Source organism: uncultured Bacteroides sp. (genome assembly GCF_905207245.1).
In the GTDB taxonomy this organism is placed as follows: Bacteria; Bacteroidota; Bacteroidia; order Bacteroidales; family Bacteroidaceae; genus Bacteroides.
This window is the reverse complement of sequence record NZ_CAJLKP010000033.1, coordinates 1-57671: the sequence shown is the minus strand read 5'-3', so window position 1 is coordinate 57671 and position 57671 is coordinate 1. Positions and strand designations below refer to the sequence as shown.

At 42.5% G+C, this 57671-nt stretch carries 43 protein-coding genes (1 of these 43 running past the window's edge); 30 read left to right on the top strand and 13 right to left on the bottom strand.

Going from position 1 to position 57671, the window contains the following annotated elements:
* The 3 genes from QZ135_RS11730 to QZ135_RS11720 form a co-directional block, all read right to left on the bottom strand.
* On the bottom strand, positions 1-444 hold the start of the coding sequence (locus QZ135_RS11730) for an NEW3 domain-containing protein (protein WP_294609190.1). 705 nt of this gene lie to the left of the window's left edge; the window shows 444 of its 1149 coding nt (coding positions 1-444); its start codon is at positions 442-444; its stop codon lies off the left edge, out of view.
* 178 nt (positions 445-622) lie between these two features.
* The gene (locus QZ135_RS11725; RefSeq protein ID WP_294609188.1) at positions 623-1927 is read right to left on the bottom strand and encodes an ATP-binding protein; all 1305 of its coding nucleotides are present in this window, start codon (positions 1925-1927) and stop codon (positions 623-625) included.
* 201 nt (positions 1928-2128) lie between these two features.
* Complete coding sequence (locus QZ135_RS11720; protein WP_294609186.1) at positions 2129-3499, bottom strand: sigma-54 dependent transcriptional regulator; 1371 nt, start codon at positions 3497-3499, stop codon at positions 2129-2131.
* Positions 3500-3683: 184 nt separating this feature from the next.
* Between QZ135_RS11720 and QZ135_RS11715 the strand changes: the two genes are divergently transcribed.
* From QZ135_RS11715 to QZ135_RS11655, 13 genes are all read left to right on the top strand, one after another.
* On the top strand, positions 3684-5177 hold the full coding sequence (locus QZ135_RS11715; protein WP_294609184.1) for a TolC family protein: 1494 nt from the start codon (positions 3684-3686) through the stop codon (positions 5175-5177).
* Between the two features lie 11 nt (positions 5178-5188).
* A complete protein-coding gene (locus QZ135_RS11710; RefSeq protein ID WP_294609182.1) occupies positions 5189-7495 on the top strand; it encodes an FtsX-like permease family protein in 2307 nt (768 codons plus the stop codon).
* A 46-nt stretch (positions 7496-7541) separates the two neighbouring features.
* Complete coding sequence (locus QZ135_RS11705) at positions 7542-8792, top strand: efflux RND transporter periplasmic adaptor subunit (RefSeq protein ID WP_294609180.1); 1251 nt, start codon at positions 7542-7544, stop codon at positions 8790-8792.
* An 8-nt stretch (positions 8793-8800) separates the two neighbouring features.
* Positions 8801-11170 carry an ABC transporter permease gene (locus tag QZ135_RS11700; RefSeq protein WP_294609178.1) on the top strand — a complete coding sequence of 790 codons (2370 nt, stop codon included), beginning with the start codon at positions 8801-8803 and terminating at the stop codon, positions 11168-11170.
* 38 nt (positions 11171-11208) lie between these two features.
* A complete protein-coding gene (locus QZ135_RS11695; protein WP_294609176.1) occupies positions 11209-13617 on the top strand; it encodes an ABC transporter permease in 2409 nt (802 codons plus the stop codon).
* A gap of 14 nt (positions 13618-13631) precedes the next feature.
* On the top strand, positions 13632-16037 hold the full coding sequence (locus QZ135_RS11690; RefSeq protein ID WP_294609174.1) for an FtsX-like permease family protein: 2406 nt from the start codon (positions 13632-13634) through the stop codon (positions 16035-16037).
* A 28-nt stretch (positions 16038-16065) separates the two neighbouring features.
* Positions 16066-18477: an ABC transporter permease gene (locus QZ135_RS11685; RefSeq protein ID WP_294609173.1), complete on the top strand. Its 2412-nt coding sequence runs from the start codon at positions 16066-16068 to the stop codon at positions 18475-18477.
* Between the two features lie 29 nt (positions 18478-18506).
* Positions 18507-20894 (top strand): ABC transporter permease, encoded by a 2388-nt coding sequence (locus QZ135_RS11680; protein WP_294609171.1) that lies wholly within the window; start codon positions 18507-18509, stop codon positions 20892-20894.
* A 175-nt stretch (positions 20895-21069) separates the two neighbouring features.
* Complete coding sequence (locus QZ135_RS11675) at positions 21070-23388, top strand: ABC transporter permease (protein ID WP_294609169.1); 2319 nt, start codon at positions 21070-21072, stop codon at positions 23386-23388.
* A 24-nt stretch (positions 23389-23412) separates the two neighbouring features.
* Positions 23413-25809 (top strand): FtsX-like permease family protein, encoded by a 2397-nt coding sequence (locus QZ135_RS11670; RefSeq protein ID WP_294609167.1) that lies wholly within the window; start codon positions 23413-23415, stop codon positions 25807-25809.
* An 11-nt stretch (positions 25810-25820) separates the two neighbouring features.
* Complete coding sequence (locus QZ135_RS11665) at positions 25821-28112, top strand: FtsX-like permease family protein (protein WP_294609165.1); 2292 nt, start codon at positions 25821-25823, stop codon at positions 28110-28112.
* A 29-nt stretch (positions 28113-28141) separates the two neighbouring features.
* Positions 28142-28816 carry an ABC transporter ATP-binding protein gene (locus QZ135_RS11660; RefSeq protein WP_009127366.1) on the top strand — a complete coding sequence of 225 codons (675 nt, stop codon included), beginning with the start codon at positions 28142-28144 and terminating at the stop codon, positions 28814-28816.
* Positions 28817-28943: 127 nt separating this feature from the next.
* Positions 28944-31271, top strand: a complete 2328-nt coding sequence (locus QZ135_RS11655; protein ID WP_294609164.1) for an ABC transporter permease — start codon at positions 28944-28946, stop codon at positions 31269-31271.
* Here the strand turns inward: QZ135_RS11655 and QZ135_RS11650 are convergent.
* The 3 genes from QZ135_RS11650 to QZ135_RS11640 are packed head-to-tail and all read right to left on the bottom strand — an operon-like array spanning position 31258 to position 33566.
* Positions 31258-31857, bottom strand: coding sequence for an aminotransferase class IV family protein (locus QZ135_RS11650; RefSeq protein ID WP_294609162.1), 600 nt, complete (start codon positions 31855-31857; stop codon positions 31258-31260). The two genes, QZ135_RS11655 and QZ135_RS11650, sit on opposite strands and share 14 nt — an antisense overlap.
* Complete coding sequence (locus tag QZ135_RS11645) at positions 31841-32836, bottom strand: aminodeoxychorismate synthase component I (protein ID WP_294609160.1); 996 nt, start codon at positions 32834-32836, stop codon at positions 31841-31843. The genes QZ135_RS11650 and QZ135_RS11645 overlap by 17 nt, the downstream gene beginning before the upstream one ends.
* A 43-nt stretch (positions 32837-32879) precedes the next feature.
* Positions 32880-33566: a hypothetical protein gene (locus tag QZ135_RS11640; protein ID WP_294609159.1), complete on the bottom strand. Its 687-nt coding sequence runs from the start codon at positions 33564-33566 to the stop codon at positions 32880-32882.
* Positions 33567-33830: 264 nt separating this feature from the next.
* Between QZ135_RS11640 and QZ135_RS11635 the strand changes: the two genes are divergently transcribed.
* The 8 genes from QZ135_RS11635 to QZ135_RS11600 all read left to right on the top strand — a co-directional run bounded on the left by QZ135_RS11635 (position 33831) and on the right by QZ135_RS11600 (position 43390).
* On the top strand, positions 33831-34784 hold the full coding sequence (locus QZ135_RS11635) for a site-specific integrase (RefSeq protein ID WP_294609157.1): 954 nt from the start codon (positions 33831-33833) through the stop codon (positions 34782-34784).
* 394 nt (positions 34785-35178) lie between these two features.
* Complete coding sequence (locus tag QZ135_RS11630) at positions 35179-35556, top strand: hypothetical protein (protein ID WP_294609155.1); 378 nt, start codon at positions 35179-35181, stop codon at positions 35554-35556.
* Positions 35557-35569: 13 nt separating this feature from the next.
* Positions 35570-36865 carry a DUF3575 domain-containing protein gene (locus QZ135_RS11625; protein ID WP_294609153.1) on the top strand — a complete coding sequence of 432 codons (1296 nt, stop codon included), beginning with the start codon at positions 35570-35572 and terminating at the stop codon, positions 36863-36865.
* Positions 36862-37842, top strand: coding sequence for a DUF5119 domain-containing protein (locus QZ135_RS11620; RefSeq protein WP_294609152.1), 981 nt, complete (start codon positions 36862-36864; stop codon positions 37840-37842). Before QZ135_RS11625 ends, QZ135_RS11620 begins: the two co-directional genes overlap by 4 nt.
* A 35-nt stretch (positions 37843-37877) precedes the next feature.
* Complete coding sequence (locus QZ135_RS11615) at positions 37878-39053, top strand: fimbrillin family protein (protein ID WP_294609151.1); 1176 nt, start codon at positions 37878-37880, stop codon at positions 39051-39053.
* A gap of 102 nt (positions 39054-39155) precedes the next feature.
* Positions 39156-40835, top strand: a complete 1680-nt coding sequence (locus tag QZ135_RS11610) for a fimbrillin family protein (protein WP_294609149.1) — start codon at positions 39156-39158, stop codon at positions 40833-40835.
* An 11-nt stretch (positions 40836-40846) separates the two neighbouring features.
* Positions 40847-42850: a fimbrillin family protein gene (locus QZ135_RS11605; RefSeq protein WP_294609147.1), complete on the top strand. Its 2004-nt coding sequence runs from the start codon at positions 40847-40849 to the stop codon at positions 42848-42850.
* Positions 42851-42967: 117 nt separating this feature from the next.
* Complete coding sequence (locus QZ135_RS11600; RefSeq protein WP_294609145.1) at positions 42968-43390, top strand: hypothetical protein; 423 nt, start codon at positions 42968-42970, stop codon at positions 43388-43390.
* 7 nt (positions 43391-43397) lie between these two features.
* Here the strand turns inward: QZ135_RS11600 and QZ135_RS11595 are convergent, their stop codons facing one another.
* Positions 43398-44291 carry a PD-(D/E)XK nuclease domain-containing protein gene (locus tag QZ135_RS11595; protein ID WP_294609143.1) on the bottom strand — a complete coding sequence of 298 codons (894 nt, stop codon included), beginning with the start codon at positions 44289-44291 and terminating at the stop codon, positions 43398-43400.
* Between the two features lie 188 nt (positions 44292-44479).
* On the opposite strand from QZ135_RS11595, the gene QZ135_RS11590 reads away from it, so the two are divergent.
* From QZ135_RS11590 to QZ135_RS11565, 6 genes are all read left to right on the top strand, one after another.
* A complete protein-coding gene (locus tag QZ135_RS11590) occupies positions 44480-44782 on the top strand; it encodes a DUF4248 domain-containing protein (RefSeq protein ID WP_294609141.1) in 303 nt (100 codons plus the stop codon).
* Between the two features lie 268 nt (positions 44783-45050).
* The gene (locus tag QZ135_RS11585) at positions 45051-45668 is read left to right on the top strand and encodes a hypothetical protein (RefSeq protein ID WP_294609140.1); all 618 of its coding nucleotides are present in this window, start codon (positions 45051-45053) and stop codon (positions 45666-45668) included.
* Complete coding sequence (gene dnaB, locus QZ135_RS11580) at positions 45652-47028, top strand: replicative DNA helicase (RefSeq protein WP_294609138.1); 1377 nt, start codon at positions 45652-45654, stop codon at positions 47026-47028. Before QZ135_RS11585 ends, dnaB begins: the two co-directional genes overlap by 17 nt.
* A gap of 147 nt (positions 47029-47175) precedes the next feature.
* Positions 47176-47658 carry an HU family DNA-binding protein gene (locus QZ135_RS11575; RefSeq protein WP_294609136.1) on the top strand — a complete coding sequence of 161 codons (483 nt, stop codon included), beginning with the start codon at positions 47176-47178 and terminating at the stop codon, positions 47656-47658.
* A 102-nt stretch (positions 47659-47760) separates the two neighbouring features.
* Positions 47761-47859 carry a smalltalk protein gene (locus QZ135_RS11570; RefSeq protein ID WP_182021424.1) on the top strand — a complete coding sequence of 33 codons (99 nt, stop codon included), beginning with the start codon at positions 47761-47763 and terminating at the stop codon, positions 47857-47859.
* Between the two features lie 18 nt (positions 47860-47877).
* The gene (locus QZ135_RS11565) at positions 47878-48369 is read left to right on the top strand and encodes an N-acetylmuramoyl-L-alanine amidase (RefSeq protein ID WP_294609132.1); all 492 of its coding nucleotides are present in this window, start codon (positions 47878-47880) and stop codon (positions 48367-48369) included.
* A gap of 10 nt (positions 48370-48379) precedes the next feature.
* On the opposite strand, the gene QZ135_RS11560 is transcribed toward QZ135_RS11565, so the two are convergent.
* Positions 48380-49531, bottom strand: a complete 1152-nt coding sequence (locus QZ135_RS11560) for an acyltransferase (protein ID WP_294609130.1) — start codon at positions 49529-49531, stop codon at positions 48380-48382.
* 103 nt (positions 49532-49634) lie between these two features.
* Complete coding sequence (locus QZ135_RS11555) at positions 49635-50822, bottom strand: aminotransferase class I/II-fold pyridoxal phosphate-dependent enzyme (protein ID WP_294609128.1); 1188 nt, start codon at positions 50820-50822, stop codon at positions 49635-49637.
* 210 nt (positions 50823-51032) lie between these two features.
* Between QZ135_RS11555 and QZ135_RS11550 the strand changes: the two genes are divergently transcribed.
* The 3 genes from QZ135_RS11550 (at position 51033) to QZ135_RS11540 (ending at position 54323) form a co-directional block, all read left to right on the top strand.
* Positions 51033-52064, top strand: a complete 1032-nt coding sequence (locus tag QZ135_RS11550) for a diacylglycerol kinase family protein (protein ID WP_007218543.1) — start codon at positions 51033-51035, stop codon at positions 52062-52064.
* Positions 52065-52158: 94 nt separating this feature from the next.
* Complete coding sequence (gene aspS, locus QZ135_RS11545; RefSeq protein ID WP_294609126.1) at positions 52159-53916, top strand: aspartate--tRNA ligase; 1758 nt, start codon at positions 52159-52161, stop codon at positions 53914-53916.
* 17 nt (positions 53917-53933) lie between these two features.
* Positions 53934-54323 carry a GtrA family protein gene (locus QZ135_RS11540; protein ID WP_294609124.1) on the top strand — a complete coding sequence of 130 codons (390 nt, stop codon included), beginning with the start codon at positions 53934-53936 and terminating at the stop codon, positions 54321-54323.
* Positions 54324-54346: 23 nt separating this feature from the next.
* On the opposite strand, the gene QZ135_RS11535 is transcribed toward QZ135_RS11540, so the two are convergent.
* The 4 genes from QZ135_RS11535 to QZ135_RS11520 all read right to left on the bottom strand — a co-directional run.
* Entirely contained in the window at positions 54347-55516 is a 1170-nt protein-coding gene (locus tag QZ135_RS11535; RefSeq protein ID WP_294609122.1) for a clostripain-related cysteine peptidase, read from the bottom strand.
* A gap of 22 nt (positions 55517-55538) precedes the next feature.
* Entirely contained in the window at positions 55539-56423 is an 885-nt protein-coding gene (locus tag QZ135_RS11530) for a carbon-nitrogen hydrolase (RefSeq protein ID WP_294609120.1), read from the bottom strand.
* 13 nt (positions 56424-56436) lie between these two features.
* Positions 56437-57474 carry an agmatine deiminase family protein gene (locus QZ135_RS11525; protein WP_294609200.1) on the bottom strand — a complete coding sequence of 346 codons (1038 nt, stop codon included), beginning with the start codon at positions 57472-57474 and terminating at the stop codon, positions 56437-56439.
* Between the two features lie 33 nt (positions 57475-57507).
* A partial coding sequence (locus QZ135_RS11520; protein WP_294609198.1) for a ferredoxin domain-containing protein occupies positions 57508-57671 on the bottom strand: 164 nt, incomplete at its 5' end.

The window sequence follows — 57671 nt, the reverse complement described above, 5'->3', positions numbered from 1 at the left end:
ATTAGGCTGATCGGTAGTGAATTCAGTCTGATAAGTTCCTTGCTGGGCTACGATGACCGTTAGGGGAAGTTGGCAATCTCCGGCAGAGACTACGAAATTGTAGCTGCCTTTGTTTATCCTCAACGGGACTTCCAGCTTCAAATTGAAATCTTTTTTTTCATTGGGAAGGACAGCCAGTTTATTTACATTCCATCCGCCCGATTTTATTTCCCGCTTCCAACTTGAAGGTAATCCGGTAACAGCTAAGTCAGCATTGACCGGAGATTCCGAATTGTTAATCAAATCGATTTTGTAGTCAATGCTAGTTCCCGGAGAAACGGAGATTTTTGTGTAAGGAGAATAAAGAAACACACTTGATACAGAGTCAGAAGCATGTGTGTTGTTCACGGGTATCAAACCCAACAAAATAGTTAATAGCAGCAAATAATTGGTTCGCATAGTCATATGAAATTTTATGGTTAATTAAATATGAGTTATCGATTTGTGAGGCTGCAAAAATAAAAAATGGAATCATTCGCATCTGTTAAAAGCAATAAAATATCACCACATATATTTTATGATTATATAATATTGGTATTTTTTAATAAACTCAAAATAATCATTTACGCGTAAAGGTAATTCCTTAACTGAATTGCAGAGTGAAACAGCTTCCTTTGCCTGGTTCCGAATAAACAGAAATATTTCCTCCATGCTGGTTCATAATCTGCTTGCAAAGGCTTAGCCCAATACCAGAACCTGCTGTTTTTGTGGTGAAGAACGGGACAAATATTTTATCCTGCACTTCGGGTAAAATGCCCTCACCATTATCACGCACTGTAATGGTGCAGCGCCATGAAGAAAGAGAAGAAGTCACCTTGGGAGCAAAGGAAGCTTTCACTTCAATCTTGGGCACTTCACGACGGGCGGATGCTTCACGGGCATTTTTCAAAAGATTAATAAGCACCTGTTCAATTTGAGCGCGGTCCACATCCAGAACTTTGTCTGATGGCGGGAGTTCAAAATGAATCGTTTGATCCGGAAACAGTTTCTGCAAGTCTGTAAATAGTTCCTGAACAGGCACAATGGTGCAGACAGGAACCGGAAGGCGGGTAAGACGGCGGTAATTTTCGACAAATCCCAACAAGCCTTTACTACGCCGATGAATGGTTTGCATAGCTTGCAACATTACGGCATATTCCTTTTCGCCCGTTGCATCTTGCAATGTTGCAGGTACTCCACGCTCGCTCAATGTTTCGGAAAGGGAAATAATAGGAGTAATAGAATTCATGATTTCATGAGTGAGGACACGGATAAGCTTTTGCCAAGCCTCCATTTCATTCCGTTCCAACACAGAGTGAATGTTCTTCAAACTGATAAGCCGCCTTTCCATTCCACGAGCCACGAAAAGGGTAGTGGCTACGGCCATCTCCAAAGTGGCTCCATTGCGATGGATACGTATAACATGCGTTTCACCGGAAGAAAGGGTAAGAAGTTCAACCGGTAGTTGCGGTTCCTGCCCCAATTGAACAGTGGCGGCAGGATTCATCCACTCAATACGTCCGGACATATCGGTCACTAATACAGCAGTATCTACTTTATTCAGGAGGCTCTCATAGTATTGGTGCTTCACTTCCTCTTCCAGTAGGCGACCACGGAAAGCTTGCAGGGTTTCGGATAACTCCATAGCCATCTCTGTCATCAGCTTATTCTTATATGGCGGACGAAAGGTTTGCGTCATATCATTGTAACGCAGGCTATCCGTCAAACGGCGCATCATCTGCAACTGCTTCATCTGTATATAATATAGGTGCATGCCTGTTCCCAAAAGGAATAGGAACGTAATGAGCGTACTGAACCACAACTCAGCACGGAATAATACATATGCACCAATGGAAAGCACTACCAAAAGACAAATGTGCAGAATTACAACCAAAGAATACCGCTTCATATTATATGTTGTTTTTGTTCATTAAATGATAATTTATCGCGCTTTGCGCGATAAGTGACAAGCTACAAGCTACGAGTGACAAGTGCCTTTCGGTGTGATAGCCGGCGCGAATAATTATTCGCCCACGAGTACAGCGCAGCAACTCGTTACTGGTAGCTCGTAGCTCGTAACTTAATTTAGCGCTCCGCGCTAAATTATCATTTACAGACCTAATTTTTCAATCTTCCTATACAACGCAAACCGTGTAATGCCCAGATACTCCGCTGCCCTTGTCATATTCCCTTCACTCAAGCGCATCGCCTTTTCCACTGCCTGCCGTTCCAATAGTTCCAGATTAAGCACTTCTTCCTCCTTTTTAGGACGGGGAGTTGAAGCCTGAAATAAGAAATTATCAGGACGGAGCAGCGAACCATCACCCAAAATCACAGCACGTTCCATTGTGTGCTGCAACTCTCTTACATTGCCCGGCCAGACATATTTCAGTAATTTAGCTTTCGCTTCACGCGTCAGCCCACGCATTTCTTTCTGATATTTCCGGGCATAGCGTTGCAGGAAATAGTCGGCTAACAGAAGAATATCATTCCCTCGTTCCCGCAAAGGAGGAATGTGCAGTTCAATCGTATTGATACGGTAAAGTAAATCCTGCCGGAATTCTCCTTCTTCAACCAAACGACGTATATCTGCATTGGTGGCACAAATCAAGCGTACATCGATAGATACCGCCTGAGTGCTTCCCAGACGACTAATTTGCCTTTTTTCAATGGCTGTCAGCAACTTCGCCTGCATAGGTAGTGAAAGATTTCCTATTTCATCCAAAAATAACGTGCCGCCCGTTGCCACCTCCATACGTCCGGCTTTTGACTTCCGGGCATCAGTAAATGCACCTTTCTCATAACCGAATAATTCACTCTCGAATAGCTGTTCCGGAATACTTCCGAGGTCAATCGTCACAAACGGCCGCCCATAGCGAGGTGAACTGCGATAGAGCAAACGGGCTATTACATCTTTTCCCGTTCCATTCTCGCCGAGAATAAGAATATTAGCATCCGTATCACGCAATTTATCTACCGTCGAAAAGACATCCTGCATCGCGGCAGACTCGCCAATAATGGATTCTTTCGCACCACTTCCGGCACCACTCAGCACTTCCACCTGCTCTTTCAGCAGATTGACCTCGCAACGGGAACGCCGCAACTTGATGCCGGAGAAAAGCGTAGCAAGCAGCTTTTCCTTTTCCCAGGGTTTCGGAATAAAGTCTGTGGCACCCGCCTTGATGGCTCGTACCGCTTTATCCGTATCCGCATATGCTGTCATAAAGATAACGACGGCCTGCGGGTCAATGTGCAGAATTTGTTCCAGACTTTCAAAGCCTTCCTGCCCGCTAATAGCATCACGGCTAAAGTTCATATCCAACAATATAATATCTGGCTGGAAAGTTGTCATAAAATGCTCAATGCGGTCGGGAGTTACCGCCACCTTTATCTTTTCGGCATAGGGTTCCAGCAAGAGGTTGAGGGCAAAGAGTACGTCCTCATTATCATCCACTATCAATATTTTCCCAAGTTGTTCCATAGTTGTTTTTATTCTACGCAACAAAGATAGATATTATTTCCATGTGTTGTGCGTGCGGATACGCACTATTTTTGTGCGGTATAGCACACGGGATAATATGCAAAACAAAAAAGTATCTACTGATATACAACAACTTACAACTTTGGCACAGGATTTGAAACCCTTCTATCAAAAGGAACATACTATGTACAAAAATATACTTTTATCACTGATAGCCTGCGGAATCCTGGTAACCGCCGAAGCCCAGGAACGTACTCTGGAACTAACTTTAGAACAAACGATAGAGCGTGCTCGTCAGCAATCACCCGATGCGCAAACAGCCCGGCACAGTTTCCGTTCAGCCTATTGGAGCTATAAATACTACCGTGCCAATTACTTACCCGCATTGAAGCTGACTTCCGACCCGGCCTTGAACCGTGCTATCAATAAAATTACCATGAGCGATGGTAGTGTAAAATTTGTAGAACAGAATCTTCTAAGTACCGATCTCACACTAAGCCTCACACAGAATATACCCTGGACAGGTGGTACGCTATTCGTAGAAACTTCGGCGCAACGTCTTGATTTGTTCAGTGACAACACCACTTCCTGGCAGACATCACCTATAAATATCGGTTATAGTCAGGCACTCTTCGGATACAATAGTCTGAAATGGAACCGCCGCATCGAACCATTACGCTACCGAGAGGCAAAGAAAACCTATGTAGAAACTCTGGAACTCGTTGCCGCACGTGCCACGCAGAAATTCTTCGCCCTTGCCACGGCACAGAGCAATTACGAAATTGCCTCTACCAACTATGCTAATGCAGACACCTTATACATATATGCACAGGGGCGCTATAATATTGGTACTATCACTGAAAATGAAATGTTGCAACTGGAACTAAATAAACTGACCGAAGAAACCAATCGCATGAATGCACATATTGAGGTAGAAGATTGTATGCAGGAACTCCGTTCGTATCTCGGCATTCAGGAAGATGTGTTGATAAAGGTAGAGGTCAACGACCATGTCCCCAGCCTTCACATAGACCTGAATGCCGCCTTGATGACAGCAAGAGAAAACAGTCCGGACATACTGAACATGCAACGCCGCAAACTGGAGAGTGAAAGCAATGTAGCCAATGCCCGCGCCAATGCCGGTTTAAAAGCTGATCTCTATCTCCGTTTCGGACTGACGCAGACGGGAAACAAGTTGAAAGATGCTTATCACAATCCATTAGACCAACAATATGTCACTCTCGGCATCAATCTGCCTATATTGGATTGGGGACGGGGAAAAGGGCAAGTTCGCGTGGCCCGTTCCAATCGTGACCTGACATATACTCAGGTAGAACAGGATAAGACTGACTTTGAGTTGAATGTCCGCAAACTGGTACAACAGTTCAATCTGCAATCGCAACGCGTACACATTGCCGCCCGCACTGACGAAACAGCACAACGGCGTGCCGACGTAGCCCGGAGACTCTACATTTTAGGCAAATCTACCGTACTCGACCTTAATGCATCCATCAGCGAAAAGGACGCTGCAAGACGGAATTATATAACGGCATTATATAACTACTGGAGTCTGTATTATACTCTTCGCAGCATTACGCTCTATGATTTTGAACTGGATGCACCACTGACGGAAACGGAAAAGATAGAGGCGGTGATGGATGAGATGATAAGAAAATAGAAATTATAAATATGTTGAAGCACTATTTAATAGTTGCCTTGCGCAACCTGATAAAATATAAGACACAGACGATTATCAGTATAATCGGTCTGGCTGTGGGCTTCGTCAGCTTCGCCCTATCAGGTATGTGGCTGCACTACGAACAAACATATGATACTTTTCATGAAGGTGCAGACAGGGTGTATGTAGCCGGGACAACCAGTGATCTGGAAAATAGCGGCTATTCCAGCATAACTTCTCCTATGTTAGCACAACATTTAATGAATACATTTCCCGAAATAGAAAGTGCAACCTATGGAAATCGCATAGTAACCATTGAAAATACCAACAACGGGCAAACTAATTCCTGGAAGAAGATGGAAATTGACAGTACTTTTACTTCCGTACTTCCCCTAGTTTTATTGGAAGGCAGTTATCAGTTTCTGTACAACCCTGATGAAATAGCCATAACCAGACGAACTGCCCGTCAGATTTTCGGTGATGAATCGCCTATAGGCAAACCAGGACTTACACTGTCCACCACCATCACTGCTGTCGTTGAAGATTGGAAACATAGCAATTATAGTTTTGATTTGATAGGTAAACGTATACCTGATGAAAATAAACTTTGGCACTTTGCAGCCGGGCAAACATTGCTTCGCGTGATTCCCGGTACCGACATGAAAGCTTTAAAAAAGAAATTAATGGATATGGAAGTCATAGATAATGAAGGGAAAAAAATAAAATATCCAGTTATTATTACTCCATTGACAGAAGAACATTACACGCACCCAAGTACATCGGCTTTTATCCATATAGAACATATACGCTTGTTCTGCATAATTAGTTTATTAATAGTATTGAGCGCTCTTGCCAATTATTTGATAATGTATCTGATACGTATCCGTATGAGACAACGTGAATGGGCACTTCGCAAAGTAAATGGAGCTTCGAATACAGGATTGCTATTATTATTAATATCCGAACTATTAATATTATTCCTCTTAGCATTCCTTATTGGCTTGTTTTTGATGGAGATTTCTCTACCTGCTTTCAAGTTATTATCCGGTATCAATGAAAATAGTCTTTTCTTTTATAGAGAAGCGGCTATCTATATGTCGGTTGTCATATGCCTCGCCTTATTCTTCGCCTGGAGCACCTTATTCTTTCAAAGTTATTTCACATTACAGTCTGCTATTTCCTCCAGCCCTGCCAAACATTTTTCTAATATTTTCCGTCGCATAGGACTCTGGTTCCAATTAGCCATCAGCATTAGTTTTATCTTTTGCACAATAGTGATGATGCAACAATTACACCATCTTCGCACTTCTTCGGATATGGGTATTGCCCACCCGAATGTAGAGTTTGTATATTATCTTTCCGGAATACCATCAGATGATGCAGAGAACTGGGTTAGAATAATGCAGGAGATTCCGGGAATTGAGTTTCACAGAATTGCGGATGTACCATTACCAATTGGGGGTAAATCGGGTTTCTATATTGATGAATGGGATAATAAACAAGAAGCGGAAACTGAATTTATGGTGAACGATTTTCAAATTTCACAAGAAGCATTCGATCTTTTAGGAATGCAACTGATACAAGGTACTTTTCCGAAAGACTCTCGTGGCAAGCCGGCAAAGGTTCTGGTCAATGAAGCTTTTGTTAAGAAGACAGGCTGGAAAGATCCTATTGGAAAACAATTCTCCAATTATTATAGTGTATGCGGCGTAATAAAAGACATTCAACTTTCGCCTACAATTCCAGCTTCTCCAAGTGTATTTACGGTGAATCTTCTTCCTTCCAAAGACAAGAATGCTTTTACCTATCATGGCAACTATGAAGACGCCAAACGCACTATTGAAACATATGTTCAAAAAACCTACCCCAACTTCAAAATATGGACTCAAAGTGTTGCAAAAATGATAGAGGACTTACTGGCTTCGGAACGTGCATTAATGAAGTTACTTTCAGTAGCATCCGCCGTTTGCATTATTATTGCTATTTTTGGTATTTTTTCTTTAGTCAGCCTCTCGTGCGAACAACGTCGCAAAGAAATTGCTATCCGAAAAGTGAATGGGGCAACGATAAAGGATATTATTCTCATTTTTCTTAAAGAGTACATGGGGTTGCTGGCTTTGGCTGCAATAGTTGCCTTTCCTACAGGATATATCATCATGAAGCGATGGTTGGAAACTTATGTTATCCAAACACCTATATCCTGGTGGAGCTATGTAGCTATTTTGATAGTAATCATCATCATCATTTTTTCCTGTATTGGGTGGCGAATATGGCAAGCAGCACGGAGGAATCCGGCAGAAGAAATTAAAACAGAATAAGGGACATTATATATAATCAGATTATAAACAAAAAATAAATAACATCATGGATATTAAACTCGAAAAGAAGCCTTGGTACATCCGTTACCGTTATTATCTGGCAGGAGGCGTGGCTTTCCTCGCTTTCCTCGTCTACGTCATCATCCTTTCTGCTGGTCCGAGCAAACTTCGCATCGACCAAGAAAATGTGCAGATTGCCGAAGTGAAGAATGATAAGTTCATGGAATATGTAGATGTGGAAGGACTTATCCAGCCTATTCTCACCATCAAAATCAATGCCCGTGAGTCAGGAAGCGTGGAACGCATCATAGGCGAGGAGGGAAGCTTACTCCAAAAGGGGGATACCATTCTTATGCTTGAAAATCCCGATCTTTTGCGAAGCATCGAAGACCAGCGCGATGATTGGGAAAAGCAACTGATAACTTATCAGGAAAAAGAAATCGAAATGGAACAAAAAAGCCTGAACCTGCAACAACAAACTTTGCAGACCAACTACGAACTGGATCGCCTCAAGAAAAGTTTCGACCTCGACAAGGAAGAATATAAAATGGGAATCAAGAGCAAAGCTCAACTGGAAGTTTCCGAAGACGAATACAACTATAAAGTGAAAAATGCCCAGCTACAACGCGAAAGTCTTCGTCATGATTCCGCCGTGACCGTTATCCGTAAGGACTTAATCCGCAATGACCGCGAACGTGAACGCAAAAAGTATGAACGTGCCTGTGAACGACTGGAGAATTTAATAGTAAAAGCTCCCATCACCGGACAGCTCAGCTTCGTAAAAGTAACTCCGGGACAACAAGTTTCATCCAATGAAAGTATTGCGGAAATCAAGGTGTTAGATCAATATAAGATTCACACTTCCCTCAGTGAATACTACATAGACCGCATTACAACAGGACTTCCCGCCACAATTAATTATCAGGGACGCAAATATCCGCTTCGCATCACCAAAGTAGTGCCCGAAGTAAAAGACCGCACTTTCGATGTAGACTTGGTATTTACCGGAGAAATGCCTGACAACGTACGTGTAGGTAAAAGTTTCCGAGTGCAAATAGAACTGGGACAGCCGGAACAGGCTATTGTTATCCCTCGTGGCAACTTCTATCAATCCACCGGTGGACAATGGATATACAAACTGAATGCATCCAAAACCAAAGCTACACGTGTTCCTCTTAGCATCGGACGCCAGAATCCCCAACAATACGAGATTACAGACGGTTTACAGCCGGGAGATTGGGTAATTACAACGGGATATGATAACTTTGGCGAAGCGGAAGAATTGATATTGAAATAAGAACGAATATGAAAACACTCAAATACGCCTGGCGTTTCCTTATACGCTCAAAGTCATATACCATCATCAACTTGCTGGGACTTGCTTTCAGTCTGGCATGTTGCATTATCCTGGTCCGCTATATCCACAGGGAGCTGACAGTAGACAGCCATTGCATTGACCGGGAACAGGTCTATGGTATCAAAAGGGACATAAATGGTAACATATATCTGTCCACCCTTATAAACAGAGGAGACAGCAGTCTTATCGACCAACGCCATATTAATAAGCAAACCAGTTTCATTCCGTTGGAAAAAGACTATGTGATGGTGGGGACAAACCGTTTCTCTTCACGGATGATTGTGACGGATAGCTTATTCTTTCAACTGTTCCGTTATCCGGTAGTACAAGGCAACATTACATTACGCTCTCCTCAATCTGCCTTGATTACTGAAACTTTTGCCCGGAAACTTTTTGGAAAAGAAAATCCTGTGGGCAAAGTGATGCGCAGTTCCAGTGGCAAAGATGTAACGATTGAAGGCGTATTGGGTAATCTGGAAAACAAGACCTTCTTGCAATTTGATGTAGTATTATCCCAAACTTCATCCAGCAGTTGGGAACGCATGCCTATAGATTTATTTTCATTCATGCCGGGAACCGATATGGATAAACTGAATAAGGCAGGGCATAATCCCCAATATGTAAATTCTCCCGAAAGTGGTGACACACGTACCTATACTTATTCTTTTATCCCGGTCAAGCAGTTCTATTGGGACACTTCCATCAGTAATGAAGAACCATTAATGTTCTTTACCGGTAGTTACCCCCATCTATTAATTATGATAGGAGTATGCTTGCTGGTATTACTGACAGGTATCATCAATTTCATCAACATCTACCTGGTAGTCATGCTTAGGAGAGGAAAGGAGTATGGGTTAAAGAAAGTGTTCGGTGCAAGAGGAAAGGAATTATTTTTTAATATATGGACAGAAAATACATTGCTGGTATCAGCCGCTATGCTGATAGCCTGGTTGTTCATAGAAATAAGTGCCACACCTGTGAAGAGTCTGTTCAATTATCACTTTGTTTATACTGCATTCGACTGGCAATTATCGTTAGCTATATTAATAATGCTGCCATTGATTACCTCTGTCTATCCGTTTATAAAATACAATTATACCCCGCCTATAATTTCAATTCGTTCTATCAGTTCGGAAAATCGTTCGGTACGTTCACGTATCCTGTTTTTGGGAATTCAGTATATGCTTACCTTCTTGTTGGTGGTGCTCTCACTCTACTTCAACAACCAGTTGGATGTATTGCTCAATACTGAACCTGGTTTTCGCACGAAAGATATTATCATTGCCCAGTTGGCCTATGAATCCAAAGACTTCAGTTCTTATACTGATGAAAGTATGAAGCTGCGTGAGGAGCGGATAGAAGCATTGGACAATGAACTCTCCTCGTGTCCCTACATAGAAGATTTTGAAGCCAGTTATATTGATATTCTCAAAGGCGATTACGGCAGCAATTACATAAGTGACGAAGGGAAGAAGGTTTACCTGAACATGCGTTTCGCAACACCTCATTTCTTCCATATTTATAATATAAAACTTATCGAAGGAGAACTGCCTAACCTGGAAGATAAAGGTTTCTGGGGAGTGCTGGTAGTAAACCGTGCTGCTATGGAGGCTTTGGGCTACACCACTTGCCAAGGTGCCAATGTCACAGAAGAAAACCCCTTACAAAGAGGGACTTCCGGTCAATCCCAGCCTATCGTAGCTGTTGTGGATGATTATTATGGTGGGCATTTATCTCTGGGAAAGAAGCCAACCGTCTATATGGTAAGTAACCGCATGAGTGGTGACGTTTATCAGATAGCTTGTACGCCGGGCAAGAAGAAAGAAGTACTCGACTTTTTACGCAAGACAGAATTGAAGATTTATGGAAGTGAGGACTTTGAATATAGTATCTTGGAAGAAGATGTAAAAGCAATCTATGCTAAGGATCAACAAATAGCTATTATCTATTCCGTCTTTGCCTGTATTGCTATAGCTATTGCCAGTCTCGGATTATTCGGTATTTCTCTGTTCGACATTCGCCAGCGTTATCGTGAAATCACAATCCGCAAGGTAAATGGTGCACAATTGAAAGACCTTTATCCACTGCTGTTACGTAAATATATGGCAGTGTTGGGTGTCGCATTCTTGTTAGTGATCCCTCTTTCCTGGTATATTATTCATGTATATACAAGTGGTTTTGCCGTAAAAGCGCCTGTTACCATCGGTATATTCATAATAGGTTTAGTGATAGTTGCAGTTATTTCATTGGGCACATTATTGTGGCAAGTACGAAAAGCAGCCAATATAAATCCGGCTGAAATTATGAAATATGAATAATAGGATATAATAATACAGGAAAATAATAGAATAAAAATATGAAAACACTCAAATACGCTTGGCGTTTCCTAATACGCTCTAAATCATATACAGCTATTAATATTATCGGGCTGGCACTGAGTTTGGCATGTACTATCATATTAGTCCGCTACATTCATCGGGAACTTCAAGTAAATGCACATTGCACAGATGCTGAAAATGTCTATATTCCACTTCGCGATATAGATGGCAATGTATTCCCGGGTAGTGTAGGGGCAGATAGCGGAGCAGACACTATTTATTTTCAGCCTGAAGCTATCAAAGAAAGAAGTAATTTCATTACATTCTGCAATGATAATGTGACGATTGATGAAAAGCCTTATGCTGTCCAAGTATTAGTAACTGATACAGCTTTCTTCCATTTCTTTAATTATCCGTTGAAAGGCAAACGGATGGTAGCTCCGGAAGAGGCTCTTATCACCCGGAAATTCGCTAAGCGTGTATTTGGAGAAAAGAATCCGATAGGGCAGATTATGGAATATTCCGGAGGCAAACACCTCACTATTTGTGGCATATTGGATGAACCGGCATGTAAATCTTCACTGACATTTGATGTTGTGGTAAACCTCAACCTTAAAACAAGAAGAGAATGGAGCAGAATGTATGTTGAACTTCTACGTTTCATGCCCGGAGTCGATGTGAATGCTATTAATGCTTCCAGTAACGTCTACCGCCAGACATCACAAGGGTTTAGAATACGGTATAACTTCGTACCCGTCAGTCAACTTTATTGGAACAAAGAATTGGCAGCTTCCGGCGATGACCCCGAGATATGGCATTACAGTAGCCGTTCCCACATCCTGATACTCACCGGAGTATGCTTACTATTATTGTTGGCAGGTATATTGAACTTTGTCAATATCTATCTGGTCTTTATGTTAAGGCGTTCCAAAGAATACGGCGTGAAGAAAGTCTTCGGTGTACAGGGACGCACTCTCTTCATGCAACTATGGACAGAGAATGCATTAATGATATCCATCGCTTTACTACTGGCATGGTTTTTCATCGAAATATTCTCCGGATATGCCAATCGATTGCTTGATAGTGACATTCCTTATACCGCTTTTGACTGGCAACTGTCATTAGCTGCTTGGCTTCTTCTACCATTAATTACCACTATTTATCCTTTTATCAAATACAATTATCTACCACCCATCATATCCATACGCTCCATCGGAGGATCACGCCAATCAGTTGCAACCCGTACAGTATTCCTGTTTGTACAGTATAGTATCACTTTATTGCTCATTATACTATCATTGTATTTCAGCAGTCACCTCCACTTTTTGCAAGATACTCCTCCGGGATTTCGGACAAAGGGCATATTGTATGCCAATTTAGTACCTCTCTCCAAAACTTGGTATTTAGAGAGTGATGAACAAAAAAAGAAACACCGGCAAGATGCTCAGAGCATTGAGCAAAAGCTGGAAGAATGTCCCTTCATCGAACAGTGGTTCCGTGGAGAACCGTCACATTGCGGCATTTTAGGAGCAGGAAGCGCAAGTACATCCACCCTTATAAATGATAAAGACGTGAAACAAAATATGCCGTTGATGTGGGTTCCCCTCGACTTTTTCAATTTTTATGAGTTACGGATGAAAGAAAATGCATTGCCCGATAAAATTGAAGGACGCAATAAATATCTGGTAGTCATGAATGAAGCTGCCATGAAGTCATTCGGCTATACGAAACGTGATGAAGCCTTTGTCAGGGGAGAACAAGCTCTTTGGATTTCCATGGGTATGGATGGAAATATTATAGAAGGCGGTACATCTTTGATGCCCGTAGAAGCAGTCATAGAAGACTACTATACCGGACATCTTACTGCCGGTAAAAAGCCTCTTGTATTCATGGTATCTCCCAATGGAGGTGGTTCGCAATACCAGATAGCCTGTAAAAACGGAAAAGAGAAAGAGCTCATCTCTTATCTGAAAAAGGCCAGACAGGAGATTTTCAATACCGAAGAATTTGACCGTCACTGGCTGGAAGAAGATGTGCAGGCACTGTATCGCGAAGATCGGCGTGTGTCAACTGTCTTCACGCTTTTCTCCGCCATTTCCATCTTTGTTTCAGCTCTGGGATTGTTCGGACTTTCCTTGTTCGATATCCGCCAACGTTACCGCGAAATAGCCATCCGGAAAGTGAACGGAGCACAGTTACGGAATTTATATTCAATTTTATTCCGCAAATATATATGGGTGATAGGAGGGGCAACGCTGCTTACCGTACCATTATCTTACTATCTCATAGACATTTATACAAAGGATTTCGTTGTTAAAGCACCTGTCAGTATATCCATATATGTGATTGCCATACTAACTGTTGCAGGCATTTCACTGGGCACTTTGTTATGGCAGGTGAATAAGGCCGCACGCATTAATCCGGCAAAGATTATGAAAACAGAATAAAAACAACATAACATATGAAACAAATTCTACTATCCATACGCATGTTATTGCGGTTTAAGGTGTATACCTTTGTCAATTTCATAGGGTTAGCAATTAGTCTTGCCTGTGTATTTACCATAACACGATATATTCATCAGGAGAATACAGTAGACCACTGTTATCCGGAATACAAACGGATTTGTTTTATCGAACGTACTATCAGCGACGGCACCAAAGAACTGTCCGGATACCAATCTGACTTAGAGAAAGATCCGGCAGTAGAACGTTATGCGTCATTCACTCCATGTACCGATTTGGTTATGGATTTTGGGAAACAAGAAATTACTGTAAATGCCCTGTCCGTAGACAGTACATTCTTTAGTATCTTTCCTCATCCCATATATATGGGCAACGGGAAAATAAAGCGCCCCAACGATGCGCTCATAACTAAAGAGTTTTGGCTTCATTCCCTCAATGGAGTACCCAATCCTATAGGCTTGACTTTTAAAAACTCCGTCGGAAGAAAGTTTCACATTGTAGGTGTATTAGATACTCAGGAAACCAAAACATCATGGCTGCCGGACATGTTTTTATCGGACGAACTGGAAGAATTATGGTTTTCAAATCCGAAATATGCCGTAATTATGGTACCAGGCACAGACATAGCCCAATTGAATAAAAAATATGATAAAGAACAGCCACGAGACGAATGGAGTACATTCCAGACCATGCATTACCAGTATTTGCCACTGACAGATTATTATTATACAACCTCTCATGAAGAGTCAGCGTTATCGCAGCACGGGAATAAAGATTATATTCGTGTATTATGGATTGTAGCCTTTCTGGTCGGTATTATAGGTATACTGAACTTTACCAATATTTATACAGTCATCATGTCCAAACGTGCCCGGGAATTTGGCATAAAAAAAGTATATGGAGCAGGTAGAAAAGAAATCTTTCTTCAGATATACATTGAGAATATGCTACTCTCAGGAGCTGCACTGTTTATTTGTTGGTTGATTATTGAAATTACCAGACATTTGTTCTACAATGAGATGTATATTCCTACGAACTCAAATTTAAAGTTTGACCTGAATATATCTCTTCTTATTTTATTTGTGCTTCCATTGCTAACCACATTTTATCCATTTATAAAATTTACTCATAACACTCCGGTTTCTTCCATGCGCGAACTTTCTTCCACGCATTTCTCTGTCCGTTCACGCATGCTTTTTCTTGGCTTTCAATATGTCATCACTATTTATATGATTGTCATGTCGCTTTTCTTCGTACGGCAACTTGAATACATGCTTCATTCCGACCTCGGTTTCCGTACTCATGATGTGATAGAATGCAAGATGTATGTTTTCAAAGGAGGGAGTTCATTTCATGAGAAAGAGAAAGAAGATCTTTTGAAAGAAGGGAAAATACAACAGGCTAATAAAGAGTTAGTAAACAAACGAATGAGTGAAAGCACATTATTTACTCATTGGAGCAGAATATCAATGCCGCTTCATTACTCCAAGTATTCACGTTACGCTCTCAACCGTGCAGAGAATGGTTTCAAGCAGGTACTACGAGTTAGAATGTCTCCACGCTATATGGAATTATTCGGATTCCAACTACTGGAAGGCAGGTTATGGAATGACTCAATAGATGAGATGTTTACCAAAAACAGTTTTAAATGTATCATAAACGAATCTGCTAAAAAAATATTTGGCGTCAAGGATATCACGCGTGACAAACTTCAGGGTGAGGATAAAAGTTGGGCTTCCAGTAATGTTCCATCTGGATACAATCCTCCACTTGAAATTGTAGGGGTTGTAAAAGATTTTAATGTCAGACATTTATCACAGTCTACCGCTCCCATGATTATCGAATATTTTGACGAAAAAATTGAACTTACTATTGTTACGGCTTCATATCCGCACGAAAAACGTGCAGAAGTCATCGACTTCTTGCGTAAATTATATGAAGAAGCTACGGGAAACACTAATTTTGAATATAAACTGATAGAAGATGAAATAGCTACCATGTACGACGAAGATCGCCAGGTTGTGGATATCTATTCATTGTTTGCCAAAGTTGCCATTCTTATATCATCCTTGGGACTATTGGCCATTTCTTTATTTGATATCCGCCAGCGTTACCGGGAAATAGGATTGCGTAAAGTAAATGGGGCACAAGGGAAAAACATATACCCTTTACTCATCAAAAAATATCTCTCAGTATTAGGGATAGCCTCATTAATAGCTATTCCGTTATCATTCGGAGCGATAGTCCTCTATTTAGAAGACTTTGCCCATAAAGCCCCCATCACTCCCGATCTATTTATTATAGGCATAGGCGCGACAGCCTTGATTTCACTATTGACTATTATCTGGCAGATTTATAAAGCAGCCAATGTAAATCCGGCAGAAGTGATTAAATATGAATAAAAGTAATAACTCTATAAAAGTAGAATATATGAAGCAAATCTTATTATCCATACGCATGCTATTGCGGTTCAAAGTATATACTTTTATTAACCTCATAGGATTAGTGTTCAGTGTATCTTGTGCATTGATCATAGCTCGCTATATTCATCAGGAAAATAATGTAGATCACTTCTGTCCAGAATTGGAGCGTACTTTTTTGATGACAACGGTCACGCAAAATGGAGAAACTTATTTGGCAGGAGCCATAGACCGTAATAATGATCCTAATTTCAAGAATCCTTTATTGGATCCAAGTATTGAAAAGGTTAGCCAATTTATTCCATTCTCAGACGATTATATAATGGTAAATAACCGCCGATTCACCGTCCAGACGATGATAGCCGACAGTTTATTCTTAGAAATGATGCCTTATCCCGTAATAGAGGGAAATAGTACAGTACACTCTCCCGACGATGTCATTATGACTAAAAAACTAGCAACTCGCTTGTTTAAAGATGAAAGTCCTATAGGAAAAACATTGAAAACTTCTACGGGTAATATGGTAACGGTTACAGGAGTTATTGACGAACCTTCCACAAAAGCCTCTATGCAATTCGATCTTGTCATTTCTATGGAATTAAGCAAATCCTGGAGCCGTATGGAGAACCAATTAGTACAACTGCATCGCCCCGAAGACGTCATACAACTTAATCAGCAAAATAAGGTACCGATGCAACTAAAGTCGTATTCTGACCGCGCAATATACTATCAGTTGGTGCCACTAAAAGGCTTTTATACAAACACAGCAGTCGCTACATATGACACGCTTATTTACAAGGGAAATCAAACTTCTTTAAATATCCTTACGCTTATAAGTTTCCTGCTGCTGCTTGTCGGTATGTTCAACTACATAAATCTGCATACGGTAGTCATGCTGAAACGTGCGCGGGAGTTCGGAATAAAAAAAGTTTTTGGGGCTAATGGTAAAACAGTATTTCTTCAGCTCTATTCTGAAAATTTTTCTCTGGGAGCCATTGCATTGCTTTTCATTTGGACTTTTGTAGAAATAACACGCGGCATTGTAACTTTATGGTTTGAAATTCCTGTTGTGGCAGATTTACGTTTCGATATATGGCTTTCAGTCTTTTTACTGTTAGGTATGCCACTTCTTACTACTATCTTCCCATTTCTGCGCTATAACTACGCACCACCTATTCATTCCCTTCGTTCCATCAGCACAGGCGGAAATTCGGTGGTATCGCGTGTTATATTCCTGTCAGTACAATATATCATCACAATCAGTTTAGTAATAGCAGCCATTTATTTCAGCCGCCAATTACATTATGTGCTCCATTATGACTTAAATTACAAGACTCAGGACATCATCAAATGTTTGCTTTTCTCAACAGATAGAACATACGGAGATGTTATTACCTCAATGGAAGAATGGGAAGCTAAAAGAAAAGAAGAGGATTTAAAAGTAGAATCGGTAAAACGGAAAATGGATGAATCGCCCTTATTTACCCAATGGACCTATGGTGATTCACCTATCCAGATGTTTCCCCCGCATACAGAATGTACTGCATCTACTGGTGAAAAGGCCAAAATCAGTGTTGACTTTGTGGATCAGAAGTATATGGAACTTTTTGACTTTAAGCTCAAAGAAGGACGTATCTGGGATGATGAGAAAGACCAGTTTGCACAATACAAATTCATTATTAATGAAACAGCCAAGAAAGTATTTCACATAGAAGATATCAATAAAACAAAGATGCAAACAGATGCACGAATGTGGTTTAGTGTAGGTACAGATGCAAGTTCAAACCCTCCCTATGAAATAGTAGGTGTAATAGAAGATTTCAAAATGGGTCATCTGGCCAGCCCTGTTTATCCACTGGCATTCTGCTATAGTATAGGTGGTCATCAGCAACCATTGTTGGCCTCTATTGTTCCCGGAAAACGCAAAGAAGCTATTGAATTTCTGGAAAAAGTATTCCACGAAATAAATGGGGAAGGGGAATTCAATTACTCATTCATCGAAAATGAAATAGCTGCATTGTATCACGATGACCAACGTGCCACGCGCATTTATGTCACTTTCGCCATGATTGCAATACTTATTTCTTGTTTGGGATTATTCGGATTATCGCTTTATGATATTCAACAACGATATCGTGAGATAGCTTTACGAAAAGTAAACGGAGCCACTGCCCATGATATCTTCCAATTATTGCTACGTAAATATTGCTATATATTCAGCATTGCTTTTGTTCTGGCTTCTTGTATCAGCTATCTATTGATTCATAAATATATGGAAAGTTTTTATCATCATGCTCCACTTTCACTCTGGATATTCCTGACTGCCGGACTTCTCATTGCACTGATTTCATTGTGCACATTAGGATGGCAGATTCACAAAGCGATAAAAATAAATCCAGCAAAAGTATTAAAAGGAGAATAAATATACTACTAAAGAAAATATAGAATATCATGATACAGCATTATCTTAAAATGGCATCCCGGAATATACTGAAACATAAGACACAAAGTATAATCAGCATTGTCGGTCTGGCAATAGGTCTGGCTTGTTTTGCCCTGTCCACTTTCTGGATACAATATGAAATGACGTATGATAATTTTCATAGGGATGCGGAGCGTATCTATCTAGTACGAACGGATGACCGACATTTCGGAGCACATTATTCTAATTTTATGCCCTATGCTTTGGGAGGTTATCTAAAAAATGCTTATTCGGAAGTAGAAGATTTCTGCATATTTGAACAACAAAGTTTCTTCACTTTAAAGAATAAGCAACAGACTGAATATCCATATATTGCGCCGGACTCTACCTTTATGCGCATGATGGATATAAAAATATTAGAGGGTAGCCAGAATTTCTATTTATCAAATTCAAGAGAAACAAAAGAGGTGGCCATTACAGAAACAATGGCTCGTGAGCTTTTTGGCACTACCAAGGTCATTGGAAAAAAACTGATTGCTTCCAACAATATGAGGGAATATCGCATAGGAGCCATTATTAGCGATTGGGGAAGGCACTCCAATTTTAAATATTCCGTAATGGGATGGATGAGCAGTGATGACGCTTCATGGAGCAACAACCGATATAGAATACTGATAAAAGTAAAGCACGGAACAGATGTCAAAGCACTCATCGAAAAGATGAACCGGAACTTCCCGGAAAAAATGAAGAAAGATAAGTCTAACTATGAAACCGGATTTACACGCTTTTATCTGGAACCTATTACTCAATTACGATATGCGGATGAATTTGTCCGCGAAGACGAAACTATCGTACAATTCCGCTACATTATTTATTTCTCTATAACAGGACTACTTATCATCTTGTGTGCGTTGGTAAACTATCTGACTATATATAGCGATTGTTTCCGTTCGCGTAAGCGTGAAATGGCAATGCGTAAAGTAAACGGAGCTTCCGAACGTTCGTTGCTGGCATTGCTTTGCATGGATTTCCTATTTACGATTTTGTTGGCTTCCATTTTAGGAATGGTCTTTATCGAGTCGCTCAAATCTTGGTTTATGCGCTATTCCGGAATAACCGATACAGATATATCTATCTACGGTAATTGTATATTATATATAGCAGGCATGGCAATATTGGCATTTATCATTGCTCTGTTTTCTATTTATATATTCCGCCGTCGCTCATTGCAAAACACACTCCATCATACTCATACAGGCGTCACCGGACGTCTTTTCCGGAGAGGAAGCGTTGTTTTACAACTGATTGTCTGCATGGCTTTTATTCTCTGTACAACTATTATGCAAATGCAACTCTATCATTTACGTAATGTAGATACAGGAATTGACTACCAGAATCGTGCATCTTTAAGCATTTGGATGAATGTGGATATGAATGTTTGGGCTGAAAAAGTAAAGGCATTACCTATGGTTACTGAAGTAGTGAAACCTGTTTACTGGCCTCTGATTAGCATGGGAGCTTATTCTCTTTTTGAAGCAACTTCATGGGAAGGCTCAAATGGAGTCACTGATAAACCTATCAGTATAGATCAGTTTTTGGCAGGAGAAGAATTTTTCAAATTCTATAATATGCAACTGCTGGCAGGAGAATGGATATCGGATAAATCGGAGCTCAGCGAGGTCAATATCACAGCAACAACAGCCCGCACTATGGGATGGACACCAGAAGAAGCTATTGGTAAACGTATCTATTACAATGAAGAAAATCAGCAATCGATGACTATAATAGGAGTGGTAAAAGATTGTGCCTATAGAGCACCCACAAATGATATAGCAAATGCTGTATTTGTCAATACAAACAGAGAAAAGTGGGCATGGGGACGTTGCTTTGTACTTTTCAAATATAAGCCGGGAACCTGGGAAGAATGCCGCCGCCGCATTGAAGAGATGCAGCAGTCGGAACTTCCCGACCGCAAGTTATTCCTGGATAGTGAAGAAGAACAATACAATAAATACCTGAAATCAGAAGATGCCTTATCCAGTCTTTTAAGTTTTTCTTCATTGGTTTGTATTCTGATATCTGTATTCGGCATCTATTCTTTGGTTACATTGACTTGTGAACTACGACGGAAGGAAATAGCTATCCGCAAAGTGAATGGAGCTACAATAGGTAACATTCTAAATATTTTCCTTAAGGAATATTCTTTGCTTCTGATTATATCTTCACTGGTAGCTTTCCCGGTAGGCTATATTATCATGAAACAGTGGATTGAGACTTACAATCGTCAAGTCAATATAGGAATGTTGCCATTCATCCTTATATTTGCAGGCATTGCGGTAGTGATTGCCCTTAGTATCGGCTGGCGCGTATGGCAGGCAGCACAACAGAATCCAGCAGAAGTAATTAAGAGTGAATAGTAAAGAATATGATTCTTAGAATGATTCAAAAAAAGCACAAGCAATGTGCGAATATGCACCTTTTTTGTGCAATATAGCACACTGGTTTCATCTTTTTAAAAGAAGTATATATCTAATTAATAAGCAATTATAAGTTTGGCACAAGATTTGAAATCCAAATATAAAAAAACTCATTATGATACTTCATTATTTCAAACTAGCATTTCGTAATATACTGAAATATAAGACACAGAGCATAATCAGTATTATTGGATTAGCAATAGGTTTTACTTGTTTCGCTTTTGCCAATCTATGGATACATTATGAGATAACATATGATAGTTATCATGAAGGAGCCGACCGGATGTATATTCTTTATCAGAAAAGCATAATGAATGAAAATGGATATTCCACTAATATGGCCTATCCGGCATCTACTATGCTAAAGAATAATTTTCCGGAAGTTGAAGAAGCATGTGCCTACACCAGATGGAGAGAAGAAACGGATATAAAAACAGAAGAACAGTCTACATTTAAAGCTTATGAAATAAAAGCAGACTCGTGTTTCATGAAAATGTTCAATATCTCCATAGTATCAGGAAACATGGAATTTATGTATTCAGATGATAAAGTAGCTTTGACTGAAGATACGGCGGTAAGACTGTTTGGTACAACAGATGTACTTGGCAAAGAAATAATTTGTTATGATAAGAAAATAAAAATCTGTGCCATTCTGAAAAACCTGAATCATAGCAACTTATCATTTGGTTTTTGGGGTGAAGGAGAATACTTTCGTAAATGGCAAAATGACTGGTCTAATGGAAGCTTTAAAATCATCATCAAATTGCATAAAGGTATCGATCCGATAGCTTTTCAAAAAAAACTTTCTACAGCCAACACCAAAATCGATACCAGAGATCCCAAAGGTATTTTTGAGGACGTACAATTGATGCCGTTAACCCAATATCACTATTCATCAATCAATGAAAGCAAATCTATCCAATTCTACTATCTGATACTATTTTCGGTAGCCGGCGGATTAGTTATTCTCTGTTCATTATTTAATTATCTCTCTTTATTTATTACCCGTATTCGCATGCGTAACCGGGAAATAGAACTGCGAAGAGTATGTGGTTCTTCTATAAGCAGCCTGTTTATGCTGCTTTCTATAGAATATCTCTGCATTATATTCTTATCCGGATTGTTAGGCATGACCTTGGTGGAACTGGCGTTACCTATATTCAGAGAAATGTCCAGTGTTACCGGAAATATTTATGAAGAATCGCTTCTTTATTTTGCCGGCATTACCCTTCTATCCATGCTTCTGCTGTTACCGTTCATCATGAGACGCCCGCATACCAATAGAAATAAGAATCAGCATCTATTACGTAAAATAAGCATTATCTTTCAACTTGGAATAGGTATACTTTTTATATTTTGTATGATCGTCATTATGAAGCAGATATACTTTCTCACAAATACTGATTTAGGATGGGAAAGGAAAAATATAGCCAATATCCACTATCTGTATCCGGATAAGAATTTTGAAGCCATTTCGGACAAAATCAAGCAACTTTCCTGTACCAAAGAAATCATGACAGGGCATTGTGCTCTATTACCCAGAACAACCACTCTCTCTGCATACTACGACAATTGGGATGGCAAATCGCCCGATGCAGAAAGTGCTAATACACTGTATATATGGGAAAGCGAAAAAGCTATACCATTCTACAATTTAAAGTTATTGAAAGGGGAATTGCCCAAAGATACAGGACGGGATAAAGTTGTGATTAACGAAGCTGCAGCAAAAGTTTTCGGAATGAATGATCCGGTGGGGAAGAAACTTTATCGAAATAAAGACGCTTCTGAAACCATTATAGGATTAGTCAAGAACTTCCATACTACACCGCCGACTGTACCGGTTCAACCTTTTGTTTTGGTTGCCGGAAGTATTAATATCAGTGGATTCTATTTAGGAAAAGGACAAATACTGATTAAATACCATGACGGCAAATGGAAAGAATTGCAAAGCCGGGTAGACAGTATAATCACCCATGAATACCCGGAAGTGAAATATAAAATGGTAAATACAGAAGATGTTTATGCCGAATATCTGAAATCAGAAAATATACTGATGAAACTATTAAGTTTTGTTGCCATCGTATGCGTAATTATTGCAGCTTTCGGCATCTTCTCCCTCGTTACGCTTAGTTGTGAACAACGACGCAAAGAGATAGCTGTGCGCAAGGTGAATGGAGCGACAATCCAAGATATACTACTCATGTTCGTAAAAGAGTATATACTTTTATTATTCATTGCATCTATTGTAGCATTCCCAATAGGATATGTCCTAATGAAACGCTGGTTAGAAAATTATATAGAACAAACAACCATCGACGTCTGGATCTATCTAACTATCTTTGCATGTATAGCAATAGTTATCTTCACATGTATCGGCTGGCGCGTATGGCAGGCCGCCCGACAAAATCCGGCAGAGGTTATTAAAAGTGAATAAGAAACATAGAACTAACATCAACTTATGATAGTACATTATTTCAAAATAGCAATCAGAAACCTGTGTAAATATAAGACACAGAACATCATATCCATTATCGGACTATCCGTGGGACTACTATGTTTCTGTATCTGCATGTATTGCAGCCGCTTTGTGGACAGCACCAATCATTGCTTCGCCAATTATGGCCGCATAGCCGAACTAAGTCTTTACGACAGTAAGGCCGACAGATATTTTTCCGGTACTCCTGTACCTTTATCTGAAGAACTTCGCACCTGGTCCATGGGAGAAGTGGAGGCTATTTCATGCGTAACCTATCCTCGTGAACGTCCTTTCTATGTGGAAGTATCCCCGGAGAAGACATTGCCTTATGAACTTGAAACGATTGAGGCAGACACTTGCTACAATAGAGTATTCACCCCAAAAATGGTGGCAGGACATTGGGGAATGGTAAGCCGGTCTCCTAACTCCGCCATTCTGAGCCAATCCATTGCCATTAAGATATTCGGTAATGCAGAAAGTGCCATCGGTAAACACATGACCTTGATGAGAAGGCTCAATACATCCCCCGAAAGTACTCCAATAACAGGGGGCATCGTATATACCATTCAGGCTGTAATGGAAGATATTCCCCTGAATAATAGCATTGACTTCATGCAAAACATAGATGTACTGACCGTGAATGACAGTGAGGGACTTCTGCAAAGCCCCAAACGCCACAACATGACAGGAGCAAGCACCTATGCCTTGTTATCACCACAAACCACTTGTGCCGCTTTAGAAAAACAGTTTTCAAAAAGGAACTATACTTATACTCTGTATAATGAAGCCTACACCATCACCGCCGACCGCATGGGAACCCAACTAAAAAAACAAGGAGCTTCCTATCTGGCATTGGTAACCGGAACCATAGGCACACTGATATTGTTGGTGGGGCTGATAAATTTCTTTCATTTTCTCATAGGCTCATTTTTTAACCGCACCAAAGAATACAGTATCATGAAGATGGCAGGCTGTAACTGGAAACAACTATTCAACCTGCTATTTACGCAGTCATTGATTGTTATTTCCATAGCATCCGTGCTGGTACTTTCGGGAATAGAACTACTTGGTGGCCACATGGATTTCTCTTTACCAGGCTTCGCCATGGCCTTTACTCCTAAAGCCCTTTTGATACATGCCCTGCAATATATCATTTGCCTTATCACACTTTGCGCTGTCATTTGCCTGTCTGTTTCTGCCCGCATCCGTAAGATTTCAGTGCAGACTGGCATCTACGGAAGCAACAAACGCAGAGGAAAACAATGGGGGCGCAACTTCATGCTGGGCATCCAATTTTTTATTTGCTGGGTATTCGTATCGCTGACAGTTGCCTTATACCTGCAATCAGAAAAAACTGCCAATACCTTGTTCCATACATTAAGCCAGCAGGAGAAGGCGGAAATCTTAAGTATCCCATTGGATTATCCGTTCATGAAGAACGAAGAGAAACTGACCATGATAGAACGTTTTAAGCAACATGCCGGAGTGAAAGAGGTTTTGTTATCGGATATCGGTTATATGTATGGAATGTCAGGGAATGGACTGACGACCGAGAAAGGAAATGAAAACTCCTGGATTGATATTAGTATCATGGCTGTTCCATCCAATTTCTTCTCTTTCATGAATATTCCTATAGAACAGGGGAGTACTCCACAAACAGAAAATGAAATTATAGTGGACAGAGCTTGGCAGGAAATACAGAAAAAAGACGTAATCGGCATGAACTTATATAGTGGAAATACCGGCTACACAATATGTGGAATATCCGCTCCTTTTCAGGCAGATGTATACAACCAAAGTAGCGGATATGCTTTTGTACCATACGATTCTTCTGTCTATATAGGTCATTGTTATATAAAGAGCCATCCCGGGCAGCAGAAAGAAGTAACTCGATGGATAGAGAACGTCTGTCGTGAAATGCTTCCTGAAAATATAACTTACCAAACAAAAACGTTCCTTGATGATATTCACGTGGTACAAGCCATCGAGTACAATCTGAAGGATATTATTCTCTTCTTTGCCATAGTCAGCATTATTATTACTTTACTGGGTGTATACTCCAGTATTACGCTCGATACGGAACGCAGACAAAAGGAGGTTGCCATCCGTAAAGTAAACGGAGCGAATGTTCCGCAAATCATCTTGTTGTTTGCCCGTTTATATATTATTCTATTATTGTGCAGTGCCGTCATTGCATTCCCGCTAGTATATGCTGCATTGATGCTATGGAAACAAATGTACACGGTGTTCTTTGATTGCGGATTCCTGTTCTGGTTTTGCATATTCCTGATTGTGACTTTTATTACAGCTATCACCATACTTTTCCGTATCTTGCAGATAGTAAGGGCCAATCCGGCAGAAGTAATTAAAAACGAATAACAAGTAAAATAATGATTATACATTATCTGAAAATATCGCTCCGAAACCTGTTGAAGTATAAAACTCACAGTCTGATTTCTGCCATTTGTCTGGCAGTGGGGATTGTTTGCTATACGTTGGTATGCTTTTTCATTCAAGAGATAAATAAACAGGAAGATTTGCCCAATAGTGAACGGAGGGTACGAATTGAAGTCAATCAACGCCAGAGTTCTTTTTTCCGAGCCAAAGAAATACAACGTTTGGTAGAACAATCCATCATGGGGTTAGAATGCCTGACCATACAATCTTATAACAATTCGACAGAGATAGAAGTCATTGACAACGATCAACGCAATCTGCCTTTTTTGATAAAATACAGAGGGGTTAACGGAAACTTTTTCTCTTACAATGCTCGAAACTTGCTATATGGCAACCAACTTCCCGACGCTCCTGATGAAGTAGTGTTGTCGCAAAAGTTTGCCCGCAAAGCATACGGCACTGCCAATCCTATTGGAACAATCATACACCTGTCTGACCCGAAATATATAGCCGAAAATTCCATTCAGGACTTTAAAGTTGTAAATGTGGTAGAAGAAGAAGACCTACAAAGTTCAAAGGCCGATTGTTACTTCTTCTATGAAATCATACCTAATGATGAAGCTTTAAGCGTAGGAGGTTATCTATCGCCTAAAACAGATATAGAGACACTAAACAAGACTTTACAATCAATAAGATGGCAACGGGACGAAGATACTGTTCACCCCGTCGCCAAATTCACGCAGAGACACGACAGCACTTTTGAAATTGTAAAGCTATTGGTATTGTTTATAGCTTCACTTATCCTGATTTCAGGATTGATTAACTTCCTCAAATTCATCATTCAGATGTTTTATAACCGTCAGCGTGAAGTGGCGCTTCGCAAATGTATGGGGTCGGAGATAAAAGGGCTGTTCCTGCTTCTCTTTGCCGAGATATTCTGGATGATGTCCGTCGCTTTTCTTTTGTCCCTGGCACTGACGGAGATTATGATAAGTCTGGCGGAAATATACATACCGAACCGGGACATGCCCGATTTATCAATATCGGCTATCTATGCGGTGCAATTGCAAATATATCTCGCACTTCTGGTAGTATGTATGCTGGTGATATGGTTTCCTATCCGCCGATTACGCCAGGTGAGCATCATTAGCCAAATCAACAACAACCATAGCCGCCACATCTTCCGTTCAGTCATGATGTGGTTGCAACTGAGTATTTCCATATTCTTTGTGGGCAGCACACTCGGCATCAATATGGTATGGCACGAGATATTCGGTGAAGCATATAGTCCGCTAACCTCCAAAGAAGAGAAAAACATCATCGCCCTGAATGTGAACAGCCAACGTATGTGGCAGAATCTAAATCCTATATTAACTGATATCCAAGCTCTTCCGGAGTGTACAGAAACACTGGCAATGATGCATAACATACAACAAGATGGACAATTCTTTATGCATACCTACAAAAAAGCCGACCAATCGGAAGCCATGATTGCCTTCACAGAAGGGTCGCCCAATTATTTTAAGTTTCTGAACATCCCGTTGCAAGGCAAGGAAATAAGTGAAGCATCGGAAGGCGTTATCTACGTCAGTGAAAGCTTCAAATTGCAACTGGATAAAGACAGTGTACAAGGAATGGTAGAACTCAACAATCAGAATTATCGCATTGCCGGCACCTACAAAGCACTTTATAAAGAATCCCAAGGAGGGCTTACTATCGGTTCAGCATTCTTCCCCGGCAACCGGTTCAGAACCTTTTACTTTAAGTTTGCACCGGGAACAAACCCTGACAGGAACCTCCGCCGCATCACTGATATTTGCCGGAACTACATACCAATTACCTTACCCCTTGAAGTCCGTTCCCTTGCCGATAACAAACAAACCGTCATGGGTTCTATGTATATGACTCAGGTGGGTATGACAATACTGGCCGTTGTAAGTGTACTACTGGTTGTGCTGAGCATCTATTCTGCCATTTCCATGGATACCGTCAGCCGGCAGAAAGAAATTGCTATCCGCAAAATAAATGGAGCCACACCGTGGATTATCGCCGGAATATTCGGAAAAGCCTATATGATGATTTTCATACTGGCATTTGCAGTTGCTTATCCACTAGTGAGGTTAATGCTGCTATCAATAGATGACAGGTCCACGAGGTGCATACAAAGTTGGGACTGGGGCATCGTGCTTTTCTTCTCTGTTGCCCTGATGATATTCCTCACTACAGCATACAAGATTTATCGGATTATGCATATCAATCCGGCCGAGATAATAAAAAATGAATAAATATATTATTAATTTAAATTCTTACTATTATGATTAAGACAGTTAACTTACAGAAAATCTTCAAGACCGAAGAAGTGCAAACATGGGCTTTGAACAATGTGAACATTGAAGTGAAAGAAGGAGAATTTGTCGCAATTATGGGACCTTCCGGTTGCGGTAAATCTACCTTGCTGAATATCCTGGGACTACTTGATAATCCTTCGGGCGGAGAATACTACCTGAATGGCAAGGAAGTTTCCAAATACACCGAAGCACAACGTACCAGTCTGCGTAAAGGTGTCATCGGCTTCGTATTCCAGAGCTTCAACCTTATCGACGAACTGAACGTATATGAGAATATCGAATTACCGTTGCTCTACATGGGCATCCCTGCCGCCGAACGTAAACGCCGTGTAGAGACAGCTATGGAACGCATGGCAATTACACACCGCAGCAAGCACTTCCCTCAGCAACTCTCCGGTGGTCAGCAACAACGTGTAGCCATCGCCCGTGCCGTAGTAGCCAACCCGAAGCTGATTCTTGCCGATGAGCCTACCGGTAACCTGGACTCCAAAAATGGTAAAGAAGTTATGGAATTGCTAAACGAACTGAACAAAGAAGGAACCACTATCGTCATGGTGACCCACTCACAGCACGATGCCGGATTTGCCGGACGCATCATCAATCTGTTTGACGGACAGGTAGTGACGGAAGTCAGTCTGTAAAGAAATACCGCCGTCTCATGCTCTGGCAAAAAGATTATTCTCACTGTGGTGAGAATTTTTTCTCATCACAGTGAGAAAAGATTCTCATCACTATGAGAATATGTCATTCATATCTATTATTAGAAACATGCATACACTAAAAATAGTCCTACGTAGTTGGTGGCGAAACAAATTATTTGTCACTATTTCCCTTGTCAGCCTGGTCATCGGTATCACCTGCACCAATCTACTAACAGCATTCGTTCTGTATGAGTATAACATTGAGCACAATAACCCTAATCGTAACCGTATTCTCCGGCTTACACAAACACTACCCTTTGCACAAGAAGAAATGCAAGGAACATTTGTATATCATGAGTCCGTACCGGAAATCATTTCACAATTTCCTGAGATAGAGGCTGCACTACGCACACAAAGCGTTACACATACAAAAATCCGGGTGAACAATGAAGACTTCTCTGACCTGAACCTAATATCGGCAGATTCTACACTTGAGAAATTCTTTCCGATAGAAACCCTTGCAGGAAAAGTAGAGGAGGCACTCACGCATCCCGGAACTATTGCCATCAGCCAGGAAGCAGCTAAACGTTGTTTTGGAACAATCGACTGCATCGGCAAACTATTGGAAATGCCACAGTCTGAGAAAAAAGCCTACCGAATTGTCGCAGTCTTCAACTTACCTCCTCAAAGTATGCTGAAAGCAGATATGCTCACAAGTCTCAAAGCTCAGGCAGGAGTTACGTGTTCGATACTTCTCAAACAGGGAACAGATATCGATGCTTTTCGCCAACGTTTTGAAACAACCGAACTCCCGACATTATTGGGCAAAGGCTACTACCGCACCCTGACCTTGCAGGAATCTTATTTTAATACCACCCTACAAGATAGTGACCAATGCATTGAACATCGGCAAAAAGCCCTGTTAAGTGTCGGACTGCTATCCGCCTTATTAATTCTATTTATCGGTTGTTTCAACTATATCAATCTGAGTTTTTCCCGTTTACTAAAGCAAATACGTACTTTGCATATTGAGTGTCTCTTAGGTGCAACTCACCGTCATATCCGTTGGCAACTCTTCGTTGACACCTTTCTGATGGTGATTACAGCATTCCTCCTGTCCATTCTGTTAATGAGTGACTTACTGACAAGTTTCAACACGATAGTAACCGCAAACCTGTCATTGTCTTATCTTTTCTCCGGTCAGGTATTTCCGGTCATCCTGCTGTTTGTGATTATTCTCTCTGTAGTACCAGCCCAATATATGAGCCGGAAAATACACACGCTGTCCGAAAGTAGTTACCGTAGTTTCTTCACTGGTCGCAAGAAGCAGCGTATTGTTGCAGCATTGGTTACTTTGCAATTCATTATCTCCATTGGCTTGTTAAGTGCCTTTATGATTATCCGTAGCCAGATGGACTTGATAGAGCAGGAGGGAAGCCGCTATAAAGGAATCATCGAATTTGGCATTGGTGACTCTGCGCACTCACCCTTGCAGACATGGATAGGAGAAATCAAGCCTATAGCAGGAGTGAAAAGTGTCATCTCATCCCAATCGGGACTTTATCCAATGAGTGTAGCTATACCACGCCAAGAGGGTAAAGAGAATGAACTTCTGATGCTGGAACTCTACGAGAACTGCCCGGATTTCCTATCCATATACAACTTTGAATTGCTGGATGCAAAACAGACATTCAATTTATTGCCCCGTACTCCCATACCAGTAGTAGTAAATGAGGCATTCATCCGTTATCTTGTTCCTGCAGGTGAAGACCCGATGGGACAACCTATCTCCAAATACGCATCTGATGAGAGTATAAATGGCACTATCATCGGAGTTGTAAAAGACTTCAAGAAGTACTCTCTCACAAATAACGTATTTCCGTTAAGAATGCTCCTTCACGAAACACCGCAGCCGAATTACACTACATTGACTATAAAGTTTGATGAAAAGTATCGAGCAGAGGTAATCAACCATATCCGTGAACTTTGGAAGAAGAAGTATCCCGGCACCTCCTTCAACTATGAAGACCCTCACCAGATACTAATATCCAATAATCAGGAGGTTACCGATTTCTCCCGTATTCTTCTGATGTATGCTTCAATCAGCCTGTTCCTCACGCTATTCGGTTTATTCGGCATCACCCATTATGCCATCCGTCAGCGCACTCGCGAGATAGGTATCCGTAAAATTCACGGTGCATCTTTCTGGCAGATATTATGGCTTGTCAATCGTCCGTTCTTATGCTACATTGGCATTGCTTTCGTACTGGCTGTTCCCACTATCTGCTATTCAATGAACTATTGGCTGCAACAGTTTGCCTATCATGCACATCTGGAAATCATTCACTTCCTGCTTCCTCTGCTATTCACTATCTGCATCACCCTGCTCACAGTATGTTTGAATAGTTACCGGGCAGCAAGAAACAATCCTGTAGAGAGTATCAAATGTGAATAACCGTATCCCGATTGATATCCAGAAACAAAGCTCCGAAATGAATCATCGCATTAAATAAAGCGATGCGGGAATAAGAGTAAATCTCATCTGCCGGAATATCACATTCCACCAACAGTCCTTGTTCCAGTAACCATGCACGCTTTGTTCCTTTCAAGAGGGGAGTCGCAGGAGTATACCAGACTCCCTCTTTTTCTAATGCCACATTAGCAATGGAAGTATCCGTCAAAAGATGATTTCTGACAATCAACACGTCATCCTGATTTTCACGAAGGGAATACAATGCTTCCAACTCTTTCCGGTCTGTACTTTTATAGTGATAATCAACCGTATCGGAATATACCAGCCGGAGCGAATGTATGGGCCTCATTATATAAGGTGAAAATGCCACCTCACATATCTCTTTGTCATAAACAACACGGCATTTATGGATTCCATCCATAGGACAGCCTTCTGCATACTCCCGGATATCCAACTGCTCCGATACTCCGAAGATAGCTTTCCGGGTCTCATTCATTCTCCGGTTGTGATGGGTAAGATTCTGTAACTCACCATCACGCACCTGTATGGTTTCAACAAATCGGCACATATACTTTCTGTTTCATTTCTTCATATTCGCTGCGGGCATCACTCTTGAAAGTAATGCCACCGCCACTTTTGAAATACAGGCCCTCAGGCTGTTGCTCTACAAAACGGATCATCACGGCACTATCCAGGCTAACTCCATCAAAGTAACCGGTTATGCCCGTATAAAAACCGCGTTCGTATCCTTCAGCCTCACGGATAATCTGCATCGTTTTCTTTTTAGGTGCTCCGGTGATGGAACCGGCAGGCAACATACTGAAAAGAATATCTCCTAAACGTTGTTTATAATCCTCCGGCAACTCGCCGCATATCTCCGAACTGGTTTGCAGGATAGGACCGCGGTTGGTTTGTATGACATCGATATAGCGGTAGCGGCTGACTCTGACATGAGAAGCCACGATACTCAGGTCATTCCTTATCAAGTCTACAATCGTGGCATGTTCCGCAGTTTCTTTTTCATCTTCCAGCAATATACGCCGGGCGTCGGGCAGGGTAGCATCAATGGTTCCCTTCATAGGATAAGAACTGATAATCCCATTGTTTATCCGCACAAAAATCTCCGGTGAGAACACAACAAACCGCCCCTTCACCCACACCTTATATAAAGCGCGGGAATGGCAATATATATGCTCTAAGGTGAGATTGGTACGTACCGGAGTCCGGGATGTCAGGTTGGTGAGAAAACTGTTTCCTGCAAGTATATTCTTCCGCACATGCTCAAATGCACAACCATATTCCTCAAAAGAAACAGGATCGGGATTCCATTCTATTTGTTCCGGCAAATCTTTCTGCTGCTGTTGATGCCCACCGTCTTCATTCGTAAATCCATTCAGATTATACACCAGTTCCACCGGAGAAACGTTCTTCGCTTCTTCCACATAAACCTGTTCCTGTAAGTAATCAATCAGAAAGACAAACGGCTTTGCACAACTTGCCAAAGCGTTCATGCGCCCTATTGCTTCCTGCTTATTATATAATCTCATATATCTATTCTTGTTCTTGCAGGAAGCAAAGGTAGCAAAAAAACTATTTCCGTGCTGCTACTGCCAGCAAGACTCCGAGCACAATGCCCAGCAATGCGGCAAACAGTACACGCATATCCGGCGGCAACATGAAAGTAATCGTATGTGCCGGATACCAGAAGAACGGAATGGTCTTTTTGAAAACAAAGTTCCACTGAACGTTCCAGTTCAGCCCGGTGATAATCTTCGTCATTGGGATAGGGGTGATAAGGCTCTTGAGAGAACCGCCGCACATCAGGATATGCGTATCCGTAATTTTATGGAAAGTCATGAATACCGGAGCAAAGATAGTGTTCATGGTCACGGATATAGCCAGCGCCACCAATACTTTATCAAGAGACATCGCATCGCTCGCAAAGGTTGCGGCTGCATTTGCCATTCCCATATACTCCATGAATTGAGGTACACCTTTAGAGAAAATGATCATGGCTGCATTGATGCCCATACCGAGTATTCCCCATACCACCATACGCGGAATAATACCGAAGCCTTTCCTGTTGTATACTCCCGCACTGATACGAAGTCCCAGTACTTCACCCAATGAGGATAGAATGGCAAACTTCAGAAAGCTCATCACCATGCCATGTTCAGCATTGAATGATTTGTACCAGTCGTAAACGGCACTACTTACAAAGAACGGCAGGAAAACCACCACTACCAAAAGAACAAACAGGAAATCTTGCTTTTTCATTGAAAAGACATGTTTTTCATTAATAATGCAGCAAACATACTAAAAAAGTTTCAAACTCAAAGCAAAATGATAATAAAATAAACGATATTGCAACAAATAAGAGTATACAATAACTAATTGAGGAGTTGCGTAAACGTCATGCAAATAATCAGTATTGAACAGAAGCCTGAAATACTTAATCTTATTACTTGATCATTTTCCACCCCCTTTGCGAACAATCATACTTTTTTTATATTGTAGTTGAATACTAAATATAAAAGAAGTATGAAACAGAAAAGTTTAACGGTCTTCATGAATGAAGTCATTGAAGAGTTGTGCCAACAGGAACGTTTTGCCACGGCACACATTTACACGTATGCCCTTCGGGCTTTTACTGAGTTTGTAGGTGGTGGCGAAATCTTCTTCGGTGGTCTCAACAAATCCTCCCTCCGCCGCTTCCAGCGCCATCTGGAAGACTTACAACGGAGCTACAACACCATCTCCACGTACATACGTGCGTTGCGGGCAGTGTATAACCGTGCGGTAGACAGCGAACTGATCTCCGGAGAGTTCCGTCTCTTTGCCGGACTGAAAACCGGAGTGACCTCCGAGCGGAAACTGGCAGTAACAGCCTCCCAGATGAACCGCTTGCTGAATCCTCCAACTACCAGCAACGCGTTGCCTAAAGAAGTCGGCCAGGCACAAGACAGCCTGAAACTGATGCTTTTACTACAAGGTATGCCCTACGCTGACTTGGCACACCTGCACAAGAAGGATATCCAAGGCGATCTCCTTACCTGCCGACGCCGCAAGACAGGTACTGAACTATGTGTGAAAGTAGTCCCGGAAGCCATGCGATTAATCAACCTCTACCGTAATCAAGATTCATCTTCACCCTATCTGCTCAATTTCCTGAGCGGCACTCTGAAAGGTGAAGCAGCTTTCAATGAATATGGCAGGAAACTACGGAACCTGAATTTCCAATTGACACGATTATCTGAACTTTGTGGAGTGGGTGATGTCAAAGTAAGCTCCTATACCGCCCGCCATACGTGGGCGACACTTGCCAAATACTGCCATGTGCCGGAAGAGATGATTTCGGAAGGATTGGGACACTCCTCGCTGGAAGTTACCCGCACCTATCTGAAAAGCTTTGACGGGGACGAGTTGGCAAAAGCGAATCGAATGATAATTAATTACATTTACTCTGGAAAGAAAAAACTATGGAGTAGGGTATAAAACTGCTGTTACTCCGTAAGTAACGGAACTGTTAGTACGCGACAAAGATAGAGTAATTTTCGCAAAAACAAATTATAAACCTTAAAAAACGACAACATTTTAACTTTATACACGGCTTCAGTAGAAAAATATACTGGCAAATAAACATATTACGGTCATACAGACTATGAGAAAGCACATGATTCTCCTTTCCACGTTATACCCTTCAACATGGATATATAATATCTTACGCTTTATTCCCGCATAAAATTCAATTCAAAGACCTGTCATGCTTCCATAACGCCTTACAGTATTCGTATTTGTGGGTTTCCGTTACTTACGGAGTAATGCTCCTTGCATACCGTTACTTACGGAGTAACGGTATACTAACAAACCTATTAAAAAGAAATGCATTATGCTTACGCCACTGACACAGACAGCTATTTTCATACTTCATGATATAGCTACTGGAGGAATTCCGGAGAATACATCCAAGTATAAGCTCTTCATCAACACAGTGTCCGAGCTACTTCGGAAACTTGAAATTGCCAGCTTAATCAGCTGCAAAGATATTGAGAACCGGGAACTCCTTTCTTCCTACGAACTGATACGTCCCTGTCATCAGATTTCCTTGCTGGAACTTCTCGAAGCTACCGGAGAGCACCTTAATTGCAATCACCCCACCCAAGAAGCGCTGTATGCACATTATCGCAATGCCGCCAACAAATTGGGAGTAATCAATCATATGACTCGTATCTACCTGTCCGAGATCAAGTTGAACGACCTGTTTTGAAACCATCCGAGACATGAAGAAAAGAATAATCATTATAATAAGTAGCATTTATCTGCTCCTGCTACCGTCCACAGCCTTTGCGAATGGAATTACAGAAGCGGACACACTGCTCTGTACCCGCGACAGCTCCTGTCGTGAATCTCTGTTGCTGTATTTTCGCTTCAACCAGTTAGTGATTGACAACGATTATATGGAGAATTATAAGACACTCGGTGCTTTCCATGCCCTGTTATCCAACGATATAGCCGTTTCACTGATCGATACTATTTTCATCACGACCTACGCTTCCCCCGAAGGGGACAAAACATACAATATCCGTCTGGCAGAGCGTCGTGCAGAAGTGGTGAAGAATTACTTATCAGAGAAGTACCCCATTCTGGAACGCCCGCGTATCTGCACCGATCCACGGGGAGAGAACTGGACCGGACTACACCGGATGATCGAAGATGATAATTCCGTTCCCGACCGTGAAGAAGTATTGATGATTCTGGATCACGTGAAAGACCTTAACCGCTGCAAAGACTTACTGAAACGGTTGAATTGCGGATATGCCTATAAGTATATTCAGGAACATATTTTGCCCGGACTGCGGAATGCCACCGTTTGTACCATACAAATGAAGACGTTGCACGCTTCTGCCCTCAATCTCCAGATATCCGGCAAGCAGAAACCTGTAATAGAAGAGGAGAGTAGCACCTTCGGAAAACCCGAAAGAATAGATGCGCACAAACCCAAAATGACGAAATACTCCGTTTTTCATTCCTTCCATCGCCCTATTCTTGCTCTGAAGACAAACCTTCTGTTCGACCTTGCCATATCCCCGAACGTTGAGCTGGAACTGCCTTTGGGAAAACGTGAGCGTTGGTCTCTGAATGTAGAATGGATATTTCCCTGGTGGCTCATCGACCATGACAAATACTGCCTCCAGCTTCTTTCCGGCGGACTGGAAGCCCGATACTGGCTGGGCAAACGCATGAACCGCCATGCACTCACCGGACATTTCTTCGGTTTCTATGCAGGTGGCGGAAAATACGACCTGCAATGGGAAGAAAAAGGATACCAAGGCGAATTTTATATCGCCTCCGGCATCAGCTACGGTTATGCGCTTACCATCGCCCGCAATCTGAATCTTGAGTTCTGCATCGGCATCGGCCTGCTGCAAACCAGCTATAAACATTATCGTACTATCAACGACCACCGTACACTGCTTTGGCAGAACAATGGGAACTATACCTGGTTTGGACCGACAAAGGCTAAAATATCCTTTGTATGGGTACTGGGTCGAAAAGTGAAAGGAGGGGAAAGATGAATTTCAAATTAATAACATTCCTTCTCCTGTTGTCGGTGCTTTGCAGTTGCGAACGCCGTGACATCACCTATTATATGGAGTCTGAAATCTCCGTGACTGCCGATTGGAGCCGCGCAGGTCTGGAAGAAGAAACAGAAGAGGGCGCCACGCTGGTCATCTTCCCACAAGATGGCAGTCAGCCCCGTGTGTTGCTGACAGGCGAACGCGAATACACCACTGTGCGCCTGCCCCTTGGCACTTACGACATTGTACTTTTCAATCGTTCTTTCACCGATTTCAATAACCTCCTGTTCCGTGGACAGGAGGCTGTGGAAGCTCTTGAAGCATACGCCAGAGAGGTGGTGACTCGTGCGTCGACACGTGTCATTGTCTCTTCACCCGACAAGTTGGCAGCCGCCACCATACGCCATTTTGAAGTGACGGATGATATGCTGGGCAATTATGCTCCTGCTGCATCGCGCGCCGCATGTCCCGCAGGTACTTGCAAAATGCACTTTACGCCCATGCCACTCACCCGGCACATACAGGTGACATTGAACGTGAAAGGCCTGCAAAATGTGCGTGAAGTACGTTGCACACTGTATGGTATACCTCTTTCGGTTTTCCTGCACGACGGTCATGCGGGTGAAGAACTGGGCGGACAGGAGTTCACTGTAGGAAGCCCCGCCTTCAATGAAGGTTCTTTCACAGACGGTACGATGAAAGGTACACTCGACGTATTCGGTTTCGACCGTTCACTTTCACATTCCATCCTGCTGAGGGCATTGTTGGTGGATGGGAAGACAGTGATAGAGCAAACATTAACGGATATAACCGTAGAAGAACAAACAGATGAGATTGGAAATATTACGCTGCATATAGAAGCTTCCGTCCCTAAAACCTTCCCGGATGTAAAGCCCGAAGGCGGTTCCGATTCCGGATTCGATGTCGGTGTGGATGACTGGGAAGATGACCAACAGGTAGATATACCGGTATAGAAACTCTTTTTTATTAATTAAATATGTATCAAGTTATGAAAACTAAAAGTTTATTTTTTGTAGCGGCAACCGCCCTTATAGTAGCAGGATGCTCGCAAAATGAAGTTATGGAAACCAATCCGGATGCGAACCGCGCCATTGGTTTCGGAGTGTACACAGGTACACAGACAAAAGGTTTGGTTACGGACAACTCACTAACTGACGGAACTACAGCCAACGGATTGAAAGTAGACGGTAAAGGTTTCGGTATTCTTGCCTATCAGACCACTGGAGATTATTCAACCAGTGGAGCCAAAGGTACATTTATGGATAATGTACATACTACATGGAATGCCACAGGCGGTAGTGGCGGTGGTGCTTGGGAATATTCTCCACTGAAATTCTGGCCAGGAAATAGTACGGATAAACTCTCTTTCTTCGCTTATGCCCCGTATAGTACAGGGGGTGCAAGTGGCATCACCCTGACGAATGCTACGGGTACCACAGACCCGTCTCTTGATTTTAAGTTGCAAACTAACCAAAAAGACATGGTAGACTTAGTGGTATCAACAGCCAAGAAAGACCAACAGCAAACAACTGCCAGCGGTAAAGTCACTTTCGACTTTAAACACGTACTCACCCGTGTCACCATGAAAGCTAAGACGGACAAGAGCATATCTTCCAATGCTGAAACCAAGGTGTACATCACCGGTATCAGCCTGAAGCATACGACGAAACTTGCCGGAGAGGCAACTATCAACATGAATGATGCTACCTGGGCACTGCCAACATTACCGACTGATGCAAGTAAGTATCTGACAAGTCCTTATATCCTTGCCGCAACTTCATCCAACGGTGTGCTCAAACTGGAAAATCCCGCCTGGAAAGGTTATACCACACCCGCAGTTTCAATCAATGAAACAGCAGCCAGCCTGTTCACGGATAACCAATACCTGTTCTTTATTCCTATAGATGGAACAACCGGTACTACAGGTGGTGATGAGGTGCAAGCCTCTATTACGTATGATATTGCCACTATTCCTTCTTCAGGGGCTACCACTGCCGCAGTTTCTTCTTTCACTAAAGAAGTAAACCTGGGAACCGGAATCTTTGCACAGGGAAAAGCATACGCTTTCACCTTCACCATCGGATTGAACTCGATTGAAGTAGACGTAACGGATAGCTTTGATTGGGATACCACCGGCGAAGATAAAAATGTTACAGTAAACTAAGCCGCACATTTTTTTATCTCAATATCACCCTAACCAAGCCCGGACAAGGTTGAATGTCCTTCTCCGGGCACACATACAGATCAAGAAAGTAAATCGAAAGATATGAAAGGAATAAAACTCTCAACTTTTGCCGCCCGCTGTGCATTGTTCACTACCTGTTGCGCATTGTTTGCCGCCTGTTCGCAAACTGATGAAACGGAACTGCCTGCTGTTCCTATAGGCTTTGTACCTACCGTAGAGACACAGACGCGCGGAACAGATTTTACCAAGGATAACCTTACTTCTTTAGGCGTACTGGCTTATCTCACACAGGGAAGCAGCTTCAACGCTTCGTCTTCCACTCCCAACTTCATGTACAATCAGGAAGTGACGAAAGCAAGCGGAGCCGCTACGTGGGAATATGCTCCCACGAAATTCTGGCCGGCCAACAGTAATGATAAGATTACTTTCTTTGCCTATGCACCGCACAACCCTACAGGGCTGACAGTACCGGATATTACGGCAACAGGTTATCCCTCATTCACATACGCAGTACCATCTACAGAAGCTGCCCAAACGGATCTCTTATTGGCAAAACCTGCACCCAATAAGACCGCAAGTGACGGCAAAGTGAATTTTTCATTCAAGCATGCCCTGACACGGATTGTCCTCAATGTGGAAGCGGGAAGCGGTTTTACAGGAATAACGATTAATTCTCTTTCCATCAAAACAAAGAAAAGCGGCACGGTAGCGTTCAGCTCCACTACTTCTGCAACAGACTGGATGCAATGGAGCAACATAGCCTCCGGAGCCGGAAACGATATATCCTGCACTGCCACTTTGCCTTCATCTTCCAGCACAGTGTCTGCCGGAAGTACGGGAAAAATAGCAACCTTTTTCTTACTACCTGTAGCTGCTACAGGAAATACGTCTGAAAATGCTACGCTTACATTCTCTTACACTATGAATGGAATAGGAGATACCAAAACCATAACAGACTTAGCTCTGACTTCCATGGCCGATTGGCTACCTGCCACTTCAATCACTTATAATCTGAAAATAACAAGAACTGCGGCAACGGTAGAAGTCGGCAGTATCAGTGTATGGTATGGAACTACCGCAGATATTGACAAAAGTGGCGAGATAGCGGAGGGATATAAAGCCGGAGATATAAAAACAGGCGATTTTTACTATGACGACGGTACGTGGAGTGACGGTGGTTACCGTATGCTGACAGATGGAAACGTGATGCAATATAATGTGCAACCAACTGAAGGAAAAAACTGCATCGGCATTGTATATGCCAATGCCAAGACTGGAACGGAGCGGGGAGACAACATCTCAATTTATAGCAGCACGGGATTATCCGGAGCTACTGAAATTAAAGGATATGTCGTAGCACTGGATAGAATATCCGGTGTACGAAGAAGCGGAAGTGGCTCAAATAACACAACAGCTTTTAACGGCTATACAAATACACAAAATCTTAGTACCTCGAGTTCCAATCCTCGTGAGATACGTGAAGTTCTGATAAACACCACTACACCACCACCAAGCTCCACCAGTGGCTGGTACGTAATGTCGTTAGGGCAGACAATGTATGCCTATGAGAACAGGGATATTATAGATAAGAGCAGAACAAATATAAGTTCCGGAAGCTATGAAAACATGGATTTCGGCAATGTTTGGACAAGCTCATACAAAACAACAGGTAGCAATTTCCCAACAATTTTTAATAATGGAAGTTATGGTAACGCACAGCCTACTTCAATGCAAAATGCTTATCCGGGTTTCACTTTTTAAGATTATATACAATGAAAAGAGTATTAGAAAAAACAGCTTTATGGATTGTTTCCATAACTTTGCTTATGGCATGTAATCCGGATTTTGAAGATAAATCCGATAAAGTGTTTACTTCTCTACAGGTTATCCTGAGCGGCTTTGAAGGAAACACAGATACACGTACACAAGAAAACGGATATCAGACCTCTTTTACCGGAAACGAACAAATCGGTATCTTTTCTCTGAAAACTTCTAATAACACCATTTTAGAGAACAATGTACCGTATAAGTACAATGCATCAACCACCAGTTGGCAACCTGTTAATGCAGGAAATCAGATATATATGTATGATAGTGGTGTCACTTATTATGCCTATTATCCATACAACAGTAATATGGATGATAAGAAAAGCATTGCAGAGATTACCACTGCATTTACTCTGCCGGAAGACCAAAGCACATATGACAATTATAGCTCTGCCGACCTCATGACTGCTACAGGCACACTCAACAGCAGCACATTGAGTCTGACTTTCACACATGCCATGTCATTGATAGAGATAGCAATAGACGAAACATCCAATTCAAGCGCCAGTTATAATCCCGCTCCCATGTTCTATGGTATAACACCCTGGAAGATGTCAGACGGACTATATCGCTATCTCGTGAAACCCGGTACAGATGTCGAAATCGGATTCGATTACGGTCCTGCGGATAACCGTTATGCATTTCAGAAATCTCTTGCAGCTGCCGATATCACGGCAGGGAAATATACACGCATTAAAGCTCCTTTTGATAATCGATGCTTTGAGCTGAATACCGGAAATTATGTAGGTGTATTAGGCTCTGTTTCAAAAGTAGTAATAAATGGAACTGAATACAGTGCAAGTCTCATTTCGGAAAGTAATAACCGGTATTTACTGGATGATTTAAGAAAATCTCCGGAGACTTTCACTTCTTTCAGTATTTATATCACTGATAATCTGGCAAAAGCAGATAGTAAAGAGCAATTATTGCTCACTGTCACGACCTCGAATATAACGATAGATGCTACTAATAAGAGTCTGACTGTTTCTCTTAGTGCAGGCGGTATGGAAGGGGCAGGAACTTCGGCTACTGATCCGTATTTAGTAACGACTCCGCCACAACTGAGGGGAGTAGATGCAGAAGGAACAAATAATAACTCACTGGAAACAGAATACTATGAACAAAAAGCAGACTTAGATTTGTCGGCATACGACAATTGGAAACCTGTAAAAAGCGGAGCGTTATACGATGGGAAAGGGTATAAAGTCAATAATTTAGTTAGCACTCAAGGAGGAATATTTTCTTCTAACGGAGGTACTATACAAAATGTACACTTAACTTCTGGTACAATAAATGTCAATAACAAAACAGCTGGAGGTATTGTAAATGAAAGTACATTATCCGGTCACAAAATATTAAACTGTAGTAATGCGGCAACTATCACTGCTATTAATAATGGAGATATTGGTGGTGTAGTAGGTAATGGCTCACATAGTATAATAGAATATTGTAAAAATTCCGGTAATATTACGATGGATGCATGTGGTGGTGGTATTGTAGGGCTTACATGGGGAAATCAGGTAAGTACAAGCGAAATAGATAAAATGGATACAGAAATAAGATATTGCTATAATACCGGAACAATTACCAAAAGTAGTGCCAATAGAAACAGTGGTGATATTGGTGGAATAATAGGTCGTTTGGTTAGAACTAAAGTTCTTGAATATTGCTATAATGCGGGGCAATTAATAGATAATGGTGGAAATAACCGTATAGGAAGTATTATGGGAGAATTAGATAATAGTCATTCTAAAAATAATTATGGGGTTTCTGTAACAAGTAACAAGCTACACTATTCCAACAATGCGGGAACAACAACCAATGATAATTTTTTCAATAATCCAAATTCATGGCCTGCATACAGTACAGATACTTCAAACGGTTGGGGTAGTACACACTGGCAATCTTACAATTTGGGAGAATACCCCAAATTATTGTGGGAACCTTAAAGCAAACAAACCATCCTTTGTACCCCAACAGACGGTCTGTTTAATCTCAGCAGACCGTCTGTTCACTATGAACAGACCATGTATTTTATAATCATTATAACCACTAAGATCAAAACAATGAGAGCAAAGAACCAGGGCATGAATATGACCGAAGAAGATATCATGGATATGATTGCCAAGAAGAAAGAGCGTTATGCCCGTCAGCAAACACGTCTGGAAGATTTAAAGCGCAGTATGAATTATAATCACAATGACATCAAACAACTGGAATATACCTTACAAAAATTAAAACGATCTCGTAAGAAAAAGAGATTTCGCAGTTTCATTTCCCGCCAGCATGTTTCCACTTTCTTCATTCGCATATCCCGTCTCTACGATTATCTGCAACACCGTTTGCACTGCTCGTTCAATTATACACTGTTTTGCCTCATAGTCAATAGTCGCTATTGCTTCGAAAGCCGCACGCAAACTGTCGGGCACAAGCAACTGTCACCGGCAACGGTGTTGGCGTATTTTAAAAGGGAAAGGGCGGAAATATAAATGCTCTTTAAACCTCTTCGCACCTCACCATGTCCCAACCGCGAAACTGCAACAGCACGCGATGTAATGTAGTTCCTTCGGCAAGCCGACGCGCCACTTTATCTTCACTGTATTGCAACAACTGGCGACGTCCCTCTTCAGCTTGTGTTTCAAGTTCATTGTCCGTTGCCATACGGGCGGCATATTTCAACTCCAAAATGTAGCTGTGTTGTACATCGGGATAACGTTGCTTATCAGGTAGCAGGAAGAAGTCGCAATATCCGTAGTTCATTTCTAACTCCGGTTCTACCAGATAATAAGAGGCGAGGGCGAGGTATGCTTTCAGGAAGCCTTGCAAATTATGTTCACCTTCTATGGAGTCACGGATGGAAGAGTTTTCACGATAAATGCGGGCAACCGTTTCAAAGAATTTCTTCCACTCTCCGTCATAAGCAAGGTCTATCAACATCACACTTAGATAATGTAAATCTATAGAACTTTGCTTCTGGTAGTAATCCCGTAAAAAGCCAAAGTATTGCTCGCGAACACAGTTATTGGGAATACACATTTCTATCATGTCTCCACGAGTACCACACATGGTAAGTAGTCCGTAGTAATAGAGCAGGCTGCGGAAATTGTCTATATCCGCTACTCGCTCGGCAGGGAAAGAAGTATGCAGATCGACCAGGATTTTGCCCTTTGCAGCTATATCTTCAATAGTACTCATGCGGCTACCTTCGTGTACTGTATCGTGGTCAATGCGAGCCAGCATTTTCAGTTTGCTGTAGTCGGTACGGATGTTTTTGTCTACCATCTGCTCGATGAGCGGAAGATACGGGGTTTTATCCACGAAATAGGAGTTTTCGTTCCTTAACTGGTTAAAGTCGGATATCCCGTAAGGTATTCTTTTCACTTGATTCATATTGGTAAGCCTCTCTTTATGAGTTATGCAACAAAGTTAGTCTATTCCGCAAAATAAAGCAACGGTTTGTCAATGTATTCTGTTCGGAAAAGATTTTTTTTAATGTTTTCTCACCCCTTACCTCCGGTTTTTTCCTTTCCAATTTTCCTGACTAACTTTGCCGTATCATTAATTAAAAAACAAATAAAATGAAAGAACAAAGCTTTGAATGGATGATGCAAGGCTGCCACTCCATTACAGAAATAGCTGTAGCCTATTTTCCCAATTATCAGTACGACTGCTCGGCAGTAAACACATTGCGCCGGGCAATAAAAGGACACGCATTATTGCTGGCAGAACTGACAGAGGCCGGATTCACCCATAAAACGACCATAATGACTCCGAGACAGATATTAGCCTTAGTCCGGCAATGGGGAATGCCCTTGTTGGTGAAGGAGGCAATAGATAAAAATCCATACTTATTCGTACCCAAAATGGCGGAAAAAATATAATGTATTTTAATACATTCATTATTATAATATATATTATGGGGTGAAAGGGGGTGTGAAAACGTTTTTTTACTATTCTCCTAAACCCTTATCCACAAAGGGGTTCAGAAGAGTAAGAGGGGTGTGAAAGGGGTGGTGATAAAAAATCCAGCCAAGATCCCCCTCTGTCATTAATCAAAACTGGATTATTTAACCTTTCATAACCGGATAATTGCATTCCCTGCGGTAAAGGAGTAATTTTGAAACATCAATCAATTAAACAAGAAAAAGCATGAATAACCACCTTCAGGGTATTTTGAGTAAAGGATATGTCCTGTTTCCGAAAGTATTATTTGAAGAACAAATGATTTTAAACCAGCAGGCAAAAGGACATTTTGAAGCTTTTGTACTGGTACTGACACACGTTAACTACAGCCCAACCACCTGTTGCATCAATGGGTATTCGTTCGAATGCCGACGGGGCGAGTCCGTCCTCACGCTAAACCATTGGGCGGAGATATTCGGCTGGAACCGAAACCGCACCCGTTACTTCTTTCGCAGGATGTTTGATGAAGGTTTTATAGAAAGGCTTGTCAACCCATACACCACGCACATTCGCATACCGGACTATGACCTGCTAACTGGAAAGAGTGAGCGTATCCCCTCTAAACCGGGAACCAATAGTGGTGAGTTCGACATCTTCTGGGATGCCTACCACGAAATCACCGAAAGACAGAAATTAAATATCGGACGTGCCAAACGGGAATGGAAAAAGCTGTCCGCCGAAGAAAAGAAGCTCGCCCTGGATAACATCAATGAATATTATTTCCACCTCAGTGACATCAAATACTGCCTGCAAGCAGCCAATTATTTATCTAATAAAGCCTTTAGTAATGAGTACTTTGATTAATCCGCACGACGCCGAGCTTGAAGAAGTCATCCTGAGTGCCTGCATGATGGAGCGTGAAGCCATGCCCCTTGTAGCAGACAAGCTGCGTCCTGAAATGTTCTACGAAGAAAAGAACCTTGAAATATATGCCGCCCTGCAAGCCATGTATCGCGCGGGAAAGTCCATCGACCTCATCACCGTAAGGGATGAGCTCGGTGCCCGCGGCAAGCTGGATGCCGTAGGAGGCCCTTTCACCCTGACGTGTATCAGTGGGCAGGTGGCTTCTTCCGCCCATCTGGAATATCATGTACTCATTCTCCGGCAGAAGTTTGTAAGGCGCGAGATGAGACTCGGCTTCCACAAACTACTGGCATCCGCCACCGATGAAACCATAGACATTGCCGACACACTGATAGACGCGCATGCGTTGCTGGATCGCCTTGAAAATGAATGCGGCACTACCGACCATCTACGTTCGATGGATCAGTTGATGGAGGATACCTTTGCGCAAGTAGAGATGCGCATTGCAGCCAGCAAGAATGGAATCACAGGAGTCCCTACCGGATTTACCGACTTGGACAATCTCACTTCGGGCTGGCAATGCGGAGACTTGATTGTCATTGCCGCCCGTCCTTCGGTAGGTAAAACTGCCTTTGCCCTTCACCTGGCACGGTCGGCAGCCATGGCAGGCCACCATGTAGCTGTATACAGCCTCGAAATGCAAGGCGAGCGTCTGGGCGACCGATGGTTGCTGACAGCCACGCCGGACGTCAATCCGCAGCACCTGAAAAGCGGGCAATTGACTCCGGAAGAATTGCGCCAGATACGCAATGCCACCGCCGAACTTGCCCGCCTGCCCATCCACATAGACGATCATCCGGTGACAAGCATGGACCGGGTGCGTTCTTCGGCCCGGATGCTGAAAAGCAAGGGAAAGTGCAATATGGTGATTCTGGATTACCTGCAACTCTGCGATATGAAGTCCGACCAAAGTAACCGGAACCGGGAACAGGAGGTAGCGCAGGCAAGTCGCAAGGCCAAATTACTGGCTAAGGAGCTAAATATCCCTGTATTGCTTCTGAGCCAGTTGAACCGTGAAAGTGCAGGCCGGCCCGGACATCGCCCGGAATTGAGCGATCTGCGTGAGAGTGGAGCCATCGAACAGGATGCGGACATGGTGATGTTGCTGTATCGTCCCGCCATCTGCGGCCAGACGATAGACCGGAAAAGCAAATATCCCGCTGAAGGACTGGGAGTAGTGATCGTGGCCAAGCATCGCAATGGAGAGACAGGAGACGTCTACTTTCATCATAATCCGAGTTTGACAAAGATGGGAGACTATGTTCCACCCATGGAATGGTTGATGCAAAATGCCAAATAAAGTAACTATTACCACATCAATTATTCATTAAAAATAATTGAAAAATAAATAGCATAATACTTGACTTTTCCTCTCTAGTTTTGTATCTTTGTATCACGCTTGAGAGAGCAAGCAAAACTTAAACCTTAACTTAATTTTTATTTACTTATGGATGTACTTGTAGAGCGCTATCTGCGCAGAAAGATTGTCAGTGATCCCGATTCCCAAAAGTTGTATTATCTCCGTCAAGTCCCCCGCACCTGTGGCAAGGTGGATATCGACGTGCTGGCCGCCGCCATTGAGAAGAATTGCGCCATGACCAAAGGCGATGTGAAACATGTGATTGAGGCCCTTGTAGAAGAAGTTCAGGAAAGCCTTGCCAATGGTAATAAGGTGAAGCTGAACAAGTTCGGCACATTTCACATGACGTTCTGTTGTCCGGGCACAGAAGCGGCGGACAAATGTACGGTAAGGAATATCTCACGCGTTAATATCCGCTTTGTTCCGGACAAGGAATTGAAACTGGTTAATGGCAGCAACGCCCAAACCAGAAGTACTGCGAATGTGACATTCTCTCTGGAAAAAACAGAAGAAGAAGGGGGATCTTCCAATAAACCTGAAGGAGGATTGGAGGAAGACCCGCTGGGATAGAGTCTAAAGCCTCCAGCTTTAGAAATTAAAAATTAATAATTAAAGAATGAAAGCTACGCGGTGGGAGGGCGTGGCTTGTAGTTTACCTAAACTTGATGTGTTATGAAGAAATTGACTTGGGATGCTGTGTTGAAAATTGTAATTGCAGTGGCTTCGGCTGTGTTGGGTGCACTGAGTGCGCATGCGATGACGGTCAGATAAATTAGGAATAAATAAGAAATGAGAAAAATTGATTTAATCATCATTCATTGCAGCGCCACCCGCGCTGACCGTTGCTATACGGAATATGACTTAACTATAGACCACCTGCGCCGGGGATTCTCCGGTGCAGGTTATCATTATTATATAAGGAAGAACGGGGATATAAAAAGCCTTCGCCGCATAGAAAACCCCGGTGCACATGCGAAAGGATACAATGCTCACTCAATAGGTATATGTTATGAAGGTGGGTTGGATACGAACGGTCGCGCTTCTGACACAAGGACTGATTTTCAGAAACATTCCCTTCGTATATTGGTGATGCTGTTATTGCGGGATTATCCCGGTAGCAGAGTAGTGGGGCATCGCAATCTCAGCCCCGACCTGAATCATAACGGTGAAATAGAACCGGAAGAGTGGATCAAGGAATGTCCCTGTTTCGATGCAACAGAGATCCTGCAAAATCCTCCTCCGGTAAATCCGATGTATCTGGAAAATGATAAGGAGCCCTGAAAGGGCGTAATCACTTCTTCTTTAAAAACCGTTTAGCCAAATATTTTCGTATAGGCTCATCATACAGCTTCAAGCACAGGTAAGCCAACACTACATTCAAGGCATAAACGCATAAAGCAACCTGCCAGGTCTCTCCCAAAGTAAAGAGTTGATTTTTAATCAGCCATGCATAGAACAGATACATGAACGGATAATGTATCACATAAATCGGATAAGAGATATCTCCCAGAAACTTACATATCTGAGTGGACTTTTTATCCGTAGTAGCTCCCGACGCTCCTATCCATACAAGGGCGGGGAAAGCCACGATTATACAAAATGCTTCATAAAGCCCATTTGTGCAAATCGGCTCCACACCTTCCAGATAGGGTACTGAGAACAAAGCAATCAATACAATGGTACATATCCAGAACGCGCCTTTCACCTTCATAGGCTTGAAGTTACGCGACATAAGCATACCCACAGAAAACGGGAACAACATTCTCAATAATCCGCCGCCAAAGTTGACACCGTCCAATGTCCAGCCCACACCTATATTTCCATAACCGGAAACATCGAAGACTGCGAATAGCGCCAATGCCACTCCCAACAATACAACGAGCGTAGTCAGCGCCTTATTGGATAAGCGACGGATAAACAAGGCATATAGAATATTACCTATATACTCGAAGAACAACGACCAGCAAGGCCCGTTCAACGGAAACATCTCACCGTTGCCACGCACTTCATAACCTACGCCCGGCATTGCGGGAATAAAGAATATCGTGCAAAGCAGGGACAGCATTATCATGGAGATGCCGATATGTGTTCCATCCCATTGCACGGACCCCTGAATACAAAATGTAATAGCACCCAGAACAGCCCCCATTATCACCATAGGATGAAGACGTATCAAACGGCGCTTAAAGAAATCTTTCATTGTAAGACTCTTACCCCAACGGTCATCATAGGCATAGCCGATAACGAAACCTGAAAGGATAAAGAAAAAATCTACGGCTAAATATCCATGATTGAACGTTGTAATCATAGTATCGCTTGCAAAAGCATAGCCTTCGAATATATGATACCATATTACCATAAGAGCCGCTACACCACGAAGTCCGTCCAGAAGATCGTAATGCGCCTTGGTATCCGAAAATGCTGCTGAGGGGGTATTAGACATTTGTTTCTTAGTATTAAGTTAATATTTTCAGATGGCAAAGATACAAAAAAAGAGACTGCCTTAAGACAGTCTCTTTTCATTTTATCTGATTTCAGGAAAATCCTTATTCAATCACTCCGAGTTCACGGAAACATTTCGTCAACTTCTCAACAGCATAGTCTACCTGCTCTTTGGTGTGAGTAGCCATCAATGCTACGCGCACCAGCGTATCTTGAGGTGCACAAGCGGGCGGAATAACCGGATTAATGAAGATACCTTCATCAAACGCCATCTTAGTTACGATAAATGTCTTTTCCGCATCACGCACATACAGCGGAATGATGGGAGATTCAGTTTCACCGATTTCGAAACCTGCATCACGGAATTTCTTCAATGCATAGTTGGTGATGTCCCACAGACGTTGCTGACGCTCCGGTTCGTTCATAATGATGTGAAGAGCTTCACGGGCAGCAGCCGTAGCGGCAGGCGTGTTACTTGCCTGGAATATATAAGAACGGGCATTGTGGCGCAACCAGTTGATTACCGAAGCATCTCCGGCAACGAAACCACCGATAGAAGCCAGTGACTTGCTGAACGTACCCATAATCAGGTCGATATCCTCCGTCACACCGAAATGATCGCAAACACCGCGTCCCTGTTTTCCGAATACACCCAATCCGTGTGCTTCGTCCACCATGATGCTGGCATTGTATTTCTTCTTCAAACGTACGATTTCGGGGAGGTTGGCAAGGTCGCCTTCCATAGAGAAAACACTATCCACTACAATCAGTTTGATAGCATCCGGCTCACATTTCTGGAGTTCTTTTTCCAGATCGGCCATATCGTTATGTTTGTACTTCAATTGAGTAGAGAAGGAGAGGCGGCGGCCATCCACGATGGAAGCATGCACGCGATCGTCACAGATAATGTAATCATTACGTCCCGTTAATTGCGGAATAACACCTTCATTTACAGTAAATCCAGTGGAAAAACAGAGTGCATCGTCTTTTCCGACAAACTCAGCCAATTCTTTTTCCAACTCTACGTGTATATCAAGAGTTCCATTTAATAAACGGGAACCTGCACAACCTGTACCGTATTTATCTGTGGCAGCTTTTGCGGCTTCTATTATTCTTTTATCGTAAGTCAGTCCTGTATAAGCATTCGAACCGAACATCAGGACTTTTTTACCATCCATCAACACCTCAGTATCCTGATGGCTGTCAATTGTGCGGAAATAGGGGTATACGCCCATTGCCATATATTGCTGTGGCAGGTCGTATTTCGCCAATTTGTCTTGTAGTAATCCCATGAAATGTTTATTATATAATATGAAATATTTAACTCTTAGTTACAAGCCTTTTGAAAACAGGGGGCAAAGATAGCAAAATATGTGCTTATCTGTTCTTTTTTTACTAAAAAATATATTTGCCTATGGATTAAAGCCCACTCTATGGTTAAAAATTCAAGTATTTGTATTACTTTTGCCATTTATAAAATTGCATAGTGAAACAACCCTTGCATGGACGAAGAAAAAAAGAAAATATCATTCATTATAAATCCGAAATCCGGTACGCAGAGCAAAGAGCAAATCCTCCATCTGCTCGATGAAAAGCTGGATAAGGCAAAGTATGTTCAAGAGGTAATCTATACCGAATATGCCGGACATGCTGTTGAAATTGCTGCACAAAAAGCAAAGGAAAATGTGCATGCTGTAGTGGCTATTGGCGGCGACGGTACGATCAACGAAATAGCCCGTTCGCTGGTGCATACAAAAACTGCATTGGGCATTATTCCGTGTGGTTCGGGAAACGGACTCGCACGCCACCTGCAAATTTCAATGGAGCCCAAAAAGGCGATAGAAATCATCAACGAAGGAATTATAGACGTCATCGATTACGGAAAAATCAATGAAGTGCCTTTCTTCTGCACCTGCGGTGTGGGGTTTGATGCTTTTGTCAGCCTGAAGTTTGCAAAGGCGGGCAGGAGAGGGCCTCTTACTTATTTAGAAAAGACTCTCCTGGAGAGCCTGAAATATCAGCCTGAAACTTACGAACTGGAAACGGAAGACGGTACCTTAAAGTATAAGGCTTTCCTGATAGCCTGCGGCAACGCTTCGCAATACGGAAACAATGCATACATAGCTCCACAGGCCATGCTGACGGACGGATTACTGGACGTGACCATCCTTGAGCCCTTCACGGTGCTGGATGTGCCCTCCCTTTCTTTCCAACTGTTTAATAAGACTATAGACCAAAATAGCCGTATCAAAACTTTCCGTTGCCAGACGTTGCGCATCCACCGTACCAAACCGGGGGTAGTGCACTTTGACGGGGACCCGATGATGATGGGGGAAAACATTGACGTGAAGGTTATCAAAGAAGGATTGCAGGTAATCATCCCCCGGTATGCCGAAAAAGACTCTTCGAATGTATTGCAACGGGCACAGGATTACATAAATGGCCTGAAGCAGATCAATGAGGAGATTGTGCATAAGAATAAGATGATATTGGATAAGAGTAAAGAGCAGATTAAGAAGTTAACGAAAATCTGAGTTTTTTATAAAATAAATCTGTATTTTTGCACGTCGTAAGCAATTAAGTATGCGCCCTGACAGCGCAGCCAATTTATAATTTATAATTATCAAGATGTTTAGATCACACACCTGCGGAGAACTTCGTATCTCCGATGTCAATAAGCAAGTAACGCTGGCAGGTTGGGTGCAGCGCAGCCGCAAAATGGGAGGCATGACATTCATTGACCTCCGCGACCGTTACGGTATCACCCAGTTAGTTTTCAACGAAGAGGTGGACGCCGCACTTTGCGAGAACGCCAATCGCCTGGGACGCGAATTCGTCATTCAGATTACAGGAACGGTGAACGAACGCTTCAGCAAGAATGCCAATATCCCGACCGGAGATATTGAAATCATCGTATCGGAACTGAATGTGCTGAATGCAGCTCTGACACCTCCGTTCACCATCGAAGATAATACGGATGGTGGCGACGATATCCGCATGAAATACCGTTATCTGGATTTGCGCCGTCCGTCGGTACGCAGGAATCTGGAACTCCGCCATAGAATGACCATTGAGGTACGCCGCTACCTGGACAGCCAGGGTTTCATCGAAGTGGAAACTCCTGTACTGGTAGGCTCTACTCCGGAAGGTGCACGCGATTTCGTGGTGCCCTCACGCATGAATCCGGGACAGTTCTACGCTTTGCCGCAAAGCCCGCAGACTTTGAAGCAATTGCTGATGGTATCCGGTTTCGACCGTTACTTCCAGATTGCCAAGTGTTTCCGTGACGAGGACCTTCGTGCCGACCGTCAGCCGGAATTTACTCAAATAGACTGTGAAATGTCTTTCGTGGAACAGGACGACATCATCAACCTGTTTGAAGGTATGACGAAATATCTGTTCAAAGAAATCCGCGGTGTGGAATTGGAAGGTCAGTTCCAGCGTATGGCATGGGCAGACGCCATGAAATATTATGGTAGCGACAAACCCGACTTGCGTTTCGGTATGAAGTTCGTAGAGCTGATGGATATACTGAAAGGTCATGGCTTCTCTGTATTTGATAGTGCCGAATATATTGGTGGTATCTGTGCCGAAGGTGCCGCACACTACACCCGCAAACAACTGGATGCACTGACGGAATTTGTGAAGAGACCGCAGATTGGTGCAAAAGGTATGGTTTACGCCCGTGTAGAGGAAGACGGAAATGTAAAATCAAGCGTTGACAAATTCTATACGCAGGAAGTACTGCAACAGATGAAAGAAGCTTTTGGTGCCAAACCGGGTGACTTGATTCTGATTTTGAGCGGCGACGACATCATGAAGACACGCAAGCAACTTTGCGAGCTTCGTCTGGAAATGGGTAGCCAGTTGGGACTGCGTGATAAGAATACATTTGCATGCCTGTGGGTGGTAGACTTCCCGATGTTTGAATGGAGCGAGCAAGAAAACCGTTTGATGGCTATGCACCATCCGTTTACCCATCCTAAGGATGAAGACATTGCTTTATTGGACACTGATCCGGCAGCTGTACGTGCAGATGCTTATGATATGGTAATCAATGGCGTGGAAGTTGGTGGCGGTTCAATCCGTATCCACGATCCGAAGTTGCAGGCAAAGATGTTCGAAATCTTGGGCTTCACTCCTGAAAAAGCAGAAGAACAATTCGGCTTCCTGATGAATGCATTCAAATATGGTGCACCCCCTCATGGTGGATTGGCATATGGTCTTGATCGTTGGGTATCTCTCTTTGCCGGATTGGATAGTATTCGTGACTGCATCGCATTCCCGAAGAATAACAGTGGACGCGACGTGATGCTGGATGCCCCCGCAGCGCTTGATCCGTCTCAGTTGGACGAACTGAATCTGATTGTAGACATCAAAGAGTAAGAGTAGGTTAATTTGTTGTGAGAGAGTCGAGACGCATCTTCCGTTTTGCGGTAATCGGTACGCTGAATGCCTTGATTATAGCAGCAGTCATCTGGCTGATGATGGATGAACTGGACATTGACTATATGCTCTCTAACATAACCGCTTACGTCATTGCACAGACTCATAATTTTATCTGGTGCAAGCACTGGATATTTCCTTTGGATGATAAAGAAAAGAAGAGCAACACCTGGAGGCAGGTGTTGCTCTTTTCTATCGCTTTCGGAATGGCATATCTGGCGCAATTCCTATTTCTGGTAGTATTGGTCGAGGGACTGAACTGCGATGAGTATCTTGCCCAGTTCCTGGGATTGTTCATTTACGGAGGGGTAAACTTCATAATGAACAAGAAGGTGACATTTAAATAAAGAACATTCTTATTCTAAATGAATTAATGGGTGGCTTTATACCAAGCCGTCTCTGATTTTTTAGCCGCATATCTGTGGGTACTGATATCTGAAATGGTTATTCCGGAATAAGCGTTTATCTTGACTTTCCTGCCATAACCTACTGCCGTATAAAAATACTCTGTATGACTTTTAAATGCAGAAGGCACAGTACGATTCAACTGTGTATTGAATTTATTCAGTAAGTCCTGATCTGAGCAAAGCTTAGCAACATAATCTCCTAAATCAAAAAATATCACAGGTGAATAGCCATCCATTATCTGTACTGAATTCAACAAAGAAGTATCGAAAGTATATTTACTATTAATTTCCTTCATAATAGCAGCCAACTCATCCAACTCCGAACAGTCCGTTACACCGATGGTTCCGCAAGGCATCAATTCATAGTTCTGATAAAAGTCAAGAAAAACCTCACAAATACCAGCATAGTCGACCTCACCAAATAAATAAGCACACATATCCTCATAAGGCATACCATGAACCATGATTTCAGTGGGACAGCCAATCAGATAATGAGTGACGTCCTTCAGATCATAGGCCACTTCAACACATGACATGTAGCAATCATCAAACATAATATATTCCATCTTTAAACCTGCATCGGAAATCCCTTTGGCAAATGTGGTAATATCCGTCTGAAATTCAGAGGTTATTCCTCCAAACAGACGGGTTCTGTATGTTGCTTGACTATCCCAATGCATCTGTTGTCCAACACTACGGGTTGATGCACTTGAAACAGGAATCCAACCCAGTCCATGACTGCCTATAATCATAGAATAGCTGTTAGCAGGAGCATAACCCTTGACATCATTCAAGATTGAAGTAATACCTGCTGCTGTGGTAAAAGCAGGATTCTCATATTCCTTCAGTGTATGCCGAATATACTTGCCATCTTTATACTGAAACTCAAAAAGCGTAGCATCTTTCGAAGTAGTAGAGAGAAACACAAGCACACGTTCGTTTTTAAGTATCCCTTTTTTTATAGCGATTTCCATGTCGTTGATATTATTTTGGAAATCCGACAACAAATTGGTTGACCAAGGCATATAAACAAACACTGTCCGTTGAACTACCGGTAGCTCAGGAGTATCTTCCTTCTCACACGAGGTCAGGAAGAAGGACAAGACTAAAAAAAGGAATACAAACTTCTTCATAGATTATCAGGGTTATAGCATATTAATCAAGGAATCGTTTCGTCAATCCTCCATATTCATCAATACGACGGTCGCGCAAGAAAGGCCACCAGCGACGGACATTTTCAGAACGTTCCATATCTATTTCCACTACCATATTTTCAGGATGGTCGTTTCCAGCTTGCGCCAGGAATTCGCCTTGCGGACCTGCAACAAAACTATTTCCCCAAAACTGAATACCATTTGTCTGCATGGACGGATCGGGTTCATGACCGACACGGTTGACGGAAATGACCGGCAATCCGTTGGCTACGGCATGGGCACGCTGTGAGATAATCCAGGCATTGAGTTGGCGGGCTTTTTCATCGTCGGTGTCACTGCTTTCCCAACCAATGGCGGTGGGGTATATCAGCAATTCGGCGCCTTTCAATGCCATAAGGCGGGCAGCTTCGGGATACCATTGATCCCAACAAACGAGCACGCCCAGCTTTCCGATAGAAGTCTGAATGGGTTCAAAACCAATATCACCGGGGGTAAAATAGAACTTTTCATAATAGGCAGGGTCATCGGGAATGTGCATTTTACGATATTTTCCGGCAATGCTTCCATCGCTATCGAAAACAACTGCTGTATTATGGTAGAGTCCCGGTGCACGTTTCTCAAACAAGGAAGTCACCAACACAATTTTATTGGCAGCAGCCAGTTCGGAATAAAATCCGGTGGAAGGGCCGGGAATCGTCTCTGCCATATCAAACAATTGCGTATTTTCAGTCTGGCAGAAATACAGGGAGTTATGCAATTCCTGCAAAACCACCAGTTGAGCACCATGGGCGGCGCAGGCTTCTATACTTTTAGCCAGATTCATCAGGTTCGTACGAAGGTCTGATGTATTGGCTTGCTGGATAATACCGACTTTTATTTTTCTCATATATCTTCTGTTTTTATTTCAATACTCCTGTAGGATATTGCATCGTTACACAATGAAGGGAACCGTGCTGCTTGATTAATGCCCGGCAATCAATGCCGACAATTTCATATTCAGGAAAAGCTTCCTGCAAGACTTCTTTGGCACGGGCATCATTCTCCGGTTGGCAATAAGTAGGATAGAGCACCGCATCATTCATTATCAAGAAATTGGCATACGTAGCAGGGAGGCGTTCACCTTCTTCTTCAATCTTATCCACCATAGGTAATGCCAACAGGCGATAGGGTTCTCCACTCATAGTACGGAAAGTTTTCAGTTGTTCTTCCATCCGGTGGAGAGCTTCGTAGTGCTCGTCCTGAGTATCGGTGCATTGCACATAAGCGATAGTATCCGGAGAGCATAAACGGGCAAGGGTATCGACATGGCTATCCGTATCGTCTCCTGCCAGATAGCCGTGGTCGAGCCAGAGCACGCGTTGCAGATGAAACACGGAACAAAGATATGCTTCGATTTCATCGCGACTCATCTGTCCGTTACGATTGGGAGAAAGCAAACACTCGGAAGTGGTAAGTAACGTTCCCTGCCCGTCGCTCTCAATGGAACCGCCTTCCAAGACAAAGCCAAGACGATTTATATAACGACCATACAGAAAACCTGCTTCCACAGCTTGGCGGGTAATCAGGTTATCTTTATCCGAAGCAAATTTCAATCCCCAGCCATTGAAAGTGAAATCAAGAAGGGAAGGGCCATCTGCATTGAGCAGGGTGATTGCTCCGTGGTCGCGCGCCCAAGTATCATTCGTTTCACACTCCATGAAACGGACATTCTCCATATTGACGGTAGCTAAGATTTGTTTTCTGACTTCCTCCGGTTCGGGAGTCACAATGAGAAGTAATTCCCGTTTAGCTATCTCGCGGGCAATAGCAGTGAAACATGACCGCACTTCCGTAAGCATGTACCCCCAATCCGTTCCGGCATGGGGCCAGGTCAGTTGTATCCCACTTTGTGAAGCCCATTCGGCAGGAAGACTGGTTTTCAAATCCTTATCGCTCATCATCTTATCGTTTTATCACATTATCACTTAAAATCACTCTTTCTTCTCTTCTTTCGGTTTACGGTCGAAGAACGGATTCTTGGTCGATGCACTGACCGGAATAGCATACACGGATTTACAGCCAGGCAACCATTCCAATTGCTGTGCGGCAAGTCCGGCGGAAAACATGACGCGTGTATCTACACGTAAATCGGCTG

Coding starts and splice junctions, on each gene's coding strand:
- QZ135_RS11700 (WP_294609178.1), top strand. CDS start 8,801: ATGAAAACACTCAAATACGCCTGGCGTTTCCTTATACGCTCAAAGTCA.
- QZ135_RS11535 (WP_294609122.1), bottom strand. CDS start 55,516: ATGAAGAAGTTTGTATTCCTTTTTTTAGTCTTGTCCTTCTTCCTGACC.
- QZ135_RS11630 (WP_294609155.1), top strand. CDS start 35,179: ATGCTTACGCCACTGACACAGACAGCTATTTTCATACTTCATGATATA.
- QZ135_RS11570 (WP_182021424.1), top strand. CDS start 47,761: ATGAAGAAATTGACTTGGGATGCTGTGTTGAAAATTGTAATTGCAGTG.
- QZ135_RS11715 (WP_294609184.1), top strand. CDS start 3,684: ATGTACAAAAATATACTTTTATCACTGATAGCCTGCGGAATCCTGGTA.
- QZ135_RS11555 (WP_294609128.1), bottom strand. CDS start 50,822: ATGGGATTACTACAAGACAAATTGGCGAAATACGACCTGCCACAGCAA.
- QZ135_RS11530 (WP_294609120.1), bottom strand. CDS start 56,423: ATGAGAAAAATAAAAGTCGGTATTATCCAGCAAGCCAATACATCAGAC.
- QZ135_RS11645 (WP_294609160.1), bottom strand. CDS start 32,836: ATGAGATTATATAATAAGCAGGAAGCAATAGGGCGCATGAACGCTTTG.
- QZ135_RS11615 (WP_294609151.1), top strand. CDS start 37,878: ATGAAAACTAAAAGTTTATTTTTTGTAGCGGCAACCGCCCTTATAGTA.
- dnaB (WP_294609138.1), top strand. CDS start 45,652: ATGAGTACTTTGATTAATCCGCACGACGCCGAGCTTGAAGAAGTCATC.
- QZ135_RS11525 (WP_294609200.1), bottom strand. CDS start 57,474: ATGAGCGATAAGGATTTGAAAACCAGTCTTCCTGCCGAATGGGCTTCA.
- QZ135_RS11635 (WP_294609157.1), top strand. CDS start 33,831: ATGAAACAGAAAAGTTTAACGGTCTTCATGAATGAAGTCATTGAAGAG.
- QZ135_RS11620 (WP_294609152.1), top strand. CDS start 36,862: ATGAATTTCAAATTAATAACATTCCTTCTCCTGTTGTCGGTGCTTTGC.
- QZ135_RS11575 (WP_294609136.1), top strand. CDS start 47,176: ATGGATGTACTTGTAGAGCGCTATCTGCGCAGAAAGATTGTCAGTGAT.
- QZ135_RS11640 (WP_294609159.1), bottom strand. CDS start 33,566: ATGAAAAAGCAAGATTTCCTGTTTGTTCTTTTGGTAGTGGTGGTTTTC.
- QZ135_RS11565 (WP_294609132.1), top strand. CDS start 47,878: ATGAGAAAAATTGATTTAATCATCATTCATTGCAGCGCCACCCGCGCT.
- QZ135_RS11660 (WP_009127366.1), top strand. CDS start 28,142: ATGATTAAGACAGTTAACTTACAGAAAATCTTCAAGACCGAAGAAGTG.
- QZ135_RS11670 (WP_294609167.1), top strand. CDS start 23,413: ATGATAGTACATTATTTCAAAATAGCAATCAGAAACCTGTGTAAATAT.
- QZ135_RS11685 (WP_294609173.1), top strand. CDS start 16,066: ATGAAGCAAATCTTATTATCCATACGCATGCTATTGCGGTTCAAAGTA.
- QZ135_RS11625 (WP_294609153.1), top strand. CDS start 35,570: ATGAAGAAAAGAATAATCATTATAATAAGTAGCATTTATCTGCTCCTG.
- QZ135_RS11725 (WP_294609188.1), bottom strand. CDS start 1,927: ATGAAGCGGTATTCTTTGGTTGTAATTCTGCACATTTGTCTTTTGGTA.
- QZ135_RS11550 (WP_007218543.1), top strand. CDS start 51,033: ATGGACGAAGAAAAAAAGAAAATATCATTCATTATAAATCCGAAATCC.
- QZ135_RS11705 (WP_294609180.1), top strand. CDS start 7,542: ATGGATATTAAACTCGAAAAGAAGCCTTGGTACATCCGTTACCGTTAT.
- aspS (WP_294609126.1), top strand. CDS start 52,159: ATGTTTAGATCACACACCTGCGGAGAACTTCGTATCTCCGATGTCAAT.
- QZ135_RS11590 (WP_294609141.1), top strand. CDS start 44,480: ATGAAAGAACAAAGCTTTGAATGGATGATGCAAGGCTGCCACTCCATT.
- QZ135_RS11690 (WP_294609174.1), top strand. CDS start 13,632: ATGAAACAAATTCTACTATCCATACGCATGTTATTGCGGTTTAAGGTG.
- QZ135_RS11585 (WP_294609140.1), top strand. CDS start 45,051: ATGAATAACCACCTTCAGGGTATTTTGAGTAAAGGATATGTCCTGTTT.
- QZ135_RS11600 (WP_294609145.1), top strand. CDS start 42,968: ATGAGAGCAAAGAACCAGGGCATGAATATGACCGAAGAAGATATCATG.
- QZ135_RS11655 (WP_294609164.1), top strand. CDS start 28,944: ATGCATACACTAAAAATAGTCCTACGTAGTTGGTGGCGAAACAAATTA.
- QZ135_RS11595 (WP_294609143.1), bottom strand. CDS start 44,291: ATGAATCAAGTGAAAAGAATACCTTACGGGATATCCGACTTTAACCAG.
- QZ135_RS11695 (WP_294609176.1), top strand. CDS start 11,209: ATGAAAACACTCAAATACGCTTGGCGTTTCCTAATACGCTCTAAATCA.
- QZ135_RS11720 (WP_294609186.1), bottom strand. CDS start 3,499: ATGGAACAACTTGGGAAAATATTGATAGTGGATGATAATGAGGACGTA.
- QZ135_RS11560 (WP_294609130.1), bottom strand. CDS start 49,531: ATGTCTAATACCCCCTCAGCAGCATTTTCGGATACCAAGGCGCATTAC.
- QZ135_RS11710 (WP_294609182.1), top strand. CDS start 5,189: ATGTTGAAGCACTATTTAATAGTTGCCTTGCGCAACCTGATAAAATAT.
- QZ135_RS11665 (WP_294609165.1), top strand. CDS start 25,821: ATGATTATACATTATCTGAAAATATCGCTCCGAAACCTGTTGAAGTAT.
- QZ135_RS11675 (WP_294609169.1), top strand. CDS start 21,070: ATGATACTTCATTATTTCAAACTAGCATTTCGTAATATACTGAAATAT.
- QZ135_RS11605 (WP_294609147.1), top strand. CDS start 40,847: ATGAAAAGAGTATTAGAAAAAACAGCTTTATGGATTGTTTCCATAACT.
- QZ135_RS11610 (WP_294609149.1), top strand. CDS start 39,156: ATGAAAGGAATAAAACTCTCAACTTTTGCCGCCCGCTGTGCATTGTTC.
- QZ135_RS11680 (WP_294609171.1), top strand. CDS start 18,507: ATGATACAGCATTATCTTAAAATGGCATCCCGGAATATACTGAAACAT.
- QZ135_RS11650 (WP_294609162.1), bottom strand. CDS start 31,857: ATGTGCCGATTTGTTGAAACCATACAGGTGCGTGATGGTGAGTTACAG.